This is a genomic window from Azospirillum argentinense (assembly GCF_000632475.1).
Lineage (GTDB): Bacteria > Pseudomonadota > Alphaproteobacteria > Azospirillales > Azospirillaceae > Azospirillum > Azospirillum baldaniorum.
Genome location: NZ_CP007794.1, coordinates 122501 through 177636 on the forward strand (window position 1 = coordinate 122501; position 55136 = coordinate 177636).

55 protein-coding genes and 1 riboswitch (2 of these 56 running past the window's edge) are annotated in these 55136 nt (G+C 69.9%); of the genes, 22 read left to right on the forward strand and 33 right to left on the reverse strand.

Annotated features, from left to right (window positions below; translation table 11 throughout):
* A protein-coding gene (locus ABAZ39_RS14765; protein ID WP_247881689.1) for a peptidoglycan DD-metalloendopeptidase family protein crosses the window boundary here: on the forward strand, positions 1–1097 show its 3' portion. 268 nt of this gene lie to the left of the window's left edge; the window shows 1097 of its 1365 coding nt (coding positions 269–1365); its start codon lies off the left edge, out of view; it ends in the stop codon at positions 1095–1097.
* A gap of 13 nt (positions 1098–1110) precedes the next feature.
* Here ABAZ39_RS14765 and ABAZ39_RS36535 read toward each other — a convergent pair whose 3' ends face one another.
* The 5 genes from ABAZ39_RS36535 to ABAZ39_RS14785 form a co-directional block, all read right to left on the reverse strand.
* Positions 1111–1284: a hypothetical protein gene (locus ABAZ39_RS36535; RefSeq protein WP_175428775.1), complete on the reverse strand. Its 174-nt coding sequence runs from the start codon at positions 1282–1284 to the stop codon at positions 1111–1113.
* 77 nt (positions 1285–1361) lie between these two features.
* Positions 1362–2354 carry a lipid II:glycine glycyltransferase FemX gene (locus tag ABAZ39_RS14770; protein WP_040133818.1) on the reverse strand — a complete coding sequence of 331 codons (993 nt, stop codon included), beginning with the start codon at positions 2352–2354 and terminating at the stop codon, positions 1362–1364.
* A gap of 14 nt (positions 2355–2368) precedes the next feature.
* Entirely contained in the window at positions 2369–3229 is an 861-nt protein-coding gene (gene motA, locus ABAZ39_RS14775) for a flagellar motor stator protein MotA (RefSeq protein WP_014199786.1), read from the reverse strand.
* A 279-nt stretch (positions 3230–3508) separates the two neighbouring features.
* Positions 3509–5332 (reverse strand): phosphoenolpyruvate carboxykinase (GTP), encoded by a 1824-nt coding sequence (locus ABAZ39_RS14780; protein WP_040133819.1) that lies wholly within the window; start codon positions 5330–5332, stop codon positions 3509–3511.
* Between the two features lie 337 nt (positions 5333–5669).
* Complete coding sequence (locus ABAZ39_RS14785; RefSeq protein WP_040133820.1) at positions 5670–6461, reverse strand: HugZ family pyridoxamine 5'-phosphate oxidase; 792 nt, start codon at positions 6459–6461, stop codon at positions 5670–5672.
* 397 nt (positions 6462–6858) lie between these two features.
* Between ABAZ39_RS14785 and ABAZ39_RS14790 the strand changes: the two genes are divergently transcribed.
* The 8 genes from ABAZ39_RS14790 (at position 6859) to ptsP (ending at position 14147) form a co-directional block, all read left to right on the forward strand.
* Positions 6859–7554, forward strand: a complete 696-nt coding sequence (locus ABAZ39_RS14790; RefSeq protein ID WP_014199781.1) for a response regulator transcription factor — start codon at positions 6859–6861, stop codon at positions 7552–7554.
* Complete coding sequence (locus tag ABAZ39_RS14795) at positions 7526–9292, forward strand: stimulus-sensing domain-containing protein (RefSeq protein ID WP_040133821.1); 1767 nt, start codon at positions 7526–7528, stop codon at positions 9290–9292. Before ABAZ39_RS14790 ends, ABAZ39_RS14795 begins: the two co-directional genes overlap by 29 nt.
* Before the next feature lie 182 nt (positions 9293–9474).
* Complete coding sequence (locus tag ABAZ39_RS14800; RefSeq protein ID WP_040133822.1) at positions 9475–9954, forward strand: hypothetical protein; 480 nt, start codon at positions 9475–9477, stop codon at positions 9952–9954.
* Positions 9955–10099: 145 nt separating this feature from the next.
* Entirely contained in the window at positions 10100–10591 is a 492-nt protein-coding gene (locus ABAZ39_RS14805) for an HPr kinase/phosphorylase (RefSeq protein ID WP_040135180.1), read from the forward strand.
* Positions 10588–11511: an RNase adapter RapZ gene (gene rapZ, locus ABAZ39_RS14810; protein ID WP_040133823.1), complete on the forward strand. Its 924-nt coding sequence runs from the start codon at positions 10588–10590 to the stop codon at positions 11509–11511. Before ABAZ39_RS14805 ends, rapZ begins: the two co-directional genes overlap by 4 nt.
* Before the next feature lie 126 nt (positions 11512–11637).
* Positions 11638–12039 carry a PTS sugar transporter subunit IIA gene (locus ABAZ39_RS14815; RefSeq protein WP_014199776.1) on the forward strand — a complete coding sequence of 134 codons (402 nt, stop codon included), beginning with the start codon at positions 11638–11640 and terminating at the stop codon, positions 12037–12039.
* 4 nt (positions 12040–12043) lie between these two features.
* Entirely contained in the window at positions 12044–12385 is a 342-nt protein-coding gene (locus ABAZ39_RS14820) for an HPr family phosphocarrier protein (protein WP_014199774.1), read from the forward strand.
* Positions 12375–14147 (forward strand): phosphoenolpyruvate--protein phosphotransferase, encoded by a 1773-nt coding sequence (gene ptsP / locus ABAZ39_RS14825; RefSeq protein WP_040133824.1) that lies wholly within the window; start codon positions 12375–12377, stop codon positions 14145–14147. The genes ABAZ39_RS14820 and ptsP overlap by 11 nt, the downstream gene beginning before the upstream one ends.
* A 66-nt stretch (positions 14148–14213) precedes the next feature.
* On the opposite strand, the gene ABAZ39_RS14830 is transcribed toward ptsP, so the two are convergent.
* On the reverse strand, positions 14214–15260 hold the full coding sequence (locus ABAZ39_RS14830; protein ID WP_040133825.1) for a TerC family protein: 1047 nt from the start codon (positions 15258–15260) through the stop codon (positions 14214–14216).
* A 659-nt stretch (positions 15261–15919) separates the two neighbouring features.
* Between ABAZ39_RS14830 and ABAZ39_RS14835 the strand changes: the two genes are divergently transcribed.
* From ABAZ39_RS14835 to ABAZ39_RS14860, 6 genes are all read left to right on the forward strand, one after another.
* Positions 15920–16378, forward strand: a complete 459-nt coding sequence (locus ABAZ39_RS14835) for an Aq_678 family protein (RefSeq protein WP_040133826.1) — start codon at positions 15920–15922, stop codon at positions 16376–16378.
* Positions 16379–16432: 54 nt separating this feature from the next.
* Positions 16433–16651: riboswitch (cobalamin riboswitch) on the forward strand.
* A gap of 116 nt (positions 16652–16767) precedes the next feature.
* Entirely contained in the window at positions 16768–18696 is a 1929-nt protein-coding gene (locus ABAZ39_RS14840) for a TonB-dependent receptor plug domain-containing protein (protein ID WP_040133827.1), read from the forward strand.
* Positions 18693–19553, forward strand: coding sequence for an ABC transporter substrate-binding protein (locus ABAZ39_RS14845; RefSeq protein WP_040133828.1), 861 nt, complete (start codon positions 18693–18695; stop codon positions 19551–19553). The genes ABAZ39_RS14840 and ABAZ39_RS14845 overlap by 4 nt, the downstream gene beginning before the upstream one ends.
* On the forward strand, positions 19550–20557 hold the full coding sequence (locus ABAZ39_RS14850; protein WP_040133829.1) for a FecCD family ABC transporter permease: 1008 nt from the start codon (positions 19550–19552) through the stop codon (positions 20555–20557). Before ABAZ39_RS14845 ends, ABAZ39_RS14850 begins: the two co-directional genes overlap by 4 nt.
* Positions 20557–21357, forward strand: a complete 801-nt coding sequence (locus ABAZ39_RS14855) for an ABC transporter ATP-binding protein (RefSeq protein ID WP_040133830.1) — start codon at positions 20557–20559, stop codon at positions 21355–21357. The genes ABAZ39_RS14850 and ABAZ39_RS14855 overlap by 1 nt, the downstream gene beginning before the upstream one ends.
* Positions 21357–22070 carry a DUF6925 family protein gene (locus tag ABAZ39_RS14860; protein ID WP_051658129.1) on the forward strand — a complete coding sequence of 238 codons (714 nt, stop codon included), beginning with the start codon at positions 21357–21359 and terminating at the stop codon, positions 22068–22070. Before ABAZ39_RS14855 ends, ABAZ39_RS14860 begins: the two co-directional genes overlap by 1 nt.
* A 61-nt stretch (positions 22071–22131) precedes the next feature.
* Here ABAZ39_RS14860 and ABAZ39_RS14865 read toward each other — a convergent pair whose 3' ends face one another.
* The 9 genes from ABAZ39_RS14865 to ABAZ39_RS14905 form a co-directional block, all read right to left on the reverse strand.
* Positions 22132–24270, reverse strand: coding sequence for a heavy metal translocating P-type ATPase (locus ABAZ39_RS14865; RefSeq protein ID WP_051658130.1), 2139 nt, complete (start codon positions 24268–24270; stop codon positions 22132–22134).
* Positions 24267–24617, reverse strand: a complete 351-nt coding sequence (locus ABAZ39_RS14870; protein WP_040133831.1) for a YtxH domain-containing protein — start codon at positions 24615–24617, stop codon at positions 24267–24269. The genes ABAZ39_RS14865 and ABAZ39_RS14870 overlap by 4 nt, the downstream gene beginning before the upstream one ends.
* Complete coding sequence (locus ABAZ39_RS14875) at positions 24610–24966, reverse strand: hypothetical protein (protein WP_081863064.1); 357 nt, start codon at positions 24964–24966, stop codon at positions 24610–24612. The genes ABAZ39_RS14870 and ABAZ39_RS14875 overlap by 8 nt, the downstream gene beginning before the upstream one ends.
* Positions 24963–25337, reverse strand: a complete 375-nt coding sequence (locus ABAZ39_RS14880; protein WP_051658131.1) for a hypothetical protein — start codon at positions 25335–25337, stop codon at positions 24963–24965. The genes ABAZ39_RS14875 and ABAZ39_RS14880 overlap by 4 nt, the downstream gene beginning before the upstream one ends.
* A complete protein-coding gene (locus ABAZ39_RS14885; protein ID WP_063922687.1) occupies positions 25334–25675 on the reverse strand; it encodes a hypothetical protein in 342 nt (113 codons plus the stop codon). The genes ABAZ39_RS14880 and ABAZ39_RS14885 overlap by 4 nt, the downstream gene beginning before the upstream one ends.
* Positions 25676–25692: 17 nt before the next feature.
* On the reverse strand, positions 25693–26172 hold the full coding sequence (locus tag ABAZ39_RS14890; protein ID WP_051658133.1) for an HMA2 domain-containing protein: 480 nt from the start codon (positions 26170–26172) through the stop codon (positions 25693–25695).
* Positions 26173–26328: 156 nt separating this feature from the next.
* Entirely contained in the window at positions 26329–26655 is a 327-nt protein-coding gene (locus tag ABAZ39_RS14895; protein ID WP_040133832.1) for a DUF3325 domain-containing protein, read from the reverse strand.
* Positions 26652–28271, reverse strand: coding sequence for a PepSY-associated TM helix domain-containing protein (locus tag ABAZ39_RS14900; protein ID WP_051658134.1), 1620 nt, complete (start codon positions 28269–28271; stop codon positions 26652–26654). Before ABAZ39_RS14900 ends, ABAZ39_RS14895 begins: the two co-directional genes overlap by 4 nt.
* Positions 28268–28591 (reverse strand): DUF3649 domain-containing protein, encoded by a 324-nt coding sequence (locus ABAZ39_RS14905; RefSeq protein ID WP_051658135.1) that lies wholly within the window; start codon positions 28589–28591, stop codon positions 28268–28270. Before ABAZ39_RS14905 ends, ABAZ39_RS14900 begins: the two co-directional genes overlap by 4 nt.
* Before the next feature lie 283 nt (positions 28592–28874).
* On the opposite strand from ABAZ39_RS14905, the gene ABAZ39_RS14910 reads away from it, so the two are divergent.
* Positions 28875–29234: a hypothetical protein gene (locus ABAZ39_RS14910; protein WP_040133833.1), complete on the forward strand. Its 360-nt coding sequence runs from the start codon at positions 28875–28877 to the stop codon at positions 29232–29234.
* A gap of 286 nt (positions 29235–29520) precedes the next feature.
* On the opposite strand, the gene ABAZ39_RS14915 is transcribed toward ABAZ39_RS14910, so the two are convergent.
* Genes ABAZ39_RS14915 through ABAZ39_RS14925 form a run of 3 tightly spaced genes read right to left on the reverse strand, consistent with a single transcriptional unit; the run spans position 29521 to position 32340 of the window.
* Positions 29521–30303, reverse strand: coding sequence for an ABC transporter ATP-binding protein (locus ABAZ39_RS14915; RefSeq protein WP_040133834.1), 783 nt, complete (start codon positions 30301–30303; stop codon positions 29521–29523).
* The gene (locus ABAZ39_RS14920; protein ID WP_040133835.1) at positions 30297–31301 is read right to left on the reverse strand and encodes an ABC transporter permease; all 1005 of its coding nucleotides are present in this window, start codon (positions 31299–31301) and stop codon (positions 30297–30299) included. Before ABAZ39_RS14920 ends, ABAZ39_RS14915 begins: the two co-directional genes overlap by 7 nt.
* A 1-nt stretch (position 31302) precedes the next feature.
* Positions 31303–32340, reverse strand: a complete 1038-nt coding sequence (locus tag ABAZ39_RS14925; RefSeq protein WP_040133836.1) for an ABC transporter substrate-binding protein — start codon at positions 32338–32340, stop codon at positions 31303–31305.
* Between the two features lie 135 nt (positions 32341–32475).
* Here ABAZ39_RS14925 and ABAZ39_RS14930 point away from each other — a divergent pair, with 135 nt between their 5' ends.
* The gene (locus tag ABAZ39_RS14930; protein WP_040133837.1) at positions 32476–32787 is read left to right on the forward strand and encodes a hypothetical protein; all 312 of its coding nucleotides are present in this window, start codon (positions 32476–32478) and stop codon (positions 32785–32787) included.
* 74 nt (positions 32788–32861) lie between these two features.
* Here the strand turns inward: ABAZ39_RS14930 and ABAZ39_RS14935 are convergent, their stop codons facing one another.
* From ABAZ39_RS14935 to ABAZ39_RS14955, 5 genes are all read right to left on the reverse strand, one after another.
* Complete coding sequence (locus ABAZ39_RS14935) at positions 32862–34061, reverse strand: sensor histidine kinase (protein ID WP_160174831.1); 1200 nt, start codon at positions 34059–34061, stop codon at positions 32862–32864.
* Entirely contained in the window at positions 34058–37096 is a 3039-nt protein-coding gene (locus ABAZ39_RS33060; protein ID WP_051658136.1) for a hybrid sensor histidine kinase/response regulator, read from the reverse strand. Before ABAZ39_RS33060 ends, ABAZ39_RS14935 begins: the two co-directional genes overlap by 4 nt.
* Entirely contained in the window at positions 37096–38607 is a 1512-nt protein-coding gene (locus ABAZ39_RS14945) for a bifunctional metallophosphatase/5'-nucleotidase (RefSeq protein WP_051658137.1), read from the reverse strand. Before ABAZ39_RS14945 ends, ABAZ39_RS33060 begins: the two co-directional genes overlap by 1 nt.
* Positions 38608–38752: 145 nt before the next feature.
* Positions 38753–39079 (reverse strand): DUF2218 domain-containing protein, encoded by a 327-nt coding sequence (locus ABAZ39_RS14950; RefSeq protein ID WP_040133839.1) that lies wholly within the window; start codon positions 39077–39079, stop codon positions 38753–38755.
* A gap of 29 nt (positions 39080–39108) precedes the next feature.
* Positions 39109–39738, reverse strand: coding sequence for a PadR family transcriptional regulator (locus ABAZ39_RS14955; RefSeq protein ID WP_247874922.1), 630 nt, complete (start codon positions 39736–39738; stop codon positions 39109–39111).
* A gap of 241 nt (positions 39739–39979) precedes the next feature.
* Here ABAZ39_RS14955 and ABAZ39_RS14960 point away from each other — a divergent pair, with 241 nt between their 5' ends.
* From ABAZ39_RS14960 to ABAZ39_RS14975, 4 genes are read left to right on the forward strand one after another with little or no spacing between them, the layout of a single operon-like run.
* Complete coding sequence (locus ABAZ39_RS14960; protein ID WP_040133840.1) at positions 39980–40909, forward strand: siderophore ABC transporter substrate-binding protein; 930 nt, start codon at positions 39980–39982, stop codon at positions 40907–40909.
* 12 nt (positions 40910–40921) lie between these two features.
* The gene (locus ABAZ39_RS14965; protein WP_207197948.1) at positions 40922–41899 is read left to right on the forward strand and encodes an ABC transporter permease; all 978 of its coding nucleotides are present in this window, start codon (positions 40922–40924) and stop codon (positions 41897–41899) included.
* On the forward strand, positions 41889–42872 hold the full coding sequence (locus tag ABAZ39_RS14970; protein ID WP_040133841.1) for an iron chelate uptake ABC transporter family permease subunit: 984 nt from the start codon (positions 41889–41891) through the stop codon (positions 42870–42872). The genes ABAZ39_RS14965 and ABAZ39_RS14970 overlap by 11 nt, the downstream gene beginning before the upstream one ends.
* Complete coding sequence (locus ABAZ39_RS14975) at positions 42869–43627, forward strand: iron ABC transporter ATP-binding protein (protein ID WP_040133842.1); 759 nt, start codon at positions 42869–42871, stop codon at positions 43625–43627. The genes ABAZ39_RS14970 and ABAZ39_RS14975 overlap by 4 nt, the downstream gene beginning before the upstream one ends.
* Positions 43628–43788: 161 nt before the next feature.
* Here ABAZ39_RS14975 and ABAZ39_RS14980 read toward each other — a convergent pair whose 3' ends face one another.
* The 8 genes from ABAZ39_RS14980 to ABAZ39_RS15015 form a co-directional block, all read right to left on the reverse strand.
* The gene (locus ABAZ39_RS14980) at positions 43789–44877 is read right to left on the reverse strand and encodes an alpha-hydroxy acid oxidase (protein WP_040133843.1); all 1089 of its coding nucleotides are present in this window, start codon (positions 44875–44877) and stop codon (positions 43789–43791) included.
* A gap of 143 nt (positions 44878–45020) precedes the next feature.
* Positions 45021–45689: a tetratricopeptide repeat protein gene (locus ABAZ39_RS14985; protein WP_040133844.1), complete on the reverse strand. Its 669-nt coding sequence runs from the start codon at positions 45687–45689 to the stop codon at positions 45021–45023.
* Positions 45689–46375, reverse strand: coding sequence for a Fe2+-dependent dioxygenase (locus ABAZ39_RS14990; RefSeq protein WP_040133845.1), 687 nt, complete (start codon positions 46373–46375; stop codon positions 45689–45691). The genes ABAZ39_RS14985 and ABAZ39_RS14990 overlap by 1 nt, the downstream gene beginning before the upstream one ends.
* Before the next feature lie 157 nt (positions 46376–46532).
* Entirely contained in the window at positions 46533–48836 is a 2304-nt protein-coding gene (locus ABAZ39_RS14995; RefSeq protein ID WP_051658138.1) for a TonB-dependent receptor, read from the reverse strand.
* Positions 48837–49205: 369 nt separating this feature from the next.
* Entirely contained in the window at positions 49206–50738 is a 1533-nt protein-coding gene (locus ABAZ39_RS15000; protein WP_040133846.1) for a glycosyl transferase family protein, read from the reverse strand.
* A 137-nt stretch (positions 50739–50875) separates the two neighbouring features.
* Complete coding sequence (locus ABAZ39_RS15005) at positions 50876–51247, reverse strand: hypothetical protein (protein WP_040133847.1); 372 nt, start codon at positions 51245–51247, stop codon at positions 50876–50878.
* Positions 51248–51268: 21 nt separating this feature from the next.
* Entirely contained in the window at positions 51269–51859 is a 591-nt protein-coding gene (locus ABAZ39_RS15010) for a hypothetical protein (RefSeq protein ID WP_051658139.1), read from the reverse strand.
* Between the two features lie 53 nt (positions 51860–51912).
* On the reverse strand, positions 51913–52659 hold the full coding sequence (locus ABAZ39_RS15015) for a phosphatase PAP2 family protein (RefSeq protein ID WP_051658140.1): 747 nt from the start codon (positions 52657–52659) through the stop codon (positions 51913–51915).
* Between the two features lie 244 nt (positions 52660–52903).
* Here ABAZ39_RS15015 and ahcY point away from each other — a divergent pair, with 244 nt between their 5' ends.
* A complete protein-coding gene (gene ahcY / locus ABAZ39_RS15020) occupies positions 52904–54208 on the forward strand; it encodes an adenosylhomocysteinase (protein ID WP_040133848.1) in 1305 nt (434 codons plus the stop codon).
* Positions 54209–54420: 212 nt separating this feature from the next.
* Here ahcY and ABAZ39_RS15025 read toward each other — a convergent pair whose 3' ends face one another.
* Positions 54421–55008 (reverse strand): hypothetical protein, encoded by a 588-nt coding sequence (locus ABAZ39_RS15025; protein WP_040133849.1) that lies wholly within the window; start codon positions 55006–55008, stop codon positions 54421–54423.
* Positions 55009–55087: 79 nt separating this feature from the next.
* Positions 55088–55136, reverse strand: the 3' portion of a protein-coding gene (locus ABAZ39_RS15030; RefSeq protein WP_040135213.1) for an Hsp33 family molecular chaperone. Its footprint extends 899 nt past the window's final position; only the last 49 of its 948 coding nucleotides appear in the window; its start codon lies off the right edge, out of view — the gene reads right to left on this strand; its stop codon occupies positions 55088–55090.

The window sequence follows — 55136 nt, forward strand, 5'->3', positions numbered from 1 at the left end:
ACGTTCCGGCGGACGAAGCAACCAACGCCATCGCGGCCCTGCGCAAGGTCTACGATCCGCGCAAGCTGCAGGTCGGCCAGCAGGTCACCGTCCTGTTCGAGCCGCGCCGTGGCGGGACCAAGCGATTCGTCGGGCTGGAGTTTCTTCCGGACGTGGTCCGCTCCGTCTCCGTCTCCCGCAAGGGCGACACCGCCTTCACCTCGAGCGAATCGGAGAAGGCGGTCACCCGCCAGCCGGTCGCCGCGCAGACGGTGATCCGGTCGAGCCTGTTCGAGGCGGGGAATGCCGCCGGCGTGCCGGTGTCGGTGATGATGGCGCTGATCCGTGACTATTCCTATGACGTGGACTTCCAGCGCGACCTTCAGCCGGGCGACCAATTCGAGGTCCTTTATGAGCGGCTGGTCACCGCGGACGGCAAGAGCGCCGGCGAAGGCGACGTGCTCTACGCCGCGCTGGTGCTAAGCGGCAAGGAGTACCCGATCTACCGGCACAAGAGCCGGGACGGGCGGATCGACTATTACAACCGCGACGGCGAGAGCATCCGCCGCGCCCTGCTGCGCACGCCGATCGACGGCGCGCGGATCACCTCGGGCTTCGGCATGCGCCACCATCCGATCCTGGGCTTCAGCAAGATGCACAAGGGCATGGATTTCGGCGCGCCGACCGGAACGCCGATCTACGCCGCAGGCGGCGGTGTGGTCGAGGAGGTCGGGCCGAACGGCGCCTACGGCAATTACATCCGCATCCGCCACAACACCCAGATCGCCACAGCCTACGCCCATCTGAGCCGGATCGCCAAAAGCACGCGCCGCGGCGCCCGTGTCGACCAGGGCGACGTCATCGGCTATGTCGGCACCACCGGGCGGTCCACCGGCCCGCATCTGCATTACGAGGTGCTGAAGGGCGGCCAGCAGATCAATCCGAAGAGCATCGACCTGCCGACCGGCGACAAGCTGGAGGGCCGTGAACTGCAAGCCTTCGAGCAGACGGTGCGGTCGCTGGAGAAAACCTTCGAGCAGGCGCGCAGCGGCCTCCAGCTCGCCCGCACCCCGGGCCCGCACGAGGACAAGGGCTGCACCAAGGCGACGACCTGCTGAGGCGTCGCCCCGCCTACTCCTGGTGAAGGAAACGGCGGATGGCGCTGGCGAGGATCTGGACGCCCTTCTCCTCGTCGTCCGCCATCTTGCGGAGACGGTCGCGCATGGCCTGAACCTGCGGCTTCATCTGGGCCGCCTTGGCGATGGCCAGTTGCGCCTCTTCCGGTTTCATGTCGTTGTCGGCCATGGCGTGCTCCTTCCGCTCGCAACCAGGATGAGACAGTCGGCGCCGGGATTCAACGGCACCCTTTCCGCGGATCAGGATCAGCGAAACAGGCCGGCGCTCTCCGCCGCCTGACCGCCGGTTCCCAGCTTGAATTCCGTGACGCCCGGCGCGCTGTCCGGGTTGATGCCGCCGAGGTCGAGCCAGCCCACGCCACGCGCCTTGAGGGCCAGGGCCGCCCGCCACAGCACCAGCCGCATCGCGCCGCTCTTGCGCCCCGACTCGCTCGACCAGCCGATCTGGTAGGTGGCCGAGCCGCCATGGATGTAGAAGAGCGCGCTCGCCGCCGGCGCGGCGGTCTTCGAGCGATCCTCCAGGGCGGCGACCATCAACACCCCGTCGCCCTTCCCTCCGCCCTTCAGCAGCGCGTTGCGGATGCGCACGGCCAGCGCGCCGGTCATCGGGCGAAACTGCTTGGTCAGGGCCTGCTCATGCTCCTGCTTCATCAGCCAGGGCAGGTTCTTGGCCTCCCAGTCGAGGTCGATGACCAGACCCGCCTTCTCCGCCCCCTTCAGCCTCTGGCGCCAGTCGCGGGCCATCGCCGCGCGCAACTCCTCCTCCCCCCGTGACAGGTCGAGCCAGACCGTGCGGTAGCCGGGGCCGAAGCGGCGAAAACCGCAACGTTGCAGCATCGCCTCGGCCTCCGGCCCGGCGGCCAGCTCGGGCAGCAGGCTGGCCCGGTTCAGTGGGTTGTCGGGGCAGGCCTGGCGCAGCAGGCGGAAGACCGCCTCCTGAATCTCCAGATCCGGCTCGATCCCGTCGAGCCACAGCGGGCCGCGGTGGATCTGGCGCTGGTGGAACAGGCGCAGCGTGCGCCGCTCCAGAAGCTGGACGATCCCGATGGGCGTGCCGTCGCGCCGGATCAGGCCGAGCCGCGGCACGAAGCCATGGGTGCGCCCCATGGCGCCGGCGTAGGCGAAGCACTGCGGCAGGGTGGAGCGGGGAACGCGGGCGAAGAGCGCCGCCCACTCGCCCACCGTCCCCTCGTTCCACAGGATGGTGACGGCGCCTTCGGAAGTGCTCGGGGACGGCATAGGAGGATCCGGCGTCAGGCGGGCGGCAGGGCCGAGGTGGCCTCTTCCACCTGGGCGAAGCTCGGTCGGTACTCGGGCTCCAGCACGTTTCGCGAGTATTCGACCGAGATGGCCGGGGCGTAGCCAGACAAATGGGCAATCAGGCCGATCTTCATCGCCTGATAGTATTTCCCTTCGGCGTGGTAGATGTTCTTCAGGCCGCTGGCGATCGGCGCCAGGAAGCCGTAGGCGACGAGAATGCCGGTGAAGGTGCCGACCAGCGCGCCGCCGATCAGCTTGCCCAGAACTTCCGGCGGCTCGGTGATCGACCCCATGGTGTGAATCACGCCCAGCACCGCCGCGACGATGCCCAGCGCCGGAACGGCGTCGGCGACCGCCTGGATGGCGTCGGCGATCCGCTGGTGCTCGTGGTGCATGGTCTCGATGTCCTCGTCCATCAGGTCGACCAGCTCGTGCGGGTTGTCGGCCCCGAGCGACATCAGACGCAGATAGGTGCAGAGGAAGGATATGGCGTGGTGGTCGCCGTAGAATTTTGGAAACTGCTGGAAGAGTGGTGAGTCCTCGGGTTTCTCGATGTGCTGTTCGAGGGCGAGCAGCCCTTTGGTCTTCGCGATCTTGAAGACCTGATACATCATGGTGAGAAGTTCGAGGAAATCATCCTTTTTGTATTTTGGCCCTTTGAAGAGGTGGCCGAGTTCCTTGCCTGTGTGTGTGACCACCGCTTTTGGATTGCCGATCAGGAACGCGCCGGCGGCGGAGCCCAGGATGATCATGAACTCGAAGGGCATCCACAACACGCCCAGGTGGCCGCCACCCAGGACGTAGCCCCCGAAGACGCTGAACACCACGACGCCGAAGCCGATCATCACGAACATGTCTTCCGTCCTCCAGCGTCATTTTCCGTGCCTTGGCCGGTCCGCTCCGCGGAAAGCCGGTCAGGCGGGGGTGCTTGCGTTCTGCCGGCCCAGTGACGCAGCAATCCCTTGAGTTTTTGTAAATCACCCGGCGTCGGACGCGATCCTAGCCGTGACAAAGGATCGTGTCACGAAAGGAGTACCCAAAAAGCACCCCGCCGCAGCCACACGCGCAAAAGAAAAGGGACCGCCCGCGGGCGGTCCCTTTTTGCACGCTCGGACGATCCGGCGCCGGCCCGATCAGCCGATCCGCCAAGTGTCCGGAGCCTCCTCAAGACGCTTGAGGAGCGCCACGCGCTGCTGCTCGATCTCGTCCGGCAGGTGGCTGCCGAAGCGGTTGAACAGCTCCTCCTGGTCCTTGGCCTCGGCCTCGGCTTCCTTCCGGTCGATGTCCATGATCTTGCGGAACTTGTCCTCGGCGAAATCCAGACCGGCCCAGTTCAGGTCCTGATAGCGCGGCATATAGCCGAACGGGCTCTCCGCCGCATCGACCGCACGGCCGCGGACACGATCGACGATCCAGCGCAGGACGCGCATGTTGTCGCCGAAGCCCGGCCAGACGAATTTGCCGTTCTCGTCCTTGCGGAACCAGTTGACGCGGTAGATGCGCGGCAGGTTCTCCACCTTGCCTTCCATCGCCAGCCAATGGTTCCAGTAGTCGGCCATGTTGTAGCCGCAGAAGGGCAGCATGGCGAAGGGGTCGCGGCGGATGGCGGCCTGGCCCACGGCGGCGGCGGTCGCCTCCGAGCCCATGGTCGCCGCCCAGTAGACGCCCTCGCGCCAGTTGTAGGCCTCGAACACCAGCGGGAAGGTCTTGGACAGGCGGCCGCCGAAGATGAAGGCGGAGATCGGCACGCCCGCCGGGTCTTCCCAAGCCGGATCGATCGACGGGCACTGCGCCGCCGGGGCGGTGAAGCGCGAGTTCGGGTGCGCGGCGGGACGGCCCGACGCCGGGGTCCAGTCGTTGCCCTGCCAGTCGATCAGGTGAGCCGGCGTCTCGTCCGTCAGGCCCTCCCACCACACGTCGCCGTCGTCGGTCAGCGCGACGTTGGTGAAGATGACGTTGGCGTTCAGCGTCTTCAGCGCGTTCGGGTTCGACTTGATGCTGGTGCCCGGCGCCACGCCGAAGAAGCCGGCCTCCGGGTTGATGGCGCGCAGCGTGCCGTCCGGCTGCGGCTTCACCCAGGCGATGTCGTCACCGATGGTGCGGACCTTCCAGCCTTCGAACTCGGCCGGGGGGACCAGCATGGCGAAGTTGGTCTTGCCGCAGGCCGACGGGAAGGCGGCGGCGACGTAGGTCTTCTCGCCCTCCGGGCTTTCCACGCCGAGGATCAGCATGTGCTCGGCCAGCCAGCCCTGCTCGCGGCCCATCGAGGAGGCGATGCGCAGCGCGAAGCACTTCTTGCCGAGCAGGGCGTTGCCGCCGTAGCCCGAGCCGAAGGAGACGATCGAGTGATCGGCCGGGAAATGGACGATGTACTTGTGGTCGGCGTTGCACGGCCACGCCACGTCCGGCTGGCCGGGCTCCAGCGGCGCGCCGATGGAGTGCAGGCAGGGCACGAAGTCGCCGTCGCCCAGGATGTCCAGCACCTTCTGGCCCATGCGGGTCATCATGCGCATGTTCACCGCGACGTACGGGCTGTCGGAAATCTGCACGCCGATGTGCGCGATGTCGGAGCCCAGCGGCCCCATGCTGAAGGGCACCACATACATGGTGCGGCCCCGCATGCAGCCCTCGAACAGGCCGTCCAGCTTCGCCTTCATCTCCGCCGGGGCGACCCAGTTGTTGGTCGGGCCGGCATCCTCCTTGCGCTCGGAGCAGATGAAGGTCCGGTCCTCGACGCGGGCGACGTCGCCCGGATCGGAACGGCAGAGGTAGGAGTTCGGGCGCTTGGCCTCGTTCAGCTTGATGAAGGTGCCCGATTCCACCATCTCGGCGCACAGGCGGTCATATTCCTCCTGCGATCCGTCACACCAGTGCACCCGCTCGGGCTTGCACTTGTTCGCGATCTCCTCGACCCAGGCCAGGAGCTTCTTGTTCCGCGTGCGCGTTGTTCCGGTCATCCTTTGCCTCTCAACTCGTCTCCGGGTTCGCCGCCCCCTTGGAATGCGGGGGCCGGTGCCCGGAGGTCCGGACGGCTGGCCTTTTCGGCCCTTATCGAAGCCGTCCTCGTTCGGTGGCGGTGTCGTTCCGCCGGCTCAAACCACCGCAGCCCGGCCCACAGGCCGGACGGCGGTCATCCCGACGCGCCCCCCGGGCGCGCCCGATGTCCTGATTGGCAAGAGAGGGGTGGCCCGAGGGCCACAAACCCAAAACGGCAACGGGTCGGTCCGTTATGGTCCACTGACGTTTTCTCCTGGTTGCGCTCTTTTTTGCGCGCCGCTTGCCGCGGCGTCGTGGTTAGCCGTCACGATCATTCGATTCCACCGGCGAATCCACCGGGTCATCCGCCGCGCCGGGCGCGCTGCCGGACGCGCTCTGGCGGGCCTGCCGGGCGAGCCCGGCAAGAGTGACCCTAGCGTCTTCGGGGTTTTCCACGCTGTGATCGAAATCAACCCGCGCCATTTCGCCGCTGCGGCGCAGGTCGCAGCCGTCGGGGTCGATTCCGGTCATCGTCCACGGCTCGGCGCCGTCGGCGGATCGTCCGGCGAGAACTGTGGCGTACAGCCGCAAGGCGTCGGCGTGGTCGGCGTTCATGTGGCCCAGGATGGCGCCCTCGGCCTCGGCCAGCGCCGCGGGGACGCCGGGCAGCAGGAGGTCGGCGCGGTCGAGCCACCGCACCCGGCCGAAGCCGGCCACCAGATGGGCGCGCTCCACCGACACGGCATAGACGCTGAAATCGGCGAAGCCGGCGTAGAGAGCGGCACCGGGATGGCGCGCCAGGAAGCGGGCGCGGTGGCGCGGCTCCTCCGAACGCTCGGCCCGCCCGAGAACCGACAGCCTCGGCCCGGACAGCGGTTCCGCCAGCCCTGCCGTTCCGTCGAACAGCAGGCCGACGCGCGGGTCCCGCGCGATGTTCTTCGTGTGGTCGGCCAGCGTGGAGAGCAGAAGAAGGGGCGTGCCGTCGAGGTCGAAGGCCACCTGGACCAGAGAGGGATAGGGCCAGCCGGCCCGGCCATCGTGTTGGCCATCATGCTGGTCGTCATCCCCGCGCAGGGCGGTGGACAGCGCCGCGAGCCCGGCACCACGCATCAGGCGCCTTGCGGCGCCTCCCGTTCGGCCGCCAACGTCCGATGACGCCGCGGCGCCCGGCCCCGATGGGGTCGGACGGATGGGGGACTCGTCGGAACTCATGCCCTGAAACGAATGCGTTCTCCCGCGCAGCACCGTTTCCCCGGCGCCGCATTGGTGCCATATTGGCCCAGACAAATAGGTTGGGAAAAGCGAAAAGTTGGCTTTTCATGCCTTTGCGCCGCCTCATAGGCATCGTGGAGCATTAGGAAAGTCCGCTTTTCGAAATAAGACGAAACCATTCTTCCGTAGTAAGCGACCGTAAGGGGCCGGTCATCCGCTGGAATTGGCCGCGGACGCCGATCGCCGACACCGGCGGTTGCTGAAAACGGGGTGTGTGATTGGGAACGCGAACGACATGTCTCACACCGTAGCGTTGGTGGATGACGACCGGAACATCCTGACCTCCGTTGCCATGGCGCTGGAAGCGGAGGGGTTCGAGGTGCGCACCTACACCGACGGCGCCGAAGCGCTGCGCGGCCTGACCCAGCGCCCGCCGGACCTCGCCGTGCTGGACATCAAGATGCCGCGCATGGATGGGATGGAGCTGCTGCAACGCCTGCGCCAGACCAGCCATCTGCCGGTCATCTTCCTGACCAGCAAGGACGACGAGGTCGACGAGCTGATGGGTCTGCGCATGGGCGCGGACGACTACATCAAGAAGCCCTTCTCGCAGCGCCTGCTGGTCGAGCGCATCCGCACCCTGCTGCGGCGCGAGGCGGCGACCCGCGACAAGACCGCGCCGGAACCCGGCGTGATGCTGACCCGCGGCCCGCTGGTCATGGACGGCGCCCGCCATTCCTGCACCTGGAAGGGCCAGCCCATCGACCTGACGGTGACGGAATTCCTTCTGGTGAAGGCGTTGGCCCAGCGCCCCGGCCATGTGAAGAGCCGCGACCAGCTCATGGACGCCGCCTACGGCGAGAACGTCTATGTCGACGACCGCACCATCGACAGCCACATCAAGCGGCTCCGCAAGAAGTTCAAGGCCATTGATTCCGACTTTGCGCAGATCGAAACGCTCTATGGCGTCGGTTACCGATACAGGGAGTGAGGTCCGCGCGCCGGACCACGCCCCTTCCCCACCCGTCAAGCCCGGCGCCGCGCCGCGCGCCGCGTCCCGGCGCCGGGTGCGCGGCGTGCCGTCGCCGCTGACCCTGCGGATTCTCGCCGTCAACGTGCTGGCGCTGCTGCTTCTGGTCGGCGCCCTGCTCTATCTCGGCCGCTACCAGGACCGGCTGGTCCAGGCGGAGCTGGACGCGCTGGAGACGGAGGCGCGCATCTTCGCCTCGGCGCTCGGCGAGGGCGCCGTGCAGCGGGCCGCCGAGGAGCCGGAGCAGGGCCAGGAAAGCTACGAGCTGTCGCCGGAACTGGGACGCCAGATGATCCGCCGGCTGGCGCTGGCGACGGAGACGCACACCCGGCTCTACGGCCCGGACGGGCGGCTGCTGTCGGACAGCCGCGTGCTGACCGGCTCGCCCGGCAAGATCGAGATCCAGGAACTGCCGCTGCCGCCCGCCGGCGACCCGGCGTCCCGCGCGGTCAACGAGTTCTACGCCCGCTTCATCGACGTGGTGCCGAGCCGGGAAAACCTGCCGCTCTACCGCGAGCCGCCGGGCCACGCCGCCGAATCGGTCGCCCCGCCGCCCAACGTGGAGCGCGCGCTGGCCGGCGAGAACAGCGCGACGGTGTGGCGGCTGGCCTCGCCCGTCGCCCGCTCCAACCTGCTGCTGACCGTCGCCGTCCCGGTCCAGCGCTACAAGGAGGTGCTGGGGGCGGTGCTGCTGTCGCGCAGCGGCACCGTGATCGACGAGGCCATCCGGTCGGTGCGCACCGACATCCTGCGCGTCTTCGCGGTGGCGCTTCTGGTCACGGTCCTGCTGTCGCTCTATCTGGCCGGCACCATCGCCCGGCCCATCCGCAAGCTGGCCCAGGCCGCCGACCGGCTGCGCACCGGCCATGGGCGCCACACCGAGATCCCCGACTTCACCCGCCGCGGCGACGAGATCGGGGAGCTGTCCGGCGTGCTGCGCGACATGACGGCGGCGCTGTGGGCGCGCATGGACGCCATCGAGCGCTTCGCCGCCGACGTCGCCCACGAGATCAAGAACCCGCTGACCTCGCTGCGCAGCGCAGTGGAGACGGTCAGCCGCATCCAGGACCCGGCCCGCCGCGACAAGCTGATGGCGATCATCGCCGACGACGTGCAGCGGCTGGACCGGCTGATCAGCGACATCTCCAACGCCTCGCGCCTGGACGCCGAGCTGTCGCGCGCCGCGCTGGAGCCGGTGGACATCGGCGCGATGCTCCGCACGCTCGCCGACATCCACCACACCACCGCTGAGGATGAGGACGAGGAGGACGGCGACGGAACAACGGACGCCCCGCCGAGCGTCGTCATCGAGCCGCCGCGCGGCGGGTCGCTGACCGTCAAGGGGCTGGAGGGGCGGCTGACCCAGGTCTTCCAGAACCTGATCGCCAACGCCCTGTCCTTCTCGCCGCCCGGCGGGCAGGTCCGGCTGGCCGCCCGGCGCACCCCGGACGGCGCGGTCGAGGTGACGGTCAGCGACGACGGCCCCGGCATCCCGGAGGGCAAGGAGGAGGCGATCTTCGAGCGCTTCTACACCGAGCGGCCGGCTGGCGAAAAGTTCGGCACCCATTCGGGGCTCGGCCTGTCGATCTCCAAGCAGATCGTGGAGGCCCACGGCGGCACCATCCGGGCCGACAACCGGCTCGGCCCCGGCGGGGAGACGACCGGCGCCGTCTTCACCGTGCGCCTGCCCCGCCCTTGACGGACGTCCAGGTTGGATTTCCACATTCTTGGATTTCCACATGGTGGATGCGGCATAGTTGCAATTTGAGAAAAGACGTATGGACAAAGTCGTGGGTGCGGCGGATGCTCGATTCTGGTCATTCCCGCGCCTGCGACGGCTGGCCTTTCGACAACCGGACGTCACCTACCGGAAGAGGGGCCATGTCAGACGCCACGTCAGACGCCAAGTCCGAGTCAGACGCCAAGTCCGACTTCAAGCCGATCGCACCGCGCCAGACCGACGAGGCCGCCCCGACTTCGGTCGCCCCGGCCTCGATCAACGTCATCGACTTCCGCCGCTACCGGCTGGCCCGCCTGATCCGCGAGGCCAGCGTCCAGCAGGGCGAACTGGCCCGGATGATGCGCGCGTCGGCCGACGAGCGGACGCAACTGGCGCAGGCGCTCCAGGGCGCCCAGCGGCATCTGGCGACCATCGCCGACAGCTACAGCCATCTTCTCACCCGCTTGGCCCGCGAGAAGGATTTCCGCACCGCCTGCCAGGAAGCCGCGGAACTGGACGATCTGGACGAGATGATCCGGCGGCGCGATGCGCTGGCCAGCGAGCTGCTGGACATCCGCCGCGCGGCGCGTCCCGGCGGCCCCTGCCTGGGCTTGGCCGCGGGATGCGACCGGCCAAGCTGAGGGCGGCCAGGCTGAGGGCAGCCGGGAAGCGGGCGGCGGGCCATGGCCGTCGCGGCGGCGCATTCGAGGCGGACCGGGCGGGAAAAGGATGCATTTTCGGCATCCCATTGACAGAACCGGCGGCACGCCTCACCTTCGCGGGATCATGGCAACGATTCACGGCACCTGCGTCCTGGTCGGCCCATGGAATGGCGGCCATGGAAACGGCGGCAACCGGGGCGAAACACCCATCGGCGTGCTGTTGCGGGGACCGTCGGGCAGCGGCAAGTCCGATCTCGCCCTGCGGATGATCGACGCGGGGGCGCTGTTGGTTGCCGACGACCGGGTGGAGCTGCGTGTGGAGGATGGCAGGGTGATGGCGACGGCGCCGGCGGCGCTGGCCGGACTGCTGGAGGTGCGGGGCGTCGGCATCATGCCCATGCCCGCCGCCGCGGAGGCGGAAATCACCCTGGTCGTCGATCTGGTGCCGCGCGGCGCCGTGGAGCGCCTGCCCGAGGAGGAGACTGCCGACCTTCTCGACCGGGCCGTGCCGCGTCTCGCCCTCTGCCCCTTCGACGCCTCGGCACCGGCCAAGCTGAAACTGGCCGCCGCCGCGGCGCGGGCCGGCTCGCTGGGAAAGGTACCGAACCTGCCATGACCGACCGCCTCACCGTGCAAGACCAGCCGATGGAACAGCCCGCGGGCCAGGGCGGACAGCTCGTGCTCGTCACCGGCATGTCCGGCGCCGGCATGTCCATCGCTCTGAAGGCGCTGGAGGATCTGGGCTACGAGGCGGTGGACAACCTGCGCCTCTCGCTGGTCCCGGCGCTTCTGGAGCAGGCCGACCCGCGCAAGCGCCCGCTGGCCCTGGTCATCGACAGCCGCACCCGCGACTTCTCCGCCCACGCCATGCTTGAGGAGGTCGAGGCGCTGAAGGCCCACGCGGAGCTGGAGGTGCGGCTGGTCTTCCTCGACTGCGGGGACGAGACGCTGCAGCGCCGCTTCACCGAGACGCGCCGCCGCCACCCGCTGGCCATCGACCGCCCGGTGCCCGACGGCATCCAGCTGGAACGCGCCATGCTGCTGCCGCTGAAGCAGCGGGCCGACGTGACCATCGACACCACGCAGCTGTCGATCCACGACCTGCGCCGCATCCTGGCCGGCAACTTCCAGATCGGCACCCAGGCGGCGCTCCAGGTCTTCGTCACCTCCTTCTCATTCCGGATGGGGTTGCCTCGCGAGGCGGACCTCGTGTTCGACGTACGCTTCCTGACGAATCCACACTATGATCCGGATTTGCGACCGCTGACCGGCCTGGACCCCCGCGTGGCGGCGCGGGTCGAGGGCGACCCGGATTTCGCCGAATTCTTCCGTCATCTGACGGACCTGTTGCAGCCGCTTCTGCCGCGCTACAACCAGGAGGGCAAGAGCTACCTGACCATCGCGGTCGGCTGCACGGGCGGCAAGCACCGCTCCGTGTTCGTCGCGGAACGGCTGGCCGCGTGGCTGGGCGGGCTGGGGTTGAAGGTCGGGATCAGCCACCGGGAGCTGGAACGTCAGGCCCCGCGGGCCGGCTGACAGCCGAAGGGCGGCCAGGGGGGCTGGCCGAAAGGGTGGGTTGGATCGATCCGGATAAGGGATCGTTCATAAGTGCCGCAATAAGAATGTGGCTTCGGGGGAGGCTCCAGAATTGAAGGATGTCCCATGATCGGTATGGTTCTGGTAACCCACGGGCGCCTCGCGGAAGAGTTCATCGCCGCGCTGGAGCATGTGGTGGGTGAGCAGCAGCAGGTGCGGGCCGTGTGCATCGGCCCAGACGACGACATGGAGCAGCGCCGCCAGGACATTCTGAACTCCGTGGCCGACGTGGACGACGGGTCCGGCGTCGTCGTGCTGACCGACATGTTCGGCGGAACCCCGTCCAACCTCGCCATCTCCATCATGGACAAGGCGAAGGTCGAGGTGATCGCCGGCGTGAACCTGCCGATGCTGATCAAGCTGGCCAGCGTGCGCCGCCAGGAAACGCTGACCCACGCCGTGACTGCCGCGCGGGAGGCCGGGCAGAAATACATCAACGTGGCGTCCTCGCTGCTGTCGGACGGGTGACCCGATGAGTTCTCCAGACGAGAAGGCGCCCGCACAAGGCGCCCCTGGTATCGACGGACAGAATCCGGAGAGGAATCCCGAAATCTGCCAGACCGTCACGATCAGCAACCAGCGCGGCCTGCACGCCCGCGCGGCGGCGAAATTCGTGAAGCTGGTCGCCACCTTCGATGCCGAGATCGAGGTGCGGCGCGGCGAGACGCAGGTGTCGGGCGAATCCATCATGGGCCTGATGATGCTTGCCGCCGGCCCCGGCACCTCGGTGGAGCTGTACGCCTATGGCCGCGAGGCCGAGGAGGCCATGGCCGCTCTCGTGGATCTGATCACCCGCAAGTTCGATGAAGACTGACGTTCCGGCCGCCGGCCAGGGACGGTCGTTGCGCGGGTTGGGCGTTTCGCCCGGCATTGCCATCGGCCCGGCCCATGTGGTGGAGAGCGGAGCCATCCGCGTCCCCGAATACACGCTGACCGCCGACCAGGTGGAGGCCGAGGCCGCGCGCTTCGCCGACGCCTGCAGCAAGGCGCGCCGCCAGATCCGCAAGCTGAAGGCCAAGGCGCTGACGCTGCCCGGCTCGGCGTCGGAGGAGATCGGCTTCCTTCTCGACGCCCATCTGGCGATGGTCACCAACTCCCGCCTGACGCGCGGCGTCGAGCGCCGCATCCAGCAGGAGCTGGTCAACGCCGAGGCGGCGGTCCAGGCGGAGATCGCCACCATCGCCCAGACCTTCGCGAGCATGGAGGACAGCTACCTCGCCGGGCGCATCGCCGACGTGCGCGAGGTGGGACGGCGACTGATCCGCAACCTGATGCGGCACGAGTATCAGGCCTTCTCCATGCTGAATCCCGGCGCGGTGATCCTGGCCGAGGAGCTGACCCCGGCGGACACCGCCCTGCTCGACCCGCGCCGCGTCGCCGGCTTCGCCACCGTGCTCGGCGGCGCCGAGGGGCACACGGCGATCATGGCGCGCTCGCTGGGCATTCCGGCGGTGCTGGGCGTCGGCGGGCTGCTGGCCGGGCTGAAGAACGGGATCACGGTCATCGTGGACGGGGTGCAGGGGCGCGTCATCATCGACCCCACCCCCGAGGTGCTGGAGGACTACCGGCAACGCCGCGCCGAGCGCGAGCGCGAGCGCGAGCAGCTGAAGGGCCTGCGCAAGCTGCCGGCGGTCACCCGCGACAACACCGCGGTGACTCTCCAGGCCAATCTGGAGCTGCCGCGCGACCTCGACCACGCGCTGGAGAACGGGGCGCAGGGCATCGGGCTGCTGCGCACCGAGTTCCTGTTCATGAACCGCGACCAGCTGCCGGACGAGGACGAGCAGTATACCGTCCTGCGTTCCATCGTGGAGGGCATGGGCGGCCGCACCGTCACCGCCCGCACCATGGATGTCGGCGGGGAGAAGCTGGCCGGCTGGATGGCCGGCCGCTATGGCGAGCCGGCGAACCCGGCGCTCGGCCTGCGCGCCGTCCGGCTGGGCCTGCGCGAACCGAAGCTGCTGGAGACGCAACTCGCCGCCATGCTGCGGGCCGGCGTCCACGGGCCGCTGCGCATCCTGCTGCCGATGATCTGCTCGGTCGCCGAGGTGCAGCGCGTGCGCGAGATGATGGGCCAGGTGGCCCGTCGCCTGCGCCGCCGCGGCGTTCCCATCGCCGACCCGCTGCCGCCGGTGGGCGTGATGGTGGAGGTGCCGGGCGCGGCGCTGTCCGCCGACGCGCTGGCCTACGCCGCCGACTTCTTCTCCATCGGCACCAACGACCTGACCCAGTACACGCTGGCCATCGACCGCGGCGACGAACAGGTCGCCTCGCTCTACGACCCGCTGCACCCGGCGGTGCTGCGCCTGATCCAGTTCACCATCGAGGCGGCGCTGCGCGCCCGCATCCCGGTGTCGGTCTGCGGCGAGATCGCCGGCGATTCGCGCTACACCGCGCTGCTGCTCGGGCTCGGCGTGCGCGACCTGTCGATGGTGCCGCCGGCCATCCCCCTGGTGAAGCGGCGCATCCGCAAGCTCGACCTCCAGGAGGCCACCCGCCGCGCCCGCGTCATCATGGACCAGAGCGACAGCGGGCGCATCGCCGCCCTGCTGGACGACTTCAACGCCGTGGGCTGAGTCGGCGGCGCCCTCGACGGAATGAGCCCGATCCACCGGACCGGGCTCATCCTCAGGCAGAATGCGTTACTGGCCCTTGCCGTCCGAGGGCACCGCGGCCGCATCGCCGGAGGAGGCCGCGGTGGAACCGCCGGCACCCTTCGCCGGGCTGCCCGGCACCCACCAGCGGCGGGCCTCGCCGTCCGCGGCTTCCGGAGCCGCATCCGCGCGGGTCTTCAGCATCGAGAAGACGATGGAACCGCCGACCAGGACGGCCGTGATGCCCAGCGCCACCGCCGTCGGCATCTTGTAGATGTCGATCATCAGCATCTTGGCGCCGACCACCACCAGAACCAGCGACAGGCCGTATTTCAGGTAATGGAAGCGGTGGATGATCGAGGCCAGCGCGAAGTAGAGGGCGCGCAGGCCGAGGATCGCGAAGACGTTGGAGGTCCAGACGATGAACGGATCGGTGGTCACCGAGAAGACCGCCGGGATAGAGTCCACGGCGAAGACCAGATCGGTGAACTCGATCAGGATCAGCACGAGGAACAGCGGCGTCATCATCCGCACGCCGTCGCGCATCACGAAGAACTTCTGCCCCTCGTAGCCGTCGGTCATGCGGAAGCGGGAGCGGACGAACTTGACGATCCGGTTGTTCTCCATGTCCGGCTCGTCGTCCACCGACATCAGCATCTTGATGCCGCTGAAGATCAGGAAGGCGCCGAAGATGTAGATGATCCAATGGAATTCCTGAATCAGCGCCGTGCCCGCCACGATCAGCACGCCGCGCATCACCAGCGCGCCCAGGATGCCCCAGAACAGCACCCGGTGCTGGTACTGCGGCGGCACCGCGAAATGCGTGAAGATCAGCGCGATGACGAAGATGTTGTCGACGCTCAGGCTGTATTCGATCAGGTAGCCGGTCAGGAACTCCAGCCCCTTCTGCGACCCTTGGAAATGAAAGACGCCGGCGGCGAAAATCATCGCCAGCGTGGAATAGGCCGCGCAGCGCATCAGCGCCTCGCGGCCGGAGATCACATGGGATTTCTTGGAAAATACACCAAGATCAAAGGCCAAAAGCACGCCAACGAAGACGGCGAAGCCGGCCCACATTAAAACGATCTGATCCATGGAACTGTCCCTTGCTTCATGCACTCCGCTCCCGCAAGCGGAGACGTCGATCGTCACATGAGCAGTCCGACATCACCGATGCGCCACGGCGGGACGCATCGGCCAGAGGGGCCCGGACTGGAATCGTGACCGCAAGGTCTGCGGTCAACGGACAAGCGCGCGCGACGGCTATGCTGCGGCGCGCCAGGATACCCGCCCCCATCGTTGTCCGTGGAGGCGTGGCGGTCGTTCAGGAAGTTGGTTCGCTGCGGTCCATGCCGATGTCTCCCAAAGGCCCGTCGGGGACCGTCGTCCGGCGGTGGACCTTGTGGTGGAGCGGGACCCAGGGGGGAGGATAGGGCCAGCTTCCGCAAGGCCGCGCCAAAGCGACGGCTCTATGGGAAGTCCGACATCACAGCGCCGGGCGACGCTGCCAGAGGGGCCCGGACCTCACCCGTCATGTAGTCAGGCCCCCGCGCGGCGACAAGAGGGGGCGCGTCCTTTCCGGACCATGATCGGCGCGATGGCCGCGGGCATTGATATCACCCGGTTGATCGCTCATGGGTTGCCGGCGTTCCGGTCCGGGAGCCGGCTTTGCGAATTCCGTGTCGCCCATGGATGATTCCGCACCGGTGGGTTGTTCGTAGCGATTGACGGTAATTCACGGCAGGACACCCACAATGATGCGGCGTTCCATTTTGCTCGGCTGCCTGCTGGCGGCCGGATTGGCTGGTTGCGGCCCGCGTTTCGAGACGGTCGCAAGCTATTTTCCACCCGTCAGCGAGGCGGGAAAGCTCTGTGTCGCCCAGTGCAAGCAGGCACAGACGATCTGCCAATCCGCAAAGGAGCTGGCCGTACAGACCTGCCGGGCCGAGGCGACGACCCGCGCCCAGGGCGAATATCAGGCCTATCTCCGTTCCTTGCCCAAGGACGCGGACAAGAAGAAGATCAAGACGTTCAGCGATTTCGACCGGAACCCCAGCTGCTACAGCAACCTCACCTGCTCCTCCGATTACAACGATTGCTACAAATCCTGCGGCGGCCGGATCGAAGCGCAGACCTATTGCGTCGGCAATTGCAAGGAGATGAATCCCCCCATGCCGGATGGGTCCGCGGTCGGGCCGAGAACCACACTCTGACGCCAGTCGGGCGAGGACGGGCGGATTGCGGCTTGACCGGAGCCGTTCCGCCCGCGTAGCTTCGCACCCGACGGTTGCCCGAAAGGGCTGAAAATGGGAACACGGTGCGGACCCAGCGGCGATTTGCCGTGCGAGGGTCCTACGCCGGGGCTGCCCCCGCAACTGTAAGCGGCGAGTCGTCCATCGGAATGCCACTGGGATCGCGATCCTGGGAAGGCGATGGGCCGACGATAACCCGCGAGCCAGGAGACCTGCCGTCAGTCGTGGTCACACGCGAACACGTTCGGGCGGGGTGCACCGAAGGTCGTCGAGCCGGCAGTCCGTTCGCGGAGCGTCCGGTGGGACTTCGTTCGCGGTGACGTGCCACCGGCGTCCCGCCCGAGGTCTCAATGAGTGTCCGCGTTCCCCGCCTTCACCGGACGGCGTCCTTCGCCGCCCTTCTGGGAAGCCTTGCCCTTCCCGTGTCGGCCCTCCCCACGTCGGCCTTCGCCGATTCCACCACCATCACGACGCTTCCGCCGGTCTCGGTGACCGCCAACCGCGTCCCCACCGCCGCCGAGGAAACCGGCAGCGCCCTGACCGTCATCACCCGCGAGGAACTGGAGCAGCGCCAGACCCAGGTGCTGTCCGACGCGCTGCGCGCGGTGCCCGGCGTCGCCGTCAACCGCACCGGCCCTATGGGCACCCTGACCCAGCTCCGCATCCGCGGGTCGGAGGGCAACCAGACGCTCGTCCTGATCGACGGGATCGAGGTGAACGATCCCGCCGCCGGTTCCGAATACGACTTCGCCAACCTGCTGGCCGGCGACGTGGAACGCGTCGAGGTGCTGCGCGGCCCACAGAGCGCGCTTTACGGCTCCGACGCGGTCGGCGGCGTCGTCAACATCGTGACCCGCCGCGGCGCCGGCGCCCCCCGGTTCGGCGCCGCCGTCGAGGGCGGGTCCTTCGGCACCGCCGCCGGGCGGGCCTCCTTCGGCACCGGGACCGACCGTTACGACCTGTTCCTCAGCGGCCAGGGCGTCACCAGCGACGGTGTGTCGGTCGCCGACAAGCGGCTCGGCAACCCGGAGAAGGACGGCTACCGCAACGGCACGCTGACCGGAAACGCCGCCGTCCGCCCGACCGAGCGCAGCGAGATCGCGGTGACCGGCCGCTACACCCGCTTCCGCACCGACACCGACGGCTTCGTCGGCGGGCGCGGCGCCGTCGACGACGGGACCAGCACCGCCGGGGAGCAGTATTTCGGGCGCCTCCAAGGCAAGATCGCCCTTCTCGACGGAAAGTGGGAGCACATCGTCGGCCTGACCCATGGCCGCCAGCAGCGCGACTACCGCGACGACGCCAAGACGGTCACCAGCCGCTACGACGGGCGCAAGACCAAGACCGACTACCAGACCAACCTGACTCTGAACAGCGGCCCCGCCGACCATGTGCTGACCGCCGCCGTGGAGCATGAGGAGGACAAGGCGATCAGCCGCAGCAGCTTCTCCAGCTTCGACCGCTCCATCGGCTCCACCGGGCTGGTGGGCCAGTACAAGCTGGGGCTGTTCGACCGGCTGACCCTGACCGGCAGCGTCCGCCACGACGCGAACGACCTGTTCCGCGACGCCACCACATGGCGCACCACGGCGGCCTATCTGATCGAAGAGAGCGGGACGAAGCTGCGCGCCTCCTACGGCACCGGCGTCAAGAATCCGACCCTGTTCGAGCTGTACGGCTACACCGCCACCTACGCCGGCAACCCGAACCTGAAGCCGGAACGGGCGCGCGGCTGGGACGCCGGCTTCGACCAGGCGCTGTGGGGCACGCGGGCCTCCGTGGACGGCACGTGGTTCGACCAGCGCATCCGCGACCTCATCACCGGCACCGGGCGGACCTCCGTCAACATGCCGGGCGAGTCCCACATCCGCGGCTTCGAGCTTGGCCTGTCGGTGGAGCCAATCGACCGGCTGACCGTCCGCGGCTCCTACACCTGGACCGACGGCGAGGATTCCACGGGGGCGGAGCTGGTGCGCCGGCCCAAGCAGCTCGCCAGCCTGAACGTCAATTACCGCTTCCTGGAGGACCGGGCGAACGCCAACCTCGGCGTCGTCTACAACGGGCGGTCCAGCGACTGGGCCTACGACCCCTTCTACAACCGGCAGGTCGTGAATCTCGCCCCCTACACGCTGGTCAACATGGCCGGGTCCTACGCGCTGTCCGAGGGGGTCGAAGTCTTCGGGCGCGTGGAGAACCTGTTCGACCGCCGGTACCAGGAAGTCTGGACCTACGGCGCGCCGGGACGGGCCGGGTATCTCGGGCTGCGGCTGTCGCTGTGAGGCCCACCTTTCTCGGGCTGGCCACCGCCCTCCTGCTGACCGCGGGAGGGCCGGCGGCGGCGTGGGAGGCGCCGCCGGCAAAACCGCCCAGCAAACCACAGCGCATCGTCTCCCTGAATCTCTGCGCCGACGAGCTGCTGCTGCGGCTCGTCGGGCCGGAGCGCCTCGCCGCTGTGACGTGGCTGGCGCGCGATCCCCGCACCTCCACCGTCGCGGCGCTGGCGTCGCGGGTGCCGGTCAATCACGGGACGGCGGAGGAGATCCTGCCGCTCAACCCCGACCTGATCGTCGCCGGGCGCTACACCACGCGGGTCGCGGTCGGGCTGCTGACGCGGCTGGACGCGCCGCTGCTGGAACTGGACGTCCCGCAGAGCGTGGCGGGGGTGGCGGAGCAGATCCGCGGCCTCGCCCGCGCCGTCGGCGAGCCGGACCGGGGGGAGGCGCTGGTCGCCGGCCTGCTCTCCCGCCTCGACTCCCTGCCCCCCGCGGCGCCGGGACCGCGCCCGACCGCAGTGGTGCTGCGCCCCAACGGTTTCGTCGCCGGGTCCGGGTCGCTGATCGACGAACTCCTGACCCGCGCCGGGCTGGAGAACATGGCCGACCGCCTGCCGCTGGGCAGCCAGGGCGCCCTGCCGCTGGAAGCCATCATTCTGGGCGGCGCGGACGTGCTGATCGTCGACGCCGCGCCCGACGCGCCGCCGTCGCTGGCCGGCGCCCTGCTGCACCACCCGGCCCTGAAGGCGTTGAAACGTCAGGTCCGCACCGTGTCGCTGCCCTCCCGCCTATGGACCTGCCCCGGCCCGCAGATCGCCGAGGCCGCCGAACGGCTGGCCGCCGCGCGGGAAGCCGTGCCATGAGCCGGGACTCGCGCATCCCCTACCCCGCGCTGGTCGCCGGGCTGACCCTTCTGGCGCTGGCGCTCTGCGCGGTGTCGGCGGCGGTCGGCTATGTGCCGTTCGACCTGGGCGCCGCCCTGTCCGACTGGCTCGCCGGGCGCCCCACCCTGGGCGCGCTGGTGCTGGCCGAGTTGCGCCTGCCGCGCGCCCTGCTCGGCCTGCTGGTCGGCTTCAGCCTGGGGCTGACCGGGGCGGCGATGCAGGGCTGGCTGCGCAACCCACTGGCCGAGCCGGGGCTGGTCGGCGTATCGAGCGCGGCGGCGCTGGGCGCGGTGATCGTCTTCTACAGCGGCCTGTCAGCCGCGCTGTCGCTGGCCCTGCCACTCGGTGGCATGGCCGGGGCGGCCACAGCCGCGGTGCTGCTGAACCTGATGGCGGCGCGGGGGGCCGGAACGACGGCGCTGGTCATCGGCGGCATCGCCATCAACAGCCTCGCCGGGTCGCTGACCGCGCTGGCCCTCAACCTCGCCCCCAACCCTTACGCGGCGCTGGAGATCGTGTTCTGGCTGATGGGGTCGCTGGCCGACCGCGGCACCGACCAGCTCTGGCTCGTCCTGCCGCCGATGTTGGCGGGCTGGGCGCTCTGCCTGTCCGGCGCCCGCGCGCTCGACGCGCTGACCCTGGGGGAGGACGCGGCGCGCAGCCTGGGCTTCGACCTCACCGGGCTGCGCGTCCGGCTGATCGCCGGGGCGGCGCTGGCGGTGGGCAGCGCGGTGTCGGTCACCGGCGCCGTGGGCTTCGTCGGGCTGGTCGCCCCGCACCTGATGCGCCCGCTGGCCGGGGCGCGGCCCGGACGGCTGCTGCTGCTGGCCGGTCTGGCCGGAGCGTGCCTGATGCTGGCCGCGGACATCGCCGTCCGGCTGCTGCCGACGCGGCCCGAACTGAAGCTGGGCGTGGTCACCGCTCTGATCGGGGCGCCCTTCCTGATCGTCCTGATCGCCCGGCTGCGGCGGGAGGAGGCGTAATGCGCATCGAAACCCACGCCCTGTCCGCCACCGCTGGCGGGCGCGCCATCCTGGCGGGAGTCAATCTCACCATCGAGCCCGGCTCCTTCACCGGTCTGATCGGCCCGAACGGCGCCGGCAAGACCACCCTGCTGCGCCTCCTCGCCGGTCTCGCCGAGCCGGCGGCGGGCCGCGTCACCTTCGACGGACAAACCGCCGCGAAGGCCGGGCGCCGGGCGCTCGCCCGCGGCATCGCCTATCTGCCGCAGAGCGGCCCGGTGCATTGGCCGCTGCGCGCCGAGGCGCTGGTCCTGCTGGGCCGGCTGCCCCACCGCGGCGCGCTGGGCGGCATCACCGCGGCGGACCGCGCGGCGGTGGAGCGGGCGCTCGCCACCGCCGACGCCGCCCACCTGCGCGGGCGGATCGTCGGCACCCTGTCGGGGGGCGAGCGGATGCGCGTCCTGCTCGCCCGCGCCCTGGCGACCGAGGCGCCCGTCCTGTTGGCCGACGAGCCGGTCGCCGCGCTCGATCCCGGCCACCAGCTCGCCTGCATGGCGCTGCTGCGCGACACCGCCCGCCGGGGGAGCGGCGTGGTGGCGGTGCTGCACGACCTGACCCTGGCCGCCCGCTTCTGCGACCGGCTGATCCTGCTGTCGGGCGGCGGCGTGCGGGCCGACGGGCCGCCCGAGCGGGTGCTGACCGACGCCCACCTGCGCGCCGCCTACGGCATCGCCGTCCACCGCGGCGAGGCCGGCGGCGAGCCCTTCCTGCTTCCCTGGCACGCCCTGCCATCCCCGACTTGCCAACCGGAGACGCCTTGATGAGCGATCTGACTTCCCTGCTGCGCGACGCGCTGAACGACCCGGCCACCGGCTGGAGCCTCGGCGCGTTCGGCGCCATCGCGGAGTTCATCCGCGACCCGGACGAACCCGTCGCCCTGCGCGACGCCGGCCCGGACCTGGAGGCACGGACCGCCCGCGGCGGGCTGCGCCTGCGCCCCGGTCCGGCGATCCGCGCGGTGCCCTACCGGACACGCAACGGCAGCCTCGCCGTGGCCCTCTGCCTGCCCCGTCACGTCGGTGCGATGAACCGGCGCGGCGTGGTGACCGAGCTGGGTCCCGACCGCGAGGCCATCGCCGAGACGGACCGCGACGCCCAGCTGTTCGACCTTGGGCTGGGCGTCTTCCAGACCGACGTCTGCGTCCGCAGTTCCGATCCCGCCACCATCGCCCGCCTGCGCGCGGTCGTCGGGACGGAGCTGCTGGCGCCGGGCAACCCCTTGCCGCCCGACCTGCCGGCGCTCAGCCCCGACCGCGTCTTCATCGGCCCCTTCGGCCGGATCGAGGTCAGCCAGCCGATCCCGCCGCCCGACGGCCGCAGCCCGGAGGGTCCGCACACCCATGTCCTGCCGAAGCTGTTGGCCCACAACCGGACCCACGCGGCGACCGTCCCGATCCCGGACGGCTGGGTGCCCAGCCTGTACCTGTCGCCACCCGCGGAGTCCTTCGCCGCGTGGGAGGGGTTGGGGCGCTGAGGTCCTGCCCCCTCCCTAACCCTCCCCCTCTACGAGGTGGAGGGGACTGCCGCCGCTTCGCTCAAGCCTCCCTCTCCCGCAAAGCGGGGGAGGGTTGGGGAGGGGGCACTGCCACCGCCGGCGCGCGGCGCAGTGCGTTGAGCAGAATCCCGATCGTGGTTCCGTTGTGCAGCACGGCGGTGCCCACCGGGGACAACAGCCCCAGCGCGGCGGCGCCGAGGATCGCGCTGTTCAGCCCGACGGTCAGGCGGTAGTTGCGGGCAATCAGCGCCATGGCGGCGTTCGCCGTCTCCTTGGCGTCGGCCACCCGCTCGATCCGGTCCTCCAGAAGCGCCACATCGGCGGTCAGCCGGGCGATGTCCGCCCCTTTCTGCATGGCGATGCCGACATGGGCGCCGGCCAGTGCCGGGGCGTCGTTGATGCCGTCGCCGACGAAGGCGATGCGCGCGCCCTCGCGGCTGAGGTTCTCGATGATGCGGGCCTTGTCGGTGGGCAGCAGATCGGCGTGGAAGCCGTCGAGGTGCAGTTCCGCGGCCAGCTCGGCGGCGCGGTCGCGGTGGTCGCCGGTCAGCATCAGCACCCGCCTCACCCCGGCCCGCCGCAGCCGCGCGATGGTCGCCGCGCTGGTCGCGCGCACGCTGTCTTTCAGCGCCAGAACGCCGGCCAGCACCCCGCCGAGGCCGATGAACAGCAGCGTCTTGCCGTCGCGGTGCAGCGCGTCGATGGCCTCGCGGTGGGCCGTGGTGTCGATGCCCTCGTCATCCTCGATGAAGTGGCGGGAGCCGACGACGATGCGCTTGCCGTCGATGACGCTGGCCACCCCGTGGGCGACGATGAACTTGACCTCCTGGTGGTCGAAGTGGCGGTTGTGCGTCTCCTTGGCGGCGTTGACCACCGCCATCGCCAGCGGGTGGAAGTAATGTTCCTCCACCGAGGCGGCGAGGCAGATCAGGTCGTCGGGGCTGAAGGTCGGGTCGAAGGCGATGGAATCGGTCACCTGCAGATCGCCGGTGGTCAGCGTGCCGGTCTTGTCGAAGATGACCGTGTCGGCCTGGGCCAGCCGTTCCAGCGCGTTGGCGCCCTTGATCAGGATGCCCGCCTGCCCCGCCCCGTACATGGCCGACTTGAAGGCCACCGGGGTCGCCAGCTTCAGCGCGCAGGAATAGTCGGCCTGGAGCACCGACGCCGCGCTGCGCCAGTCACCGGTCATCAGGAAGGAGCCGCCGGCCAGCTTCAGCACCGTGGGAACCAGCCGGTCGGCCAAACGCGCCGCGTCGAGCTGCGCCTCGCTCTTGGCGGTCAGCGACTGTTCGACGTAATCGGCGATGCGGGCGGCGGCGGTGTGGCTGCCGACATGCTCGGCGTAGACGACCAGCCGCCCCTCCTCCATCAGCGTGCCGGACAGGACGGCGGAACCGCGCTGCTTGACCACCGGGGCGCTCTCGCCGGTCATGGCGGCCTCGTTGACGGTCGCCTCCCCACTCAGCACCGTGCCGTCCACCGGGATCACCGTCCCGGCGCCGATGACCACGCTGTCGCCGACCATGACGGTGTCGGCGGGCACCTGGATCTCCACGCCGTCGCGCAGCAGCCACACCTGATCGCTCGACGGCCGCAGCAGCCGCTTCAGCAGCGCGTCCGACCGGCGGGCGATGGAGTCCTCCATATACTCGCCGAGCGCCAGCATGAAGACGGTGGTGTTGGCCGCGGTGAAATCCCGCCGCGCCAGGGAGATCGCCACCGCCGCCGCCTCCAGGACGTGGGAGTTGACCCCCTCCCGCCCATAGATGGCCATGCCCTCGCGCAGCATCGGCATGGCGACGGCCAGCGACAGCGGCAGGCGCAGCGGCATGGGCAGCAGGAAGCCGCCGGCCAGCGTGGCGAGGCTGCGGACCAGCGTCGCGCCGTGATTTTCCCCGCCCTCCGCCGCCGGGGCGGGCGGCGCCGGTTCGGGAATCGGCAGGGCGGCCAGCGCAAGACACAGCGCCGTGGCGTCCGTCACCGCCGGATCGTAGCGGACGGCCAGCGACCGCGCGGCGCGGCTCGCCCGAACCGACGTCACCCCGGCGACCGCCTCCACCACCCGGTGCAGGGTCGCCGTGTCGTCGGGGGTGCCGGGACGGCAGGCGTAGCGCAGCCGGATGCGCCCCGGAACCCGATGGACCGGCTCCAGCCGCAGGAACCAGGGCAGGCCGCTCATAACGCTCCGGCCTGTTCCGCCTCCAGCTCGGCCTGGAGGTCGGCCATCTGCTCCTTCATCTCGGCGAGGCCACCGGCGAGGTTGCCGTACAGCTTCAGGCCGGACTTCACGATCTTGCCGCGCAGTTCCTCGTCGGACAGCACATAGGCCGCCGCTGCCCCGACCAGCAGCCCGATCAGGAACTGCTCGGACCGGCGCGACGGAAGAAGACCGCTCAGCCCGCCGAGAAGCCCCTGCCCCCGCGCCGCATCGGCGCCCATCGGCGTACCGCCGGCGGCCATGGCGGCTTCGTACTGGCGCTGCTGCTTCTTCAGCTTCTTCAACGCCTTCTTGGTCTTCTTAGCCATGGGGGTCCTCGTGTTTCGGCCGTTCTTGCGGCGGCTCTTCCGCTGGATTCAGCAGATGTTCGATCATGACCACGCCCGCCGCCCCGGCGGTGACCGCCAAGGCGAGGCGCGCGTAGTCGCGGTTGCGCAGGGCGTCGGCGGCGACGCTGGCGGCGGCCAGCGCCGCACCGCCCTGCAGGCCGTGGCGCAGGATGGTGCGCGGCGCGGGGGCCTCGGCGCCCGTCACCCAGCGGTCCTGGACGGCGGTCAGCAGGCCGGTCGCCACCATGCCGCGCGTGAAGTCGCGCGTGATGTCGGCGGCGAGCGTGCCGGAGCCCCGCGCCTTGCCGCGCCGCTTCCCGCGTTTCACGCGGCCCCCGACGGGCTGGCGGGCGGCGTCGGCTCGGTCTTCACCGGCTCCGCCGCATCGTCCTTTGCCGGCTCCGCCTCGGCGGTCGCCGCCGCGACGGGGGCTTCCTCCACCGGCGTGGCGAGGCGGGAGCGCAGACCGGCGGAGGTCCGCTCGATGGCCAGCAGGCCGCTGACCGCAGCCTCGCGCACCGCGGTCTGGGCCTTGCCGGCGCCCTCGCGGGCGGCGGCCTTCACATCGGCAGCCTTGAGGTTGGTGGCCCGGAGGTCGGCGATCTTGGGATCGGCCTTGGCCTTGGCGTTCTTCACCATCCGGACGCCGATGGCCCCGGCGATCACGCCGGACGCGAATGTCAGAAGCGGCAGCATCATGGTCTCCTTTCCGGCGCACCACCCGCAAAGCCGGCGGTGGCGATGCGCAGCAGCGTCCCGGCCGCCGCGCTGGCTTCCCCGCGCAGCAGATCCGGCCACGCCGAGGGCGGGATCACCGTGGGGTCGTATTCGATGGTGCAGGAGCGGGCGAGCGGGTTCAGCGCGACGGAGCGGATGCCCTCCGCCCCGGTCAGCGCCCGGTGCAGTGCCCTGGCGTCGTCGGCCAGCGCCGCCAGACTGCGCTCCGCGGCGCCGTCGAGCTTCAGCCGCACCCGGCCCGGAATGTGGTGCGCGATGGTCAGGGCGGCGGCCAGCCGGCTCAGGAATTCGTCGGGCATGCTCGGTTTGCGGTCGGTCATTGGAAGAGGCGTTTGCGCTGCACGGTCATGTGGACGAGCATGAAGGCGACGAACAGCGTGCCGAAGCCGGCATGGACGCGCTTGCCCATCCCCAGCGCCGCCAGGGTTGCCGCCATGCTGCCCATCATCCCGATCTTGGCCGCACGGTTGATCCGCCATTTCAGCTCCGGAGCGGCCGGTTTGCTGTCCGCGACGGGGGCGGGGTCGTCCGGCACCGGAGGAGCCTCAGCGGGGTGCAGAACCGCCGACAGCAGCGCCTCCACCTGGGACCGGGCGTTATCCGGCGTCACCACGGCGGGGTCGTAGCTCAGCAGAACGCTGCCCACCGCCGGATTGCTTTCGGTCACCCGGATGGCATCCAGGGACTCCAGGCAGCCCAGCGCCTCCTGGAAGCGGTCGGTTCGGCGCAGCAGCGGGTGGCGCACGCGGATGCGTCCGGGCACCGCCGATGCGATGGGAGAGGTCCGTCCGGTCATTGCCCGTTGTTCTCCTGCGTCAGCCGCGGTCCGCCCACACGGCCAGGGGCATTCCGTGGTTGTGCAGAATATCCATAATTTCACAATGGTGAAACATTTCCTCGGCTTCGCGCACAGGCGCCGGACGCAAGGCGGCGTTGCGGAAAAACCGCGTCCTCACCCAAGAAGTGCAGGGAATGGGGCGCAGAGCAACGCCGCGGGGCCGAGCCGCAACGCCGCCCGCGGCGCGTGGGGGAGCAGCAGGACCAGCGCCGCGGCGGCCACCGTCAGCAACCCCAGCCAAGCCGGAATCCCGATCCCCCACCCCCACGCCATCACCGCGGGCGGCAGCGACAGCGCGAGCCCCAGCCACCCCGCCCACACCAGCAGGCGGCTGGTCCGCGCGGAAGGGCGGCGGGCAAAGACCTGTTCGTGATGGCGGTCCAGGGCGAGCGCCAGGGCGAGCAAGCCCGCATAGGCGACGCACAGCGACGACAGAATCATGTCAGTTCCTCGACGACCGCCCCGGCGGGCAACACGGGGGCCGGCGCCGCCTTGCCGGCGAAGGCGTTCCGCACGACCTTGCGCGCGGCGAAGCCCAGCAGCAGCCCGACCGCCAGCGCCGTCAGGTCGAAGCCGGCCAGCAGCCAGTTTCCCGCCGGCAGGCTGTTGCCCAGATGGCCGGCGGCGGTGGCGAGGTTCAGCACGGGCAGCAGGGCGAACAGCGCCGCGCCGGCCCCCAGCTGCTCCGCCCAGCCGCGCCGCGACGGGCGCAGCGGGGCATGCAGCAAAGCGGCGGTCCAGGCCAGGAAGAACACCCCGATCTCCCAGCCCGCACGCTCCTCCAGCCCCGTCGGCAGCAGGCGGTTGGCCCAGAAATAGGCGGCGACGGCCAGCGGCAGCCCCGCCACCACGCCGATGTTCAGCCGGTCGGCCAACCGGTGCCCGAACGGCTCGGGACCGTTCCCCCAAGTGTCCGCCCGGCCGCGCTGCGACCGCCGCTTGACCACCCAGAGGATCAGTCCGCTGCCCACCATCACCGTTCCGGCGACGCCGGAGGCGAAGAACAGCCAGCGCATCCCCGGCCCGGCGAAGCGCGCCAGATGCAGCCCCATCAGATAGTTGCCGGTCGCCATGGCCGCCGGCTGCGGGTCCGCCGGCTGAAGCTCCAGCGCCCGCCCGGTCACCCCGTCGAACAGCAGCCGTTCCGTCGCGGCGCCGCGCCCGATGGCATCGGACTCCGCCGGCCGCAGCTCGATGGTGGCGTTGGCGCGGCCGGGGTTGGTGACGGTCAGGCTCCCCACCCCGCCGCGGTCGGCCCAGCGCCGGCCGGCCTCGGCGAGCAGCGGCGCCACCGGGGTCAGCGGCGCGGCCTGCGGCGCCGGACGCGGCGGGGGCGGCGCGCGGCGGAAGCCGCTTTCGGCGAAATAGGCCTGACGGTTGCCATCATAGGCGAGATCGACCGCCCAGGGCATCAGCATGGTCATGAACAGCAGCAGGCCGGAATAGGTGATCATCAGGTGGAAGGGCAGCGCCAGAACCGCTGCCGCCACATGCCCATCCATCCAGGAGCGCAGCGCCGATTTCTCCGGCCGGAAGGTGAAAAAGTCCTTGAAGATGCGGCGGTGGGTGATGATCCCGCTGACGATGGCGACCAGCATCGCCATGGTGGCGATGCCGACGATCCAACGGGCGATCTCGCGCGGCATCCCGTACAGCTCGAAATGGAAGCGGTAGAGGAAGTTGCCGCCCGCCGTCTCGCGTGGCTCCAGCACCGCGCCGGTCCCGGCGTCGAGCGCGGCGCGCTTCAGGGCGGCACGGTCGTTCGGCTTGGCGTCCACCGGGCGCCAGGAGACCGACACGGCGGGCGACCGCTCGCCGGGCAGCGTGATGGTCCACTGCGCCGCGTCGGGGGCGAGCTGGCCCATCCGCTCCACCGCCCGCTCGGCGGTCCCGGCGTCGGGAACGGAGCCGTGAAGCTCCGGCTGCATCCAGACCGTCACCTCCTGCCGGAAATAGGCGATGGTGCCGGTCAGGAAGACGGCGAACAGCAGCCAGCCGAGCAGAAGCCCCGACCACGTGTGCAGCCACGCCATGGACTGGCGGAACCCGTCCTTCATGACGGCGCCCCCGATTGCAGGCCATGCAGCAGCCAGGTTCCGCCGCCCAGCAGCAGCGTCGGCGCCAGCAGGCCGGGCCACACCCGCCGCGACCGTACGGAGAAGGCCCAGACGAAGGCCCCGGCGTGGATGGCGAAGGACAGCATGGTGGCGGTGTAGACCGCCTCCGCCCGCGGCATCGGAAGCGTCAGGGCCAGGAACATCGCCGCCACCGCCGCCAGCGCGTAGCCGCCGACGATCCCGGCGAGGCTGCGGGAGGCCACGTCCAGGCGGCGCAGCCCGTCCGGCCCGAACCTCAGCCGGGAAGGGAGAGTCGTCATCAAAGGAATCACCCAAGCGTTCAGGACGGTCCGCCGCGTGGCGCCGGGGTTGCCCCGGCGGCGAACGGGGCGTCCGATCCGGCCCCCGCGTCACGCTCGCTGGTCATCATCGTGGAATCACGCCGAGGCGTCCATTGAAATGCGAATAACTCGCATTCTCTTAAAAGAAAGCGCTGACGGCACGCCCGATCATCAAACATGTGGAATTCAGCAAAAAACAGTTTTGAGTCACATAGTCAAGCTGTAAACTATACTATACAAGTAGATTTTACATGAGCGACCCATGCGCGCCCCGATGTCCCGCATCGCCCCTGCCGTGAGCTTCGGCCTGACCACCCTGTCCATCGGCACGCTGTCCACGCTGCTGCTGTGGAGCGTCATGGCGCAATGGCCGCATTGGACCCGTCATGGCGAGCCGCTGGCCTGGTTCAACGTGAGTTACGGGCTGGAGCGGCTGGGCCTCGATCTGGCCTGGGTGGAAGCCTGCCGCGCCGACCCGTCCTGGCAGACGTTCCACCGCGCCGCCAGTTGGGTTCTCGGCAGCAACCTGACGGTCGGTCTGCTGGCCGCGGCGGCGGTGATGATCCCGCTGTCGGTCTGGGGGGCGAACGCCGTCGAGCGCACGCTCCTCCGCCGCTCCTGAGCGGCAAGTCATTTCAACGCGACCCCCACCCCGGCCCTCCCCCGCTCACGCGGGAGAGGGAGATTAGTCCCCTCCCCTGCGCAGCTCTCACGCAAACCAAAGGTTTGCGCTGACGCGGCAGGCGGACCTTCGGTCCGCCGAGAGCGGGGGAGGGTTAAAGCGGAATGCATTCCGCTCTGGATCGCGACGGCGGTCCCGGCCGCGCATGCGGCCGAAGCCCGGCCGGCGAATGAGGCCATATGAGTCTAAAGCGAATGAAAATTCGCTTTAGGGAGGGGGCAACACCCTACCAGCTCCCAGCAAGGCCCAGCAATTCCAGCGCCTTGTGGCGCAACTCCACCAGCACCGGGTCGTCACGGTGGCGGGGATAGGGACGGTCGACGACGATCTCCGCCTTGATGCGGGCCGGGCGCTCGCTGAACACGATGACGCGGGTGGCCATCAGCAGCGCCTCCTCCACGTCGTGGGTCACCAGCAGGGCGGTGAAGCCGGCGCGTCGCCACAGCGCGACGATCTCGCCCTGCATCTGGATGCGGGTCAGGCTGTCGAGCTTGCCCAGCGGCTCGTCCAGCACCAGCAGGCGCGGGTCGTTGACCAGCGCGCGGGCCAGCGCCGCGCGCTGCGCCATACCGCCGGAGAGCTGGTGCGGGTAGGCCTTGGCGAAGCCGTCCAGCCCGACCAGCCGCAGCGCCTCGTCCACGCGGTTGCGCCGCTGGCGCAGCACGCCCTGCGCCTCCAGCCCCAGCGCCACATTGTCCCAGACGGTGCGCCAGGGGTAGAGAGTCGGGTCCTGGAAGACCACCACCCGCGACGGATGCGGCCCGGTGATCGGCAGCCCGTCGGCCAGAATCCGGCCCGAGCGCGGCGGCTCCAGCCCGGCGACCAGCCGCAGCAGCGTGGACTTGCCGCAGCCCGACGGGCCGAGCAGCGCCACGAACTCGCCCGGCTTGGCGTGCAGGCCGACCGTGTCCAGCACGGGCAGCGGCGCGCCGTGCAGGTCGAAGGCGTGGCTGACCCCCTGGACCTCAAGCTCCAGACCGGCCGGCAACTCCTGTTCCAGCGCTACCATTTCAGCAATCCCTTCTGCCAGGCGAGCAGCCGGTCGCGCGCCTTGAACAGCAGCGTGACGAGGCTGGAGCACACCAGCGCCATCACCAGCAGCGCCGCGTACATGTTGGCGTAGGCCGCCCAGCCCTGCGCCCATTGCAGGTACCAGCCGAGCCCGGCCTTGACCCCCATCATCTCCGCCACCACCAGCACCGCGAAGGAGGCGCCGAGCCCCATGAACAGGCCGACGAAGACGTGCGGCATCGCCGCCGGCACCGCCACCTTCAGAACCAGGAAGCGCGAGGACGCGCCCAGCGTGCGGGCGATGTCGTAATAGGCCGGGTTGACGCCGGCCACGCCCGACCAGGTCAGGATGGTCACCGGCACGCCGGTCGCCAGCGCGATCAGGAAGACGCTGGCGCTCCAGCTCGACGGGAAGGCGAAGAAGGCGATGGGCAGCCACGCCGTGGCCGGCAGCGGCCCGATCAGCCGAAGCACCGGATGCACCCAATAGCCCACCGCCCGCGACCAGCCGATGGACACGCCGGTGACGAAGCCGACGAAGGCGCCGATCCCGTAGCCGAGCAGCAGCAGTTGCAGCGACGCCACGGTGCATTCCAGCAGCCGGGGCCACTCGTCCAGATAGACCTCCAGCAGCGCCTGCGGCGGCGCGAAGAAGGGGCGCGGCAACAGGTCGAGCTTGGCGGTGACCAGCTCCCAGCCAATCACGCCGAGCGCCAGCACGAACAGCCAGGGGGCGGCGGCGCGCAGCTGTTCCCCCGCCGCGCCGAACAGGCGCAGCAGCGGCACGGCGAAGGCCAGCGCACCGCCGACGACCGCCAGCAGGCTGGCGAACTCGCCGGTGCGCACCCATTCCTCGCCTTCCGGCCACAGGGCGGTCAGGGCGGCGGCGGCCAGCCAGGCGGCACTGGCCGCCAGCCCGCCCAGCCAGAGGCGCGGGGCCGTGGAGGAATGGTTGCGCTCCCCCTCCAGCACCGCTGCGTCATCCAGGCTGCTCATCTCAGCCCAGCACGTCGGCGTAGACGCGGTCGGCGAATTTCGCCGTGTCGGTGCCCGGCTTGAAGACCTGCACGCTCTTCAGCTCCTCCGCGTAGAGCGCGATCTCGCGCTTGATGTCGGCGCCCACCGGGTTGTGGTCGTGCGTCTGGCTGGAAAGCTGGGCGGCGAGGTCCTCGATGCTGCTCTTGGGCGAGTACTGTTGGTAGACCTTGGCGGCCTCCACCGGGTTGGCAGCGGCGTAGTGCTGCGCCTCGAACACGGCGCGGGTCACCGCGGCGGCGGCGGCCTTGTCCTCGCGCAGCAGGCTGCCGCGCGCGCCGAGGACGCAGCAGACGCGGTTGGCGAATTCGCCCGACAGGTTGGTGGAGATTTCCACCAGATTGCCGGACTTCAGAAAATTGTAGGTCACCGGGTCCCAGTGGGCGACGGCCTGCGCCTCGCCCTTGTCGACCGCGATGGCCAGCAGATCGCCGGGGAAGACGCGCCATTCCACGTCCTTGTTCGGGTCGATCCCCTGCTTGGCGAGCTGGATGGAAAACAGGTGCTTGGCCGGGCTGGACAGGTCGCTGATCGCCACCGTCTTGCCCTTCAGCCCGGCAAGGCTGGTGATGCCGCCGTTCTTGGCGGCCAGCAGGCGCATGCAGCCGCCGTGCACGCCCGCGATGATGCGCACGTCGAAGCCCTGCTCCAACGGCTTCAGCCAGCGCAGCGCCATGCCGTGGCCGATGTCCGCCTTGCCGGTGGCGAGCGCCTCCAGAAGCTGCTCCGTTGTGCCGGCGAAGTTGACGAACTCCACGTCCAGCCCGTGCTTCTCGAAGAAGCCGTTGTGCTTGGCGACCGCCACCGGAGCACCGCACACCGCGCCGGTGTTCCAGGCGAGCTTCAGCGGCTTCAGCGCGGCCGGCGTCGGGGCGGCGACCAGCCGGGACGCCACGCCCGCGAAGGGCAGCGCCACCGCGCTCGCCGCCGCCACCTTCAGCAGCCCGCGCCGCGAGGGCGCCAGCGTCGAAATTCCCGAACCGTTCCGATGCGTGCTCATGGTCGTCGTCGTCCTTCGATCGAGGCGTATTCACTTTTTATAAATGTGAATACATGATTTTCATGGACTATATTCAACGGCCTCGCTCTATAATGTCAACTCATGAAGTAGAGAAACAACGCACGGAAGGCCCCTATGATCACCGCCATTGTCCGCTACCGCCTGCCCGCCGCGATCGGACGGGAGGAGTGCCGGGCGCATTTCCTGTCGATCGCACCGGGTTTCGGCGATGTGCCCGGCCTGATCCGCAAGCAGTTCATCTGGAGCGAGACCGGCACCGCCGGGGGCGTCTACCAGTGGGAAAAGCGGGAAGACGCCCAGCACTTCTACCAGGGACCATGGCTGGACGGCATCCGGCGGCGCTACGGCACCGATCCGGAGATCGAGTATTTCGAGACCTTCGCGGTCACCGACAATCCGGGCGGGGTGGTGCTGGTGCCGGAGTGAGGGAGCCCCTCTCTCCCTCCCCTGCGAAGCGGGGGAGGGCCGGGGTGGGGGCAAAGTCCGCCTACAGGGTTCGCCTACAAATCCGGCGGGGTGCGGGCCGGCAGATGCAGCGTCGCCAGGGTGCCGCCCCCGGTGCGCGAGGCGATGGTGAAGGATCCACCCAGCCGGTCCGTCGCCAGATTGTCCACAATGTTCAGGCCGAGCCCGACCGAGCCGGTGCCGCGGCGGGTGGTGAAGAAGGGCTCCAGGATGCGCCCGGCGGTCCCCTCCGCGATGCCGGCGCCATCGTCGGCGACGGACAGCAGAACCGTCTCCGGTCCCGACGCCGCGGCCCCGACCGTCACCAGCCCATGCCGCCCCGCCGGAAAGGCGTGTTCCAGCGCGTTGCGGACAAGCTGCTCCAGAAGCGCGGACAGGATCGCCGGGTTGCTGACCATGCGCAGGTCGGCGGGGCAATCCACCGTCATGCGGTGCCCCAGCGGCTCCCACTGCGGGCGCAGGCTCTCCGTCACCTGCTCCAGGAAGGGGCGCAGCGCGATGGTCTGGCGCAGCCCGCCATGATCCGCCGCCACCCCCTTGAAGCAGCGCACGATCTCGCCGGCGCGGGCGATGGTGCTCGACAGCAGGGCGGCCAGCTCGCCTGCGCTCGCCAGGAAACGCTCCAGCTCGGCGCGGCGGAGCTGGTTGGCGGCCAGCCGCTCCGTCATCGCGGCGACCCGGTCGCCGAGGTGGGACGCGCTGCCCAGCGCCACGCCGATGGGCGTGTTGATCTCGTGGGCCACGCCGGCGACCATCTGGCGCAGCGCCGCCATCTTCTCGCGCTGGGCCTGGGCCAGCTTGCGCGTGCGCTCGCGGACCAGCGCCTCCAGATGCTCGTTCTCGTCCTTCAGGCTGCGGTTGGCCCGGCGCAGCGACAGGTGGGTGGCGACGCGGGCGCGCACGATGGCAGGGCTGAAGGGCTTCGTTACGTAATCGACGGCCCCGGTCTCCAGCCCGAAGGCCTCCTCCTCCGGGCTGGACAGCGAGGTGATGAAGATCACCGGGACGTCGGCGGTGGCCGGGTCGGTCTTCAGCAGCCGGCACACCGCGTAGCCGTCCAGCCCTGGCATCATCACGTCGAGCAGCACCAGCTCCGGCGGGTCGGCGGAGGCCAGCTCCAGCGCGCGGCGGCCGGAGGTCGCGAAGCGCACCTCGTGCCGGTCCTCCAGCACGCTGGCGAGCGCACGGATGTTGGCCGTGTCGTCATCGACGATCAGAATGTGACCACCGCTCACGGCGTCGTCTCCCGGTCCCGTTCCCTGGTCCATGCGGCGGTGAGCCGTTCCAGCGCCGCGCGGGCCACGGCGAAATCCAACTCCTCCACAGCCCGCCCCACCTTGTCCACCGCCTCGTCATGGCCGCGCCCGGCCAGCAGGCCGCGCACAGCGTCGAAGCGGGCCGCCGCCGACAGGCTGCCGCTGCGCAACGCCTCCTCCAGCGCGCTCAGCGCCTCGTCCAGCTTGTCCGGGTCGACGAGAGGAACCGCCGGGATTTCCGGCACGACCTCCACGGCGATCTCCGCGGCGCGCAGCGTTTCCGCCGAAGCCAGCGCGGGACCGAGGCCGGCGGACAGGTCGGCCACGAGCCCCGGTATTGCGTCCCACCGCTCCTCGCGCGCCGCCAGCTCCAGCGCGGCGGCGGCGGCACTGGCGGCCATCGCGCCGACCGTTCCGGCGCTGCCGCGCAGCCCGTGGGCGAAGCGTTCCAGCGCCGGCCCGTCTCCCGCCTTGCGCAGATGCTCCAGCCGAACCGGCGCGTCGCCGTAGCGGTCGAGAAAGTCGAGGATCGCCCTGCGCAGCGTGCGCGCCCGCCCGTTCATCCGCGCCAACGCCGGGGCGAGGTCGAACCCCTCCAAGCCGTCAGGAAGAACGGCATCCATCTCCGCGGCCTTGGCAACCGGCAAAGCCTCCCGCCGCCCGAAGGGCTTCAGCCAGCGGTTCAGCACGGCGACGAGGCGATGCGGCTCCACCGGCTTGGCGATGTGGTCGTCCATGCCCGCGTCCAGACAGCGCCGCCGCTCCTCCTCCAGGGCGTGGGCGGTCATGGCGATGATCGGCAGGCGGTCGGGGCCGCACTGGCGGCGGATCGCCCGCGCGACCGCGAAGCCGTCCATGTCCGGCATCTGGACGTCGGTGAGCAGCGCGGCGTAGCCCGCCCCCGGTTCCAGCGCCAGCCGCACCGCCTCCCCGCCGCTGCCGACCGCGGTGACGGCCAGCCCGGCGTCCTCCAGCAGTTCCCGCGCGACCAGCCGGTTCACGGCGTTGTCGTCGGCGACCAGCACGCGCAGGCCGCGCAGCGGCTCGTCCACCCGCAGGCCCGCAAGCCCCGGATCGGCCAAGGCGGCGGGCAGCGCCGTCACGGCGCCGTCCTGCACGCCGACCGTCACCGTGAAGCGGAAGGTGCTGCCCAGACCGGGGGCGCTGTCCACAACGATGCCGCCGCCCATCATGACGGCCAGCCGCCGGCTGATCGCCAACCCCAGCCCGGTCCCGCCGTAGCGGCGGGTGGTCGAACTGTCGGCCTGGGCGAAGGGCTGGAACAGGCGGGCCACCTGCTCCGCCGTCATGCCGATGCCGGTGTCGCGCACGGCGAAGCGCAGCTCGGTCTCCCCATCCTCCGCCCCTCGCGGCGCGGCGCTCACGCCGAGGACCACGCTGCCGCTCTCGGTGAACTTCACCGCGTTGTTGACGAGGTTGAGGAGCACCTGCCCCAGCCGCAGCGGGTCGCCCAGCAGGGCGGTGGGCACGTCCGGGGCGACCTCCAGCCGCAAGGCCAGCCCCTTCTCCTCGGCGGAGAGGGCGGCGGTGCCGGCCACCATGTCCAGCACGGCGGACAGGTCGAAGGGCACGCGCTCCAGCGTCAGCATCCCCGCCTCGATCTTCGAGACGTCGAGGATGTCGTTGATGATTCCCAGCAGCGCCGTGGCCGAGGCGCGGATGCGGGTCAGGTAGCCGCGCTGGCGCGGCGGCGGCCCGGCGCGCAGGGCGAGGTGGCTGAGGCCGAGGATGGCGTTCATCGGCGTGCGGATCTCGTGGCTCATGTTCGCCAGGAAATCGCCCTTGGCCCGCGACGCCTCCTCGGCGCGGCGGCGGGCCTCCTCCACCTGCTGCTGGCGGCGCGCGATCTCGTCGAGGAAGTGGCGGATCGAGCGGGAAATGGTGGCGATCTCGTCGGTGCCGCCGTCGGGCAGCGGCGTCTCCCGCCCCTCCACCCGGTCGAGCACCGCGTCGTTCAGCCGGACCAGACGCAGGGTCAGGAAGCGGCGCAGGTACAGATAGACGCCGAGCGCCACCAGGAAGCCCAGCGCCCCCAGCCCGATCAGGATGCGGTTCTGCGTCGCCGCCAGTTCGGACAGGCCGTCCGCCTCGTCCGCCGCCGCCGCGTTGATCCGCTCGAACAGCGCGTGTGCGATCTTCACGACCTCCTCGACCATGACCAGCACCTGATTGGTCAGCGCCTTGCTGCGGGCGATGGCCGCCTGCCGCTCCATCAGGCTGGGCAGCAGGCCGGAGGGTCCGAGCAGCGCCGTCTCCAGCCGCCGGTGCAGGGCGACGAAGCGCTCCGCCTGTTCCGGCGGCAGCCCGGCGTGGAGCGCCGGCAGGGCCGACAGCGCCGCCGCCGCGTCCCGCTGGGCGCGCGCGATCTCGCGCTGGAAGCGGCTGTTGCCGGCGTGGGTACTCTCGTTCAGCACGCGGTTGACGGTGTTGGTCCAGGCGGTCAGCGGCCCCAGCCGGTCCGGCGGCAGCGTCGGCAGCACGGCGGCGACCAGCGCGCCGGCCTCCGCCGACAGGCGGCGGGTCTCATCCAGCGCGTCGTCGCTGCGCGCCGCCGCGTCGATGCGCTCGGCGACCAGCCGGTCGAGGTCCGCCAGCGTCGGGACGAGGGTCCCCAGGACGCCGGCCAGCGTGGCGCCGCCCTCGATGTCGGACAGGGCCTGGGCCGACCGGGTGACCGCCGTCAGGTTGGCGGTCAGCTCGGCCAGGGTGACCCGCCGCTCGGGGTGGCTGGTCGCACCGCCCAGCCGGGTCGCCTGCGAGAGCACCTGCTGCAGTCCGCCGTTCAGCACCGCCCCGGTGGTGATGCGCGGCAGCGCTCCGTTGGACAGGTCCGACAGGGCGTGGCGGAACTGCGCGAGGTCGTAGAGCGCGGCACCCGACACGCCCAGCAGCACCCCCACCATCACCAGCAGGCCCAGCCCGACGCGTCGCCCGACGCCGCCCCGGAAGGGCGCGCGCGGGACCGGCGCGGTCGAGGCGGGCTCCGTCGTCATCAACGCTCGGTGATGCGGCCGTCGATGCGGGGCGACACCGTCCCGCGGTCGGTCAGATGCTGGGCCATGATCTCCCACAGCAGCTTGCCGCCGCTTCCGGGGGCGGCGCCGGGCGACTTGAGCATGCCGTAGCCGTCGCCGCCCTGGGCCAGATAGTTGGGCAGGGCCACCGAATAGCGGGCGTCCGGGTCGAGCGGCTTGCCGCCCACCGTGACGGAGACGACGCGGCTTCCCGCCGGCTGCTTCAGGTCGTAGACCACCGCCATGTTGGACGGGTGGAGGAAGCTGCCCTTCTGGTTGTCCACCCCGGCGGCGCTGACCTCCAGCGCCTCGCGCAGGGCCTTGCCGGGCAGGGTCACGGCGATGATGGTGTCGCGGAAGGGCAGTTCGCGTTGGATGTCGCGGCGGGTCAGCACGGTCCCCGCCTCGTACTGGCGGTTGCCGCGGATGTTGCCGCCGTTGATGAAGGCGACGTCGGTGTTGAAATGGCCGCGCATGGCGTCGGCGATCAGCGAGGCGAAGGCGTTCTCGCCGGTGCGCACCGCGGCGCGGCGGGTGTCGAGCGCGGTCGCCGTGGTCCCGATGTTGATGTCCAGCAGCTCCGACAGCCGGGCCAGATAGACGCCGACCCGCTTTTCCATCGCCGGGTCCGGCGGCAGCACGGCGAGCGGCACGATGTCGGCTCCGGCCAGCGCGGGCGGCGCCTTGCCGTCACCATCCAGCCGCAGGACGAAGGCCGATCCCTTCACATTGACATGGACGCCGAAGACTTTTCCCTTATCGGCCTCCAGCACGTCCTTGCCGGTGGCGGAGAGCTGGAGCAGCGCGTCGATGGCGGGTTCACCGCGCAACGCGTCCACGGCCTCCGGGGCGTTGTCCAGGATGGCGACCACATAGTTCGCTCCCTGGGCGCGCAGGGCGCGGGCCTCCGCCGCAATGGTGGCGGGCGGGCGGACCTCGATGTCCGGCACGATGTACTGCACCGTCAGTTCCGGCGAGATCGCCGAGACCACGCCAATCTTCCCCACCGGCGTGTCGAGCAGCGCCGACGGCTCCAGCCCCTCCATCACCTTGCCGGTGTTGCGGTCGATGGTGGTGGCGCTGACGAAGGGGAAGCGCGCCTCGTAACTGCGCAGGGTCAGCTCGTCCTTGCCGAAGCCAAGGTCGCGCTTGGTCACCGCCATCATGTCGGGCTGAAGCTCGTTCAGCAGGTCGATCATGTGGGCGCCGCGGTCGAAGGTGGACAGGACGCCCGCGGTCAGCGACGCGCCGCCGTGCAGGAACAGCGTGTTGCCCTCCGCCCGCTTGGTGCGCAACAGCGTGGCGAGGTTGGCGAGGCCGCCCTCGCCCTCCACCGGCTCGATGTCGGCCATCGTCGAGGTGAAGACGATCGACAGTTCCGCCGCCGACGCGGCCGGCGCGACGGCGCCGAGCGCCGCGACGGCGCAGGCGGCCAGGACGGCACGCCAGCCGGAAAAACGCCCCACCCCACCATTGCCGCGCTTCGGCATGGTTGCCCCCTCCTGCCATCCCTGTTCCTTCAGGATGGTTCTTCCCGTATTCGGGCAGGGGAGTTCAAGGCATATCCATGCACGCCGGGGAACATTCCGGTGACAAAATCCTCTGCCGCAACAAGGACAAAGGGGAATGGCCGGATCAGACCGGCTCGTCCTGCCAGGGGTAGGACAGCGGAACCTCGCGGAAGGCGAAGCGGTCGAGGTGGCGCTCCAGCGCGCCCTTCAGGGCGGCGAGATGTTCGGCGGAACTGGTGTCCAGCCGGCAGTCCAGTGCGTCCGGCCGGGCCTGGAGCGTCAGGGTGGCGTCGCCCGGCCAATCGGCGCCGCGGGCGTTGTGCGGGAAGACGACGCTCCCCGCCTCCGGCGTGTACTCCACCGTCAGATTGTGCGCCCAGTGCTTGCAGAGCTGCTGGAGGTAGCGGCTGCCGTTCGGGGTCGGGACGCGGACGCTGCTGGCGTGTCTCATGATGATCCTTCTGTGCGGTGACGGCGTGTTCAGGGAAGACGTTCAATGCGCTGGGCCGCCTCGTCGAGGATCGAGACGGCGGCGTGCACCGTGTCCGCGTCGACGCCCTCGCGGCCCAGCCGGTGCATCAGCACGGCCTTCAGATTCTCCATGGCGCGGCGGATCGGGGCACCGTCGGTGTGGGCCCGCCGGGTCGCCAGGGTAGCGAGGCGGGCGAACAGGGCCTCGACGGTGGCCGCATCCTGGGCGAGTTGGGCGGTGCCCTCCGGGGTCACGGCGAAGGGCTTGCGCGCGCCCTCGGCGTCGGCCTTGGCGATGTGGCCCATCTCCTCCAGCAGCGACAGCGTCGGGTAGATCACACCGGGGCTGGGCACGTAGCCGCCGCCGGTCAGCTCCTCGACGGCGCGGATCAGGTCGTAGCCGTGCCGCGGCTCGTCGGCGATCAGCCGCAGCAGGACCAGCCGCAGTTCCGACGCCTCGAAGACGCCGCGCCGGCCACCGCGCCCACCGCGCCGCTCGTGATGCTCATGGCCCCAGCCGCTCTCCGCGGCGTGACGGCCGCCACCGAGACGGGGACCGCCGCCATGGGGGCCATCGCCGTGCGGGCCGGGATGATGGCGGCGCATCCGGCCGCAGAAGGGATTCGGGAAAAACCTCATGACAGGGGCTCCACTGTGTTTCGATAGGTCAAAGATATATCGTGACATGTCGCAATACAAGCCCCCAAGACACTTTCCCCCTTTCCCCAGATGGGAGAAGGAACGCGGCCATCCTCAGCTACGCCCGCCAAGCATACTGCGAATGCGAGCAATTCGCATTGACGATCCGCCGCGTTCGGGACCACAGTGCGCCCGCCCTTCCGGCATAGGCCGCCCCGGCAAAGTTGAAGGAGAGTCAAGGATGAAGCTGACCCGACGCCACGCCCTCGCCATGACCGCCGCCGTGGTCGGCTTGGCCGCCCTGGCTCCCATCCCGGGTTACGCCCAAGGCATGACGGTGCGGCACGCGCAGGGCGAGACCCGGCTTCCCGCCAAGCTCGACCCCGTCCTGGTCTTCGACATGACCGCGCTGGACACGCTCGACGCGCTGGGCGTGGCGATCGCCGGGGTGCCCACGGGGCTGAAGCCGCCGCACCTCGCCAAGTATGACGGGCCGTCCTACACGAAGATCGGCACCATGTTCGAGCCCGACTACGAGGCGGTAAACGCCGCCGAGCCCGGCCTGATCATCGCCGGCGGCCGCTCCGCCCCGAAATACGCCGAGCTGTCGCGCATCGCGCCGACGCTCGACATGACGACCGACCAGAAAGACTTCCTGAACAGCTCGATTGCAAACGCCGAGACGCTGGGCCGCATCTTCGGCAAGACCGCCGAGGTCGAGCAGAAGCTGGACCGGCTGCGCGCCTCCATCGCCGAGCTGAAGGCGGTGGCGGGCAACGCGGGCAAGGGCCTGCTGGTCCTGACCACCGGCGGCAAGATGAGCGCCTACGGGCCGGGATCGCGCTTCGGCATCCTGCACTCGGAGTTCGGAATCCAGCCGGCCGCCCCCGACCTGAAGGTCGCCAACCACGGGCAGGCCATCTCCTTCGAGTTCATCCTGGAGACCAACCCGGACTGGCTGTTCGTGATCGACCGCGACGCCGCCATCGGGCAGGACGGCAAGCCGGCCCGGCAGTTCCTCGACAACGACATCGTCCGCCGCACCACCGCGTGGCAGAAGAACCAGGTCGTCTATCTGAACGGCGGCAACTGGTACATCGTCGGCGGCGGGCTGGCGGCGCTCCAGCAGGATGTGGACGATCTCCTGGCGGCGCTGTCCAAGAAGTCCTGACCCGTGAAGACCCTGCCAATCGCCACGCTCCCGCTGGCGACCGTGGGCATCGGCCTGCTGGCCGTGTGGAGCCTGTTCGTCGGCGTCAGCGACGTGAGCCTCGCGACGCTGTTCGGTGGCACTCCGGGTGGCGCCCCGGACCAAGCCACCCAGGTCCTGCTGGTCAGCCGGCTGCCCCGGACGCTGGCCCTGATCCTGGCCGGCGCGGCCATGGCGGTGTCGGGCCTGCTCCTCCAGATGCTGGTGCGCAACCGCTTCGTGGAGCCCTCCACCGCCGGCACCGCGGAATCGGCCATCTTCGGCATGATGATGGTCTCGCTGCTGGCGCCGGAGATGCCGGTGTTCGGGCGCATGGCCGTCGCCAGCCTGTGCGCGCTGGCCGGGACGGGGCTGTTCCTGGCGATCCTGCGGCAGGTGCCGCTGCGCTCGCCGCTGGTGGTGCCGCTGGTCGGCATCATGCTGGGCGGGGTCATCACGGCGATGACCGAGTTCATCGCCTACCGCCAGGACCTGATCCAGTCGGTGCGCGGTTGGGAGACCGGAGACTTCTCCGCCATCCTGCTCGGCCGCTACGAGCTGCTGTGGCTGAGCGCCGCCCTGACCGGCGTCGCCTATCTGGCGGCGGACCGCTTCACCGTCGCCGGGATGGGGCGGGACGTCGCCACCAACCTGGGCATCGACCACCGCAAGGTGATGGCGCTGGGGCTGGTCATCGTGTCGATGACCACCGCGGCGGTGATCGCCACCTGCGGCATGATCCCCTTCCTGGGGCTGATCGTTCCCAACGTCGTCAGCCTCGTCCGCGGCGACAACATGCGCGGGTCCCTGCCCTGGGTCGCGCTGATGGGGGCCGGGCTGGTGCTGGCCTGCGACATCGCCGGGCGGCTGGTGATCCATCCCTACGAAATCCCGATCGGGACGATGATGGGGGTGATCGGCAGCGCCCTGTTCCTCTACCTGCTGCTGCGGAGGAACGGCCATGCCGGCTGACCGCCGCATCCTCTCGCCGACGGTCGTCCTGGGCGGCCTGTCGGCGCTGACCCTGCTGGCGATCGCGCTGTTCATGACGCTGGGCGCGCGCGGCAAATGGGACTTCATCCTGGCCTTCCGCGGCACCAAGGTCGCCGCGATGGTGCTGGTCGGCTACGCCGTCGCCGTGTCGACCGTCCTGTTCCAGACGATCACCAACAACCGCATCCTCACCCCCTCGGTGATGGGCTTCGACCATCTCTACCGGATGATCCAGACGGTGCTGGTCTTCCAGTTCGGCAGCGGGCTGGTGGCGTCGCTCGATCCGCGGCTGCGCTTCGGGGTGGAGGTGGCGTCGATGGTCGTCTTCTCCGGCCTGCTCTACTGGTGGCTGTTCAACGGCGCGGGGCGCGGCGACAACCGGCGCAGCCTGCATCTGCTGCTCCTCGTCGGCATCGTCTTCGGCGTGCTGTTCCGCAGCTTGACCAGCTTCCTCCAGCGCATCATCGACCCCAACGAGTTCCTGACGGTGCAGGACCGGCTGTTCGCCAACTTCAACCGGGTGGATGTCGAGCTGCTGACGGTGTCGGCGCTGGTCGTGCTGGCGGTGTCGCTGGTCGGCTGGCGGTGGCGGCGCACCTTCGACGTGCTGGCGCTGGGGCGCGACGCCGCGATCAACCTCGGCGTGGAGCACCGGCGCGCGGTGATGGCGGTGCTGGTGATGGTGTCCATCCTGGTGTCGGTGTCCACGGCTCTGGTCGGGCCGATCACCTTCTTCGGGCTGCTGGTCGCCAACCTCGCCTATCTGGTGGTCCGCTCGCACCGGCACGCGCTGATCCTGCCCGCCGCGGTGCTCCTCGCCGTGCTGACGCTGGTCGCCGGCCAGCTCGTGCTGGAGCGGGTGTTCGGCTACAACGCCGCGCTCAGCATCGTCATCGAGTTCGTGGGCGGTCTCGCCTTCCTGTTCATCCTGGTGCGGGGTTCGGCCCGATGATCGACGTCAAGAACATCACGAAGCGCTACAACGGCACCGTCGTCGTCGACGGGGTGTCCCTGTCCCTGACGGCGGGCGGGGTGATCTCGCTGATCGGGGCGAACGGGGCCGGCAAGTCGACGCTGCTGTCGATCATCAGCCGCCTGCTGCCGATGTCCTCGGGCACGGTGGCGATCGACGGGCTGGACGTGACCACCACGCCGGGCGAGGTGCTGGCCCGCCGCCTGTCCATCCTGCGCCAGGACAACCAGATCATGTCCCGCCTGACGGTGGAGGACCTCGTCGCCTTCGGCCGCTACCCGCACAGCAAGGGCCGCCTGACCGACGAGGACCACAAGCACATCCGCAACGCGCTGCGCTATCTGGACCTGGAGCCGCTGGCCGGGCGCTTCCTGGACGAGCTGTCGGGCGGCCAGCGCCAGCGCGCCTTCATCGCCATGGTGCTGTGCCAGGACACCGAATACATCCTGCTCGACGAGCCGCTGAACAACCTCGACGTCAAGCACGCCGTGGCGATGATGAAGCTGTTCCGCCGCACCGCCGACGAATTCGGCAAGACCATCGTGCTGGTGCTGCACGACATCAACTTCGCCTCCTGCTACTCCGACCGCATCGTCGCGATGCGCGACGGCCGGGTGGTGCACCAGGGGCCGCCGGAGGTCATCATCACGCCCGAGGTGATCCGCGACGTCTACGGCGTCGAGGCCCAGGTGATGGAGAACGCCGGCCAGCGCATCGCGCTGTACTACCAGTAAAGAGCACCAATTCCCCTCTCCCGCCCCGGGAGAGGGTGCCCGCAAAGCGGGCGGGTGAGGGTCGCACGAGGATCAAAGCCCTGATCCTTGCCGGAACCCTCACCCTTCCCGCGCTCCGCGCGGGCCCCCTCCCTCTCCCGGGGCGGGAGAGGGAAATCCAGTCACCAACGCGGTGGGTCGAAGATCACCGAACGTTCGATGTCGGCCAGCCGCGCCCGCCCGCTCAGCGCCATGGCGACCTCCAGCTCGGTCTGCAGGATGGTCAGCATGTGGGCCACCCCCGCCATGCCGCCGACCGCCAGGGCGTGCAGCACCGGCTGGCCCACCAGCACCGCGTCGGCGCCCAGCGCCACCGCCTTCAGGACGTCGGTGCCGCGCCGGATGCCGCCGTCCGCCAGGATCGGCAGGCGGCCCGCCGCGCGGGCGGCGACCAGCGGCAGAACCTCCGCCACCGCGGGCAGCGTGTCGAGCGTCCGCCCGCCATGGTTCGACACGATGATCCCCGCCGCCCCGGCCTCGATGGCGGGGTCGACGTCGTCTGGGTTCATGATCCCCTTCAGCAGCACCGGCAGCCGCGTCTCGGCGCACAGCCAGCGCACCGTGTCCCAGGTGGCGGCGGCGTGCAGCATGCCCTGGAAGACCGGACTGCCGGGGCGCGACGGGGTGAAAGTGTCCGGCGCCAGACCGGCCAGATTGACCGGGGCGATGCCGTCCGGCAGGCGGAAGCCGGCGCGCTGTTCGATGTTGCGCAGGCCGCTGACCGGCGCGTCCACCGTCAGCACCAGCGCGCGGTAGCCCGCGGCCTCCGCCCGCCGCACCAGGGCCAGCGTGTCCTCCGGCCGGGGCTGGGTATAGATCTGGAACCACAGCGGCCCGCCGGCCGCCGCCGCGACCTCCTCCAGCGTCACGCTGGACTGGGTGCTGACGGTCATCCAGGTGCCGGTGAGGCCAGCCGCTTGGGCGGTGGCCCGCTCCCCGTCGCGATGGACCAGCCGATGGAAGGCCATCGGCGCGATCAGGATGGGATAGGGCATGGCCTGCCCGAACAGCGTCGTCGCCGCGCTGGCCTGCGACAGGTCGCGCAGCGCCCGCGGCATCAGGCGCATCCGGTCATAGGCGTCACGGTTGGCCTGCCGGGTGATCCCGTCCGCCCCGGTTCCCGCGATGTAGGCGCGCGTCGCCGCATCGACGCGGGCGGTGAAATGGCGCTCGTAGTCGTAGAGCGAGACGGTGTCGGCGGGAACGCTCATCGCAGGAATCCTCAAGAAACATTCCCTCTCCCCTCCGGGGAGAGGGTTAGGGTGAGGGGGTTGCGCTTGTGCCGGACGTACCGCCACGCGCAACCCCCTCACCGGCCCTACGGGCCACCCTCTCCCCAGAGGGGAGAGGGCTATTAAGAACGGCCCTCCGCCAACTCGCCAGCCCGCCACGCCAACGCGCGCAGGCGCGGGTCGGGCTGGTCGGCCAGGGCGGCGGCCATGCCGCGGTAAAAGTCGGGGAAACCGGTTTCCAACGCCCGCGCGAACCACGCCAGCGCCTCCTCCGTCCGCCCGTCCTGGAGCAGCAGCCGGGCGTGGTTGAAGCAGCCCCAGCAGTCCCCGCCCTCCGCTGCGGCCTGGAAGAGTTGGCGGGCGCCCGCCCCGTCCTCGGCCACCGCGCGCCCGGCCTCGTGGAACAGGCCCAGCATGTTCAGCGCCTTCACGTTGCCCCGGCGGGCCGCGGCAGCGTAGAGCCGGTAGGCCTCGGCGTCGTCCGCCGGAACGCCCAGGCCGCGGCAATGCAGGTCGGCCAGATTGAACGGCGCCCACGCATCGCCCAGCTCGGCGGCCCGTCGGTAATGGGCGGCGGCCAGGACGGGGTCGGCGGGCACGCCCCAGCCGTGCTCGTGGCAGCGCCCCAGCATGTTGACGGCACGGGCGTCGCCGCTGCGGGCGGCGATGCGGAACCACTCCACCGCCTGCGCCCGCTCGGCCCCGCCGCGGTCGAGGCACTGCTGCCCCAGGGCGAGTTGCACGTCGATGATGCCCGGCCCTTCCGTGGAACAGGCAGCGATCCCGGCCATCACACCTCCGCCCAGCGCCGCAGCAGGTTGTGGTAGTGGTTCACCAGGGCCAGCACGGACGGGTGCTGGTCGCCCAGCTCCCGGCGCAGGTCGATGATCGCGACGTCGAGGTCGTAGAGCATCGCCCGCATCCCGTCGTCCTTGACCAGCGACTGCGTGAAGAAGAAGGAGGCCCAGCGCGAGCCGCGCGTCACCGGGGTCACCCGGTGCAGGCTGCTGGACGGATAGACCACCGCGTGCCCCGCCGGCAGCTTCACGCCCTTGGTGCCATAGGTGTCCTCGACGACCAGATCGCCGCCGTCATACTCGCCGGGATCGCTGAGGAAGATCGTGGTGGAGACGTCGGCCCGCAGGCGCATGCCGCCGGTGCCCGGAATGGCCCGGATGGCGTTGTCCACATGGTTGCCGTAGGTCATGTCCAGGTCGTAGCGGTTGAACATGGGCGGCAGGACGCGCAGCGGCAAGGCCGCGGAGTTGAAGGCCGGGTTGCGCCCCAGCGCCTTCAGGATGACCACACCCAGCTCGCGGGCGGTGTCGCTTTCCTCCGGGATCTGCAGGTTGTTCTTGGCCAGCACCGCCTGGGAGCCCGCGGTGACGCGGCCATCGACCCAGGGCGACGCCTCCAGCACCGCGCGGCAATGGGCGACCTCGTCGGCGGTCAGAACGTCGGGGATTTGCAGAAGCACGGGGAGGAATCCTTTTGCAGAAGAAGACAGGGCGACCCCACCGCTTGTCCCCTCTCCCCTCTGGGGAGAGGGTTAGGCGGCAAAAGCCCTATACATGGAAGAAGGCCGGACCGGCCCCCGGAGGATGGTCCGGGAACGCGGTCCGGCCTGACCGGGATCAGAAGGTGACGCCGGCGGTCAGCATGAAGGTGCGGCCCGAGGCCGGCACCGCGCGCGAGGCGTTGAAGGCCGAGGCGTAGTTGCGGTGGTCGGTCAGGTTGTAGGCGTTGAGCGCCAGGGACAGGTTATTGATCTCGTAGGACACCACGCTGTCCAGCGACACCGTCTCCGGCACGCGGCCGGTGTTGGCGCTGTCGGCCCAGTATTCCGAGGCGTACTGGATGCCGCCGCCGACCATGACCTTGCCGGGCACGACGCCGGGGGCGAACTCGTAGGTCGACCACAGGCTGGCGTTGTGCTTCGGCACGTTCGGGGCCTCGTTGCCGACGACCGCCGCGTTGGTGCGCGACTCCTTGATCTCGCCGTCGAGGTAGGCGTAGCTGGCGTAGACGCTCCAGCCCTCGACCACCTTGCCGCTCACCCCGGCCTCGAAGCCGCGGATGCGGGTGCCCAGACCGGCCTCGGAGAAGCCGTCGGTGACCGTGCCGGTGGCCGGATCGACCGAGTAGGTGTTGCTCTTCTCGATCTGGAACAGGGCGCCGTTCAGACCCAGCCGCCCGCCGAAGAAGTCGGCCTTGCCGCCGATCTCGTACAGGTCGGTCTTTTCCGGATCGAAGTCACGCCCATTGCGCGGGGTCTCCGCCGTGCCGTTGGTGAGCTGCGCGGCGATGTCCACGCCGATCGGCTTGTTGGAGCGCGCGTAGGAGACATACAGGGACGCGTCCTTGGTCGGCTCGTAGATCAGGCTGGCCGAGGGGCTGAGCGTCCGGGTGCTGGCGCTGCCGCCCGCCACCGTCGGATCGGAGGCGCGGAAGGTGCTGCGGAAGTAATCCCAGCGCAGGCCGCCCTGCACCGAAAGCTGCTCGAACAGCCACACGCGGTCGGTGATGAACAGGCCGGTGTTGGCGACGCTCGATTCACGCACGCCGGTCGCCGGGTAGGTGAGGAAGGCGTTGGCCGGGTAGCTGTGGCTGGGGTTGCGGATGGTCTGGGTGTTGGTGCGGTTGACCCAGGTGCCACCGCGCCGCTCGTCCTTCTGATAGCTGAGGTCAAGCCCGCCGTTCACCTTGTGGTAGAGGCCAAGGAAGGTGCCCTCCGCCTTGGCGCCCGCGACGTTCTGGACGCCCCAGCCCTTCTGCTTGAAGGCGAGGCCGCCGCCGGCGCCGTAGGCGATCACCGGGTTGCCGCCGTTCAGGAAGAGCGTGCTGCTGGCCGCGGTCAGCGCCGCCGGGGCGGTGGAGACGAAATCGCGCTCGTAATGGCTGTAGCGGCTGTCGTTGTAGAAGGACAGGTTCTTGCTGACCTCATGCGCCAGGGTCGAGGTCACGACGTGGTTCTCAGTGTCGTCGCGGTCCTGGTTGCGGACGTAGGACGTGGACCGGTCGAGCCCGAACTCGGGCGCCGGACGGAAGGTGCCGTCGCGGCCGCGGATCATCGGCACGCCCATGTCCGGGATCTTATCGCCGTCGAGGTAGGAGTAGTTCAGGTGCCAGGTCGTCGGGGTGCCCAGCCCGACGCCGAGGTCGGCGGCGATGCCCTTGCGCTTGGCCTCGACCTCGTCGCGGTCGGCGACGTCCTGGTCGTGGTACAGGCCATTGATGCGCAACGCCGTCGTCTCGTTGATCGGCTGGTTCACGTCCACCGTGGTGCGGTAGGTGGGGCCGGAGCCGACCGATTGCTCGACCTTGTAGCGCTTGTCCAGCCCGGCCTTTTTGGTGCCCTGGTTGATGACGCCGCCGGAGTTGCCGACGCCGAAGCCGTTGCCCGACGGGCCCTTGAAGACCTGCACCGTCTCGGTGTTGAAGACGTCGTGGGTGTAGACGCCGAAGTCCTTCAGGCCGTCGGTGTAGATGTCGCCGCGGGCGGTCAGGCCGCGGATGCGGAACTGGTCGCCGTTCTGGCCGCCGTTGCCCTCGCCGGTCGAGATGGTGATGCCGGGGACGTTGCGCAGGACCTGTTCCAGGGTCGTCGCGCGCTGCTGCTCGATGATCTCTTCCGGAACGACGTTGACGACGCGGGGCGTGTCCTTGACGGTGTCGGGCAGGCGGGAGATGCCGGTGGGCTTGGCGTTCACGTTCCCGGTGTCGGCCGGACGGTCGGCGCCCACCCGAACCGGGTCGAGGACGGTGGCGTCACCGGCCGCGGCGCCCGGCGCGTTCCCCGCGCCAGACCCGGCCCCCGATCCGGCCGTCTGAGCCTCGGCCACCGTCGCCAGGGTGGAAAAGGACATCGCCAGCCCCGCCGTCGCGGCGGCGCCGGCGATGATGGGTCGGAGGCGGTCGGGGACATTCGATTGCAACATAAGGCTCTCCCGAAAAGTCGTCGTGGCGGATGCGCCGATCAGCGGCGGGTATCTACCAATCGGGGAGGCGCCCCCTTCAACGGCGATCATTCAGAATAATTCTAAATTGCAAAATCCCCCCTATTCAGCCCCAACGCATGCAGGGATATGCTGTTTGTCGGAGTCCCTTGGCAGACCCTCCGCAAGCTCGCGCAGAGGGCGTCTCACGCCAATTTTTCCATTACATTACAATAATTTAAAGACTCTGTTCAGAGGCTTTCACAGGTCCGGGCGGGGCGGGAGAGGCCGAACTGTTGCAAAGCAGCAACGCCGATAATAAGAATTATTCGCAATATGCAGAAGCGCCGCAGGCCGAACGTCTTTTCTACGTCAGGGTGGACTCTGCACAGCCATCGCGCCCTGCCCGAGACGGGCCTTCCAGAGCTGTTCGGCCAGCCGCAAGGCGTCGGCGAAGGCCGGTCCGGTGGCGCCGGGAAGGGCGAACAGGGCGAAGGCCGCGGTGCCGATGATGATCCGCTCGGCCCGCGCATCGCGCACGGCACCGGTCCACACCCCCTGCCAGTACTCCAGGCTGGTGCCGCGCGGGCGCGGCGTGGGCGGCGGCTCGTCCATGCAGGCGGGCAGGATGAGGTCCTCCGCCTCGCCATTGACCAGACGGTGGATGGAAGAAGGGCGGAAGGGCGTGAACTGGGCGACGTCGCGCACGCTGCCCAGCACGGCCATGTGCTTCCAGCCGAGGATGCGCGCGGCGTCGCGGTGGAGTTCCCGGTAGGTCGGCTTGGCCGCGCCCAACAGGGAAGTCTTGGCCTTGGACGGCTTCAGCAGATGCACGGCCTCGAACACAGCGGAGCGGGTCTGGGTCAGCCGGTGCAGCCCGATCAGCCGGTAGATCTGCGGGGACAGGGCGGCGAGCGGCGCGTAGGCGATCCGCTGCGCCGCCAGCGCCGCCGTGATCTCCCGCGCGTTGGTGCAGACCGGGATACCCACGGTGGGCGCGATGAACTCGTAACGTCCAGACGCCGCGCTGCAGCCCGTGCTGCCGTGCAGCAGCACCCGGTGGCCGGCCTGCGCGACCAGCCGCGCCGCGTGGAAGAACCAGGGCGGGTTGTGGTAGTTGGGCGAGGTGAAGCAGGGCCAGTCGATGTCCGCCTGGATCGTCCGGCCCAGCCCGGCGGCGACGTGCGCCCGCATCGCCCGCACCAGTCCGGCCAGTTCCGGCGCGGTGGAGCCGCGCATCCGCATCATCCCGAGAAGCGCGCCGACCTGGACCGGATCGGCCTCGCCCGCCAGGATGATGGTCATCGCCTCCTCCGCCTCCTCGGCGGTCAGCGGGCGTCCGTGGCCGCCGCCGGCGATGCCCAGCACGCCGATGTGGCGGGCCAGCCGGTCCTGCGCAGTGGCGTCCGGCGCGATCCTCTCCAGTTTCGCGTCGATCTGGGCCGGAGACGGCTGTCCCTCCAGCAGGCCGGCCGGACGCACCTGAAGCGGCGGCGCGTCGATGGCGGTCGGCACGTTCCAGCGGGGATCGAAGGTTTCGTCGAGCGCCGGGCGTTCCATCGACGGCTCGAACAGGGCGTCGATCCCACGGGCCAGCGCCTGCACGCGCGGGCGCAGTGCTTCGGCGAAGGGCGTCGGCACCAGACCGCGGCCCGAGCGGATGAACAGGGGATCGCCGAACTCCTCGCGCATCTGCGCCAGAAGCCGGCTGAGCGCCGAGGTCTGCAGACCGAGGTCGCGGGCGGCCAGCGTGACGTTCCGTTTCGACAGCAGCGCGTCCAGCGCGACGATCAGACGGCCACGAGGCAGCCGATTCTCCTGGCCGCCGGGGGCAGCCTTGCCCGGAGCGGACGCCTCCGGCACCGGCGCTGGACGAGGCGCCGCGCCCTTCCTCTTGTCCATCATGTGCGTTCAGCCCGAATGCGGTTGCCTGGCCGGTTCACGGCTGCATACCATGATAATGATACGCATTTGCATGCCAACGCAACACGGCTGGTCCGCCCTCCGGCCCCGCGACGGACGGGGCCGGAGGCTTGTGCTCCCTAGTCCTCGGAGTCCACGGGCTTGGGGGCCGCGGCCTGCTCCGCCTGGATCCGCTCGACGATGCGGGTCAGCGCCGCCGCGTCCAGGGGGCTGTCCATGTTCAAGTCCTGGGCGAACTTGCGGATCACGCCGATGGCGCGGCGCCGGGTCACGATGTCCACGTCACCGGGCCGCGTCCGCTCGACCACCGGCCCCTTGTAGTAGCCGCTGCCGACACGCCATTGGCGCTGTCCGTCCGCCCGCCATTTGGTGCCGTCGGACAGCACCATGCAGCGGTTGCCCTCGGTGAAGGCGTCGACCGTGGCAATCCTCTCCGGGCCGGTCTGGCTGTTGTGGATCGTCACCTGATCCCCGACCCTGAACGCTGTCATTGTGTGATCATCCTCTCTCAATCAGTCGCTGTCCGACACCGGGCCGCCGGAATGGAACCGCGCGCCGTGGTCGCTCTCGCGCCGCTCCTCCACCGCCGCCATCAGCCGCGACTTCGCGGTGGCGCGGCTGTCCGGCGCGCCGTCCTCCGTCCGTTGGCCCGGCGGCTGGCTCCGCGAGGCGGAGCGCACGCCGTTCAGCGCCGCCAGGAAACCGGTGGCCGGACGCATCGTCCGGCCGCCGCGCAGGCCCGGCGGGGGCCCGGCCGGTGGCGCCGAAGGCGACGACGCCGGAGGTTCCGGCTTCGCCGCGGCGACCGGAACGACGTCGACCTCCACCTCCTCATGCGGCGCCCGCCGTTCGGCGGCCTCGGCATGGGCGAGGCTGGTGGCGCGCTCCACGACCAGCGTCCGGCATTCGCCGTCCAGCGTTTCGTAAACGCGCTTGGCCTCGTTCAGTTCATGCAGGTCTTCGGTTTCCAGAGTGCGGTCCAGCGCGCTGGAGAGCAGCCGGAACTCCAGCACGCCCGGCACCCGCGCCTCGTCCACGGCGCGCTTCAGCACGCCGACGGCTTGCAGGGTTTCACGGTCCAAAGTGCCTTCGGGCATCGACATGCTGTGGGTTGATCGACGGGATCACCCGAAATATCGGCTGAGGACCGGCAGGGTCAAGTGCGATCCGGCACCGGTCCGGCTTCACCCTCCGGTTCGACAGCACCGCGTCTTTGCAGCCACAGGGCGACGAGCCAGCACAGCGCGGCCCAGCCCGCCCCGACGCACCAGCCCGCCAGGACGTCGGTCGGCCAATGGACGCCGAGATAGACGCGGCTGCACCCGACCAGCAAGGTCACCACCATCGCCACGACGAGCACGTAAGCCTTCTGCCGCCGCCCCTCGACGAAGCGGGCCAGCATGGCGCCCAGCGTCAGGAAGACGACGGCCGACAGCAGCGAATGGCCGCTGGGGAAACTGGCGGTGAAGACGATGTCGCCGTGGGGGACGATGTCCGGGCGCTCCCGCCCGATCTGGTTCTTCAGCAGGCTGCTGATCGCCATGCCGCCGCCGACCGACAGCAGCACCAGGAGCGACGCCCCGCGCTTCCCCTGAAGCAGCAGGAACCCCACCGTCACCGCGGTGATCAGCGACAGCACGGTGATGCTGCCCAGCGCCGTGACGTCGCGCGCCGCGTTGTGAAGCCAGGGCGGTCCCAGCGGCATCGCCGGATCGCCGGCCACCCGCAGCGCCAGCAGCACCGCGCGGTCGAAGGCCGCCGTCTCGCCCTCGATCACCTCGCCGGCCAGCAGGGCGAAGGCCAGGATCAGCCCGGCGCTGACCGCCATGCCGACGAGAAGCCGCAATTCGTGCCGGCCGAGCCTCGTCCAGAAGCCGGGTGCCCTCAATCCTGCCAGCGCCATCGCCCGTCCCCTGCCTCCCGTCCGTCACAGACCGGTTATGGGAACGCCGGCCCGCACGGAAAAGGTCCGCCGGGCCGGAACGGCTGCAGCCAAGCGGTTGGCCGCGACCGGTTGCCCCGCAAACATAAAGATATCTTTATGCTTGCGGGGTTCCGAATGCGCTGCTACACCAACGCCACAGCGGGCCGGTGCGCCCGCCCCTTTTCATTGCTGTACCGCAAACAGCCGCGCAGGAGACCCCCCGATGGCCGCGCCCGCCAACTTCACCGACTTCAAGGTCAAGGACATCAGCCTCGCCGAGTGGGGCCGCAAGGAAATCACCATCGCCGAGACCGAGATGCCCGGCCTGATGGCGCTGCGCGCGGAGTTCGGCGAGACGAAGCCGCTGGCCGGCGCCCGCATCGTCGGCTGCCTGCACATGACCATCCAGACCGCCGTGCTGATCGAGACGCTGACCGCTCTCGGCGCGACCGTCCGCTGGTCCTCCTGCAACATCTTCTCGACCCAGGACCAGGCCGCCGCCGCCATCGCCGCGGCCGGCATCCCGGTCTTCGCCTGGAAGGGCGAGACGGAGGAGGAGTTCTGGTGGTGCATCGAGCAGACCCTGCGCGGTCCCGATGGCTGGACCCCGAACATGATCCTGGACGACGGCGGCGACGTCACCCAGATCATGCACGACAAGTATCCGGAGATGCTGGCCGAGGTCCGCGGCCTGTCGGAGGAGACCACCACCGGCGTCCACCGTCTCTATGAGATGATGAAGAAGGGCACGCTGAAGGTTCCGGCCATCAACGTGAACGACAGCGTCACCAAGTCGAAGTTCGACAACCTCTACGGCTGCCGCGAGTCGCTGGTCGACGGCATCAAGCGTGCCACCGACGTGATGGTGGCCGGCAAGGTCGCCGTGGTCGCCGGCTACGGCGACGTGGGCAAGGGCTCCGCCGCCTCGCTGCGCTCGCAGGGCGCGCGCGTCCTGGTGACGGAGATCGACCCGATCACCGCGCTCCAGGCCGCCATGGAAGGCTATCAGGTCGTCACGATGGACGAGGCCGCCCCGCAGGGCGACATCTTCGTCACCGCGACCGGCAACGTGGACGTCATCACGCTGGACCACATGCGCCAGATGAAGGACCGCGCCATCGTCTGCAACATCGGCCACTTCGACAGCGAGATCCAGATCGAGGCTCTTCGCAACTACAAGTGGGAAGAGGTCAAGCCGCAGGTTGACGAGGTCGTCTTCCCCGACGGCAAGCGCCTGATCGTCCTGGCCCAGGGCCGCCTGGTGAACCTGGGCTGCGCCACCGGCCACCCGAGCTTCGTGATGAGCGCCAGCTTCACCAACCAGGTGCTGGCCCAGATCGAGCTGTGGACCAACGCCGCCAGCTACGAGAACAAGGTCTACGTCCTGCCGAAGCACCTGGACGAGAAGGTCGCCCGCCTGCATCTGGACAAGATCGGCGCCAAGCTGACCACGCTCTCCGCCAAGCAGGCCGAGTACATCGGCGTGAAGGTCGAAGGCCCGTTCAAGCCGGACCACTACCGCTACTAAGCGGGTCCGGACGGATCGGAACGGAAAGGGCCGCCCAATGGGCGGCCCTTTTTGTGTTTGGGGGGTGTTGGAGGTTCTTGCCCCCACCCTTCCCACGGCTTCGCCGCGGGCCCCTTCCCTCCCCCGCTGACGCAGGAGAGGGAAATTTAGTCCCCTCCCCTGCGAAGCGGGGGAGGGCTAGGGAGGGGCAAGACCTCCCCTACCGCCAAACCCTACCGCCGAACCATCGGCGCCAGATCCTTGCGGATGCCGGCGTCCAGCCGGGCGTTCAGATCGTCCATCATGCGGCGGACGAGATCCTGCAAGGTCGCTTCGCGGTCGGCCAGCGAGATGTTCTCCGGCACCGTGGTCGACTGGGTCACCGTCGCCTTGGTCATGCCGCGGAAGGTCGTCTCGCCGGGCAGTTCGCCGCCGACCTCGACCTCGATCCGCCCGTCGTAGCGCTGGGCCTGATCGTTGGTGAAATAGCCCTTCACCCCGCCGGTCTTGGGAAGCTGGACCTCGACGATGCTGGCGTCGCGGATGGTGACGCGGACGCGGCCCGGCCCGCCCGCGGCCTGGAGCCGCTCGTTGGCCCAGCGGCGCACCGCCTCGGCGGGTGGCAGGGGAATGCGCTGGTCGACGGTGGTGCCGGCCGGCCGGTGGGCGTCCACCACGTCGACGCCGCCCGCGTTCAGGACGATCGGGCCGAAGTTGGAATAGTCGATGGGCCGGGCCGCCGGACGCGGCGGCGTGCTCTGGCAGGCCGTCAGGGCCACGGTGGCGAGAGCGGCGGCGAGAACGAAACGGCGGGTGGGCATGATCGCTCCGGTGAGACGGAAAAACGGCGCGGCACTATAGCCGCGCCGTTTCCCAAGCGCATCCGGAACCTGGAGCTCCTTACTTCGCCGTCCCGTAGACCCGGTCGAGGTCCGCGTCGTCGAAGTGG

Coding starts and splice junctions, on each gene's coding strand:
- ABAZ39_RS36535 (WP_175428775.1), bottom strand. CDS start 1,284: ATGGCCGACAACGACATGAAACCGGAAGAGGCGCAACTGGCCATCGCC.
- ABAZ39_RS14770 (WP_040133818.1), bottom strand. CDS start 2,354: ATGCCGTCCCCGAGCACTTCCGAAGGCGCCGTCACCATCCTGTGGAAC.
- motA (WP_014199786.1), bottom strand. CDS start 3,229: ATGTTCGTGATGATCGGCTTCGGCGTCGTGGTGTTCAGCGTCTTCGGG.
- ABAZ39_RS14780 (WP_040133819.1), bottom strand. CDS start 5,332: ATGACCGGAACAACGCGCACGCGGAACAAGAAGCTCCTGGCCTGGGTC.
- ABAZ39_RS14785 (WP_040133820.1), bottom strand. CDS start 6,461: ATGCGTGGTGCCGGGCTCGCGGCGCTGTCCACCGCCCTGCGCGGGGAT.
- ABAZ39_RS14790 (WP_014199781.1), top strand. CDS start 6,859: ATGTCTCACACCGTAGCGTTGGTGGATGACGACCGGAACATCCTGACC.
- ABAZ39_RS14795 (WP_040133821.1), top strand. CDS start 7,526: ATGGCGTCGGTTACCGATACAGGGAGTGAGGTCCGCGCGCCGGACCAC.
- ABAZ39_RS14800 (WP_040133822.1), top strand. CDS start 9,475: ATGTCAGACGCCACGTCAGACGCCAAGTCCGAGTCAGACGCCAAGTCC.
- ABAZ39_RS14805 (WP_040135180.1), top strand. CDS start 10,100: ATGGCAACGATTCACGGCACCTGCGTCCTGGTCGGCCCATGGAATGGC.
- rapZ (WP_040133823.1), top strand. CDS start 10,588: ATGACCGACCGCCTCACCGTGCAAGACCAGCCGATGGAACAGCCCGCG.
- ABAZ39_RS14815 (WP_014199776.1), top strand. CDS start 11,638: ATGATCGGTATGGTTCTGGTAACCCACGGGCGCCTCGCGGAAGAGTTC.
- ABAZ39_RS14820 (WP_014199774.1), top strand. CDS start 12,044: ATGAGTTCTCCAGACGAGAAGGCGCCCGCACAAGGCGCCCCTGGTATC.
- ptsP (WP_040133824.1), top strand. CDS start 12,375: ATGAAGACTGACGTTCCGGCCGCCGGCCAGGGACGGTCGTTGCGCGGG.
- ABAZ39_RS14830 (WP_040133825.1), bottom strand. CDS start 15,260: ATGGATCAGATCGTTTTAATGTGGGCCGGCTTCGCCGTCTTCGTTGGC.
- ABAZ39_RS14835 (WP_040133826.1), top strand. CDS start 15,920: ATGATGCGGCGTTCCATTTTGCTCGGCTGCCTGCTGGCGGCCGGATTG.
- ABAZ39_RS14840 (WP_040133827.1), top strand. CDS start 16,768: ATGAGTGTCCGCGTTCCCCGCCTTCACCGGACGGCGTCCTTCGCCGCC.
- ABAZ39_RS14850 (WP_040133829.1), top strand. CDS start 19,550: ATGAGCCGGGACTCGCGCATCCCCTACCCCGCGCTGGTCGCCGGGCTG.
- ABAZ39_RS14855 (WP_040133830.1), top strand. CDS start 20,557: ATGCGCATCGAAACCCACGCCCTGTCCGCCACCGCTGGCGGGCGCGCC.
- ABAZ39_RS14860 (WP_051658129.1), top strand. CDS start 21,357: ATGAGCGATCTGACTTCCCTGCTGCGCGACGCGCTGAACGACCCGGCC.
- ABAZ39_RS14865 (WP_051658130.1), bottom strand. CDS start 24,270: ATGAGCGGCCTGCCCTGGTTCCTGCGGCTGGAGCCGGTCCATCGGGTT.
- ABAZ39_RS14870 (WP_040133831.1), bottom strand. CDS start 24,617: ATGGCTAAGAAGACCAAGAAGGCGTTGAAGAAGCTGAAGAAGCAGCAG.
- ABAZ39_RS14880 (WP_051658131.1), bottom strand. CDS start 25,337: ATGATGCTGCCGCTTCTGACATTCGCGTCCGGCGTGATCGCCGGGGCC.
- ABAZ39_RS14885 (WP_063922687.1), bottom strand. CDS start 25,675: ATGCCCGACGAATTCCTGAGCCGGCTGGCCGCCGCCCTGACCATCGCG.
- ABAZ39_RS14890 (WP_051658133.1), bottom strand. CDS start 26,172: ATGACCGGACGGACCTCTCCCATCGCATCGGCGGTGCCCGGACGCATC.
- ABAZ39_RS14895 (WP_040133832.1), bottom strand. CDS start 26,655: ATGATTCTGTCGTCGCTGTGCGTCGCCTATGCGGGCTTGCTCGCCCTG.
- ABAZ39_RS14900 (WP_051658134.1), bottom strand. CDS start 28,271: ATGAAGGACGGGTTCCGCCAGTCCATGGCGTGGCTGCACACGTGGTCG.
- ABAZ39_RS14905 (WP_051658135.1), bottom strand. CDS start 28,591: ATGACGACTCTCCCTTCCCGGCTGAGGTTCGGGCCGGACGGGCTGCGC.
- ABAZ39_RS14910 (WP_040133833.1), top strand. CDS start 28,875: ATGCGCGCCCCGATGTCCCGCATCGCCCCTGCCGTGAGCTTCGGCCTG.
- ABAZ39_RS14915 (WP_040133834.1), bottom strand. CDS start 30,303: ATGGTAGCGCTGGAACAGGAGTTGCCGGCCGGTCTGGAGCTTGAGGTC.
- ABAZ39_RS14920 (WP_040133835.1), bottom strand. CDS start 31,301: ATGAGCAGCCTGGATGACGCAGCGGTGCTGGAGGGGGAGCGCAACCAT.
- ABAZ39_RS14925 (WP_040133836.1), bottom strand. CDS start 32,340: ATGAGCACGCATCGGAACGGTTCGGGAATTTCGACGCTGGCGCCCTCG.
- ABAZ39_RS14930 (WP_040133837.1), top strand. CDS start 32,476: ATGATCACCGCCATTGTCCGCTACCGCCTGCCCGCCGCGATCGGACGG.
- ABAZ39_RS33060 (WP_051658136.1), bottom strand. CDS start 37,096: ATGACGACGGAGCCCGCCTCGACCGCGCCGGTCCCGCGCGCGCCCTTC.
- ABAZ39_RS14945 (WP_051658137.1), bottom strand. CDS start 38,607: ATGCCGAAGCGCGGCAATGGTGGGGTGGGGCGTTTTTCCGGCTGGCGT.
- ABAZ39_RS14950 (WP_040133839.1), bottom strand. CDS start 39,079: ATGAGACACGCCAGCAGCGTCCGCGTCCCGACCCCGAACGGCAGCCGC.
- ABAZ39_RS14955 (WP_247874922.1), bottom strand. CDS start 39,738: ATGAGGTTTTTCCCGAATCCCTTCTGCGGCCGGATGCGCCGCCATCAT.
- ABAZ39_RS14960 (WP_040133840.1), top strand. CDS start 39,980: ATGAAGCTGACCCGACGCCACGCCCTCGCCATGACCGCCGCCGTGGTC.
- ABAZ39_RS14970 (WP_040133841.1), top strand. CDS start 41,889: ATGCCGGCTGACCGCCGCATCCTCTCGCCGACGGTCGTCCTGGGCGGC.
- ABAZ39_RS14975 (WP_040133842.1), top strand. CDS start 42,869: ATGATCGACGTCAAGAACATCACGAAGCGCTACAACGGCACCGTCGTC.
- ABAZ39_RS14980 (WP_040133843.1), bottom strand. CDS start 44,877: ATGAGCGTTCCCGCCGACACCGTCTCGCTCTACGACTACGAGCGCCAT.
- ABAZ39_RS14985 (WP_040133844.1), bottom strand. CDS start 45,689: ATGGCCGGGATCGCTGCCTGTTCCACGGAAGGGCCGGGCATCATCGAC.
- ABAZ39_RS14995 (WP_051658138.1), bottom strand. CDS start 48,836: ATGTTGCAATCGAATGTCCCCGACCGCCTCCGACCCATCATCGCCGGC.
- ABAZ39_RS15000 (WP_040133846.1), bottom strand. CDS start 50,738: ATGATGGACAAGAGGAAGGGCGCGGCGCCTCGTCCAGCGCCGGTGCCG.
- ABAZ39_RS15005 (WP_040133847.1), bottom strand. CDS start 51,247: ATGACAGCGTTCAGGGTCGGGGATCAGGTGACGATCCACAACAGCCAG.
- ABAZ39_RS15010 (WP_051658139.1), bottom strand. CDS start 51,859: ATGTCGATGCCCGAAGGCACTTTGGACCGTGAAACCCTGCAAGCCGTC.
- ABAZ39_RS15015 (WP_051658140.1), bottom strand. CDS start 52,659: ATGGCGCTGGCAGGATTGAGGGCACCCGGCTTCTGGACGAGGCTCGGC.
- ahcY (WP_040133848.1), top strand. CDS start 52,904: ATGGCCGCGCCCGCCAACTTCACCGACTTCAAGGTCAAGGACATCAGC.
- ABAZ39_RS15025 (WP_040133849.1), bottom strand. CDS start 55,008: ATGCCCACCCGCCGTTTCGTTCTCGCCGCCGCTCTCGCCACCGTGGCC.